Origin of the sequence: Fontimonas sp. SYSU GA230001 (assembly GCF_040066175.1) — a bacterium.
Taxonomy (GTDB): Bacteria; Pseudomonadota; Gammaproteobacteria; order Nevskiales; family Nevskiaceae; genus Solimonas.
Genome location: NZ_JBEAAM010000030.1, coordinates 1 through 45,611 on the forward strand (window position 1 = coordinate 1; position 45,611 = coordinate 45,611).

Sequence of the window (45,611 nt, forward strand, 5' to 3'; positions counted from 1 at the left end):
CAGTTGTTCCTTTCCATCAGCAAAGCCCAGCGTCCCGCCGCCTGACAGCCCCTCACTCAGATCCGCCCTTCAGGCTCATCTCTGGATTGGAAAGGACTGACTTGCGCTAGACGTTGAAGCGGAAGTGCATGACGTCGCCGTCCTTGACGATGTAGTCCTTGCCCTCGAGGCGCCATTTGCCGGCTTCCTTGGCGCCGGCTTCGCCCTTGTACTGGACGTAGTCGGCGTAGGCGATCACCTCGGCGCGGATGAAGCCTTTCTCGAAATCGGTGTGGATCACGCCGGCGGCCTGTGGGGCGGTGGCGCCGACCTTGACGGTCCAGGCGCGGACTTCCTGCACGCCCGCGGTGAAGTAGGTTTGCAGGCCGAGCAGCTTGTAGGCCGCACGGATCACGCGGTTGAGGCCCGGTTCTTCCAGACCCAGATCGGCGAGGAAGGCGGCCTTGTCGGCATCGTCGAGTTGGGCGATCTCGGCTTCGATCGCGGCGCAGACCGGCACGACGTCCGAACCTTCGGCGGCAGCGTAGTCCTGCACGCGCCGGAGATAGTCGTTGCCATGGGTGAGGCCCGCCTCATCGACGTTGGCGATGTACAGCGCCGGCTTGGCGGTGATCAGCTGCAGCTCGCGGAGCAGCGGGCGTTCTTCTTCGGTCAGATCCAGCGAACGCGCCGGCTTGCCGCCGTCGAGATGGGCCTGCACGCGCTTGAGCAGCTCGTGCCGAGCGATCGCGTCCTTGTTGCCGGTCTTGGCATTGCGGCCGGCGCGCTCGGCGGCCTTGCTGACCGTGTCGAGGTCGGCCAGCGCCAGCTCGGTGTTGATGATCTCGATGTCGCGGATCGGGTCGGTCGAGCCGGCGACGTGGACCACGTCCGGGTTGTCGAAGCAGCGCGTGACGTGCGTGATCGCGTCGGTCTCGCGGATGTGCGCGAGGAACTGGTTGCCCAGACCCTCGCCCTTGCTCGCGCCGGCGACGAGGCCGGCGATGTCGACGAACTCGACCGTCGCCGGCAGTACGCGCTGTGGCTTGACGATCGCGGCGAGCGCGTCGAGGCGCGCATCCGGCACGGGCACGACGCCGACGTTGGGATCGATCGTGCAGAACGGGTAGTTCTCGGCGGCGATCTGCGCCTTGGTCAGCGCATTGAACAGGGTGGACTTGCCGACGTTCGGCAGTCCGACGATTCCACACTTGATACCCATGGCGGTGTCTTCTTGCGGATGCCCGGCGCCGCAGCGGCGCCGAGGCGAGTGGTGGGGGAGTCTACTGGTTGGCGGTGTGCAGCTGCGTGATCGCCCGGTCCCAGCCGCGCGACAGCCAGGTCTCGACCGCGTCGGCGGAGCGGTCGAGGGCGGCGAGGATCGCCGCTTCGTCGTCGCGTCCCGGGCGGCCGAGCACGTAGTTGAGCACCAGATTCTTGTCGCCGGGATGGCCGATGCCGACGCGCAGACGCCGGTAACCTTCACCGAGCGCGCGATGGATGTCGCGCAGGCCGTTGTGACCGCCGTGACCGCCGCCGAGTTTGAGGCGCACGGTGCCGGCCGGCAGATCGAGTTCGTCGTGTGCGACGAGGATGCGGTCCGGCGACAGCTTGTAGAACTGCGCCAAGGCCTGCACGGCCTGGCCGCTGCGGTTCATGAAGGTCTGCGGCTTGAGCAACAGCACATCGACGCCGCCGAGCTTGATGCGCGCGAAGTCGCCATGGAACTTGGCCTCGCGGCGCAGGCTCGCGCGACCACGCCCGGCGAGAAGGTCGGCGAACCAGAAGCCCGCGTTGTGGCGCGTGCGCGCGTATTCGTCGCCCGGGTTGCCCAGGCCGACGATGGCATGCAGGTCGCTGTCCGTTGACATTCAAATGGCCTAACGAAAAAGCCCGCCCGGGCACGGGGCACGGACGGGCCGAACCGGCAGGCCGCGGCACGGGGCCGCGGCCCTTGCGGACTTACTTCTTCTCTTCCTTCTTGGCTTCCGCGGCCGGGGCGGCGGCCGCTGCGCCTTCCACCGGCGCCGCTGCGGGCGTTTCTTCCTCAACCGCCGCGCGCGGCAGGTGGATCGCGACGACCGACTGGTCGTTGCCGTGCTTGAGCTGCATCAGCGTGACGCCTGCCGGCAGCTTCAGCTGCGAGAGGTGGATCGACTCGTTGACATTCAGCGCCGACAGATCGACCTCGATGTACTCCGGCAGATCCTTGGGCAGGCACTCGACTTCGACCTGGTTGAGCAGATGCTCGACGATGCCGCCACCGGTCTTGACGCCCGGCGCGACGTCCGCGCCCTTGAAGTGCAGCGGCACGTGCATGCGCAGCGCCTTGTCGGCCTGCACACGCTGGAAGTCGGCGTGCATGGCCAGACCCGTCACCGGATGGCGGTGCAGATCCTTGAGCACGACCTGCTGGCTCGTGCCGTTGAGATTCAGCGTCAGCAGGTGCGAGTAGAACGCCTCGACCTTGAGCTGCTTGCCGATCTCGTTGGCGGACAGGGAAATCGACACCGGGGCTTCGGTGCCGCCATAGACGATCGCCGGGATCTTGCCTTCGCGGCGCAGGCGGCGGCTCGCACCCTTGCCCTGGTCCGCGCGTGTCTCGGCGACGACGACAAAGTTTTGTTTCATGGAAATCTCTCGAAAAAACAATGGGCTTCCGTCCGCGACCAGACGGAAGGGGCGCGCATTGTACTGGAAAGCCCCGGCGCGGGCGAATTCAGTGCTGCAGCCGCGCCAGCTTGTCCGGGTTGCGGGTGACGTAGAGCGCGTGGATGCGGCCGTCGCGGATGTCCAGCGCGTAGGTCTGGACGAGCCGGCCGGACATGTAGAGGAGCGCGCCGGGCATACCGTTGACCGGGGCGATCTTCAGACCCAGCGGCCCGTGGATCAGGCGGCGTACGATCGCGGGCTTGCGCACCAGTCCGGCGAGGAAGCGCGCGATGCGTTCGGCGCCGAGCACCGGCTTGCGCGCCGACGGCACCTTGCCGCCGCCGTCGGCGTAGAACACCGCGTCGGCCGCGAGCACCTGCTTGAGTCCCTCGATGTCGCCACTGCCCAGGGCGGCGACGAATGCCTGTGTCAGACGCGTCGATTCCTCTGCGGACGGACGGAAGCGCGGCCGGTCGCGCCGCACCTGTGCGCGGCCGCGCGCGGCGAGCTGGCGGCAGGCGTCCTCGCTGCGCTGCAGGGTGCGCGCGATCTCGGGATAGTCGAGATCGAAGACGTCGTGCATCAGGAAGGCGGCGCGCTCTAGCGGCGAGAGCCGCTCCAGCGTCATCAGCAGCGCGATCGACAGGTCGTCGGCGTAGTCGCTGTCGCCGTCGGCGACCAGCGCCGCGTGGTCCAGAAGCGGCTCCGGCAGCCACGGGCCGACGTAGGTTTCGCGCTGCGCTCGCGCCGACTTGATCTGGTCCAGGCACAGGCGCGTGACCGTGCGGCTGAGAAAGGCGCGCGGCTGCTCCACCGCGGCGCGGTCGGTCGCGTGCCAGCGCAGGTAGGCGTCCTGGACGACGTCCTCGGCCTCGGCCAGCGAGCCGAGCATGCGGTAGGCCAGGCCCAGCAGCGGGCGGCGATGCGGCTCGAAACTCGCCGCCGGGTCCGGTTGCGTGCCCGCGCTCATGACCTCATGCGGCCTGCGGCACGGCCTGCGCCTGGCCGGCGACCACGACGCGCGCGCAGGTCTTGCCGTGACCCAGCGCGTACTTGAGCGTCGGGAAGATGCGTGCCGACACCAGAGCAAAGCCCAGTGACACCGGCGCACGCCGGCCCCAGCGCCGCAGCACCTGCGCGCGCAGCGGATCCGCGTCGAGGCTGTGCGCCACCGCGGCCTCGGCGAAGCGGTAGCCGAGCTGCGCATCGGCGGGCAGATCCTGCGGGCGGCGGGCGATGATCGCGCGCAGGGTGTCGGCCGCCACGCCAGCCCGTTCGGCCATCTGCACGACCAGCTGTGTGCACGGTCCGCAATCCTCGCTCATGCTGCCCACGATCTTCGCGGCGAACCAGGCGTCGAGTGGCACGTCCCGGCGATAGCGCGCCAGCGGGATCACGCGGTTGAAGATGAGGAACGCGCGGGGGTCGGCGTCCACCAGGTCGCGGGCGTAGGACATGTCGTAATCGTACGCGCGCTCGAACTTGCCGATCCGGGCGCGGATGAAGGACTTCAGCATGGCGTTCTCTCCCGTGGGTTCACAGGCAAGACGAGCCAGCCGGCGGTTTGTGACATGCCCAAGCGAAAACAGGCGCCTGCGGCGCCTGTCTCCGGATACGGCTGCGCCGCGTCTCAGTCCACGTAGAGCGAGCTGACGGATTCTTCCGCGGAGATGCGGCGGATGGTCTCGGCGAGCAGGCCGCCGATCGACAGCTGGCGCACCTTCGGGCAGGCCTGGGCGGCCGCGGACAGCGGGATCGTGTCGGTCACGACCAGTTCGTCGAGTTCCGAATTGCTGATGTTCTTGATCGCCGGGCCGGACAGCACCGGGTGGGTGACGTAGGCGACGACCTTGATCGCGCCTTCCTCCTTGAGCGCGGCCGCCGCCTTGCACAGCGTGCCGGCCGTATCGACCAGGTCATCGACCAGCACGCAGGTGCGGCCGCTGACGTCGCCGATGATGTTCATCACACGCGACTCGTTGGGCTTGGGGCGGCGCTTGTCGATGATGGCCAGATCGGCGTCATCGAGGCGCTTGGCGATCGCGCGCGCACGGACCACGCCGCCGACATCGGGCGCGACGACGATCAGGTTCTCGTACTTCTGCCGCCAGATCTCGCCGAGCAGCACCGGCGAGGCATAGACGTTGTCGACCGGGATGTCGAAGAAGCCCTGGATCTGGTCGGCGTGCAGGTCCACCGTCAGCACACGATCGGCGCCGCACTCGCCGATCATGTCGGCGACGACCTTGGCGGAGATCGGCACGCGCGCCGAGCGCGGGCGGCGGTCCTGGCGGGCGTAGCCGAAATAGGGGATCACCGCGGTGATGCGGCTGGCCGAGGCGCGCTTGAGCGCGTCGAGCATCAGCAGCAGCTCCATGACGTTGTCGTTGGTCGGTTCGCAGGTCGGCTGGATGACGAAGACGTCCTTGCCGCGCACGTTCTCCAGGATCTCGATCTGGATCTCGCCGTCGGAGAACTTGCCGACGACGGCCTGACCGATGGAGGTTTTCAGGTAGGCCGCGATGTCCCGGGAGATCTTCGGATTGGCGTTCCCGGAAAACAGCATCAGCTTCGAGTCGGACATGGGCCTGCCTGAAGAAAATGGAAATGGCTGGGGCGGATGGATTCGAACCACCGAATGGCGGGATCAAAACCCGCTGCCTTACCACTTGGCGACGCCCCAACGAGGCCGCCCCAGGACGGCTCGGCTCGTGCGGCGCGCATTATAAGGGAAGTCGATCGCTCACCGGTCCATCGCGTCGCGCAGCGGCGAGCGGTTGCGGCCGCGCGCGACGAAGCTCGCCCAGCCCCGCGGCACACGCGCCGCGATGGCCTGCGCCTGCTCGGCGGATTCGCAGGCGAGAAAGACCGAGGCCCCGGTGCCGGACATGCGTGCCGGCCCGAAGCGGCGCAGCCAGGTCAGCGCCTCGCCCACCTGCGGGTGTCGCCGCGTGGTCACCGGCTCGAAGACGTTGCGCGTCTGCCCGGCGAGGAATTCGGCCAGGCCGATGCGCGCGCAATCGCGCTCGAGTTCGGGGTCCGCGTAGATGTCGGCCGTGCGGACGTGCGCCGGCGCCACGACGACCACGAACCAGGGTTCCACGAGATCGACCGGTGTCAGCCGCTCGCCGATGCCTTCCGCCCAGGCGGCCTGGCCGCGCACGAAGACCGGCACGTCGGCGCCCAGGCCGAGTCCGAGGTCGGCCAGCTCGTCGGCGGTGAAGCCGAGGTTCCACAGCCGATTGAGCGCGACCAGCGTCGTCGCTGCGTCGCTCGATCCGCCGCCCAGCCCGGCGCCCAGCGGGATGCGCTTGTCCACGCGGATGTCCGCGCCCAGGCCGCAGCCGCAGGCGCGCTGCAGCGCCCGGGCGGCACGCACGACCAGGTCCTGTTCCGGTGCCACCGCGGCGGTGCCGGCGAGACGGTGGATCTCGCCGTCGCCCCGCGGGACGAAGTACAGGCGGTCGCCGAAATCGAGAAACTGGTACAGCGTCTGCAGCTCGTGATAACCGTCGGCGCGGCGGCCGGTGATGTGCAGGAACAGGTTGAGCTTGGCCGGCGCCGGCCAGGCGAAATCGGCGGTGAACGCGCCGCGGGACGGGTCTTGCATCGTTGGGTCTTGTGGAATCAGGAGCGTGTCGCCAGATCGAGCGCGGTCCAGCGGTCGATCACCAGGCGCAGGCGGATGGCGTCGGACTGCGCCTGCAGCCTGCGCGGCAGATCCAGCACGCCGACACGCTGGTAGTCGTCGTAGCGCAAGGTCCACCCGGATTGCTGCAGGCTCAGCAGGTGCCCGTCGGCATCGACTGCGAGTTGCTGCACCTCGCCGGGTGCCGGGATGCCCAGCGCCCAGGCGCGCAGGCTGCGCAGCGGCAGGTGCCAGCCCAGATGGGTCTGCATCCAGCCCTCCGGGTCGTCGGTGGTCTCGGTACCGTCCTTGCTGCGCACCGTGACGCCTCCGGCATCGCCGTCGATGGCTACTGCGCCGACGCCGAGCGGGCCGTTGATCCGCAACTCGAAGCGATCGTCCGCGTACTGACGCCACAGCAGCTCGCCGCTGCGGCCCTTCGAGTCGGCGAGGCGCCCTTCGAGCGCGAAGCCGAGGATGCCGGCGAGCGCTTCGCGGTGCTCGGTCCAGCGCAGTTCGGTCAGCGCGGGATCGACCTGCCTCGGCGCCGGTGCGCAGGCCGTCACGAGTGCGGCAGCGAACAGGAGGGCGGCGCGTTTCACGGGTTCAGGCGCTCGATGGTTTCGAGGAGCACGGGGTGCTGCGGATCGTTGCGCAGTGCCGCGTCCCAGATGGCGCGTGCCTGCTCGCGGTCATTGAGCACCCACAGCACCTCGCCCAGGTGTGCGGCGACCTCAGGGTCCGGCAGCTGCGCGTAAGCGCGCTTGAGCCAGGTCAGCGCCTGCTCGGGGCGGCCGAGCTTGTACTGCAGCCAGCCCATGCTGTCGTTGATCGCGGCGTCGTCCGGCTCCAGCGCGATCGCGCGCGCGATCGCGGTCTCGGCTTCGGCATAGCGCTGCGTGTGCACCACCAGCATGTAGCCCAGCGCGTTGAGCGCGCGCGCATCGTCGGGTTGCAGGCTCAGCACCTGGCGCAGGTCGCGCTCGGCCAGATCGATCCGCTGCAGGCGTTCGTAGGCCAGCGAGCGGCCGTAGAGCAGTTCGGTGTTGTCGCGATCTTCCGCGAGCGCATCGCTGTACAGCGACAGTGCCGCGTCGTTGTCGCCGCCGTTGAGCAGGATCTCGCCTTCGGTCAGGTAGAAGCGGACCGCATACTGCGGATAGCGTTCACGCAGGTTGCGCAGCAGGACGCGTGCGTCGTCGATGCGGTTCATGCGGCCCAGCACGAGGGCGCGGCGACTCGCGGCGTCCAGCGACGCCGGGCCCTGGCTGACCCGGGCGTAATAGGCCAGCGCCTGCACATAGTCGCGGCGGGCCTCGGCGATGCGGCCGAGCTGCATGGCCGCCTCGTTGGCGCGCGGCCCGTCGAGCAGGAGCAGGAAATGGTCGGTCGCGGTGGTCTGGTCGCCGGCGTTGAAGGCGAGCACGCCCAGCGCGTAGTGCGCATCGACGTTGCGGCGGTCGAGCTTGAGAATCTGCTCGAGCTGCCGGCGCGCGGCGGCGCGCTGGCCGTTCTCCAGCAGCAGCCGGGCGTAGCCCATGCGCGCTTCGATCGCGTCCTTGCCCTTGGGCAGCAGCTTTTCGAGCTGGGCATCGGCCTCGTCGATGTGGCCCTGCCGCACCCAGACCCCGATCAGCAGGAGCGTATGCCGGCGATCCTTCGGCTCCAGCGCCTGTGCCTTTCTGGCGGCCGCCTCCGCGAGTTCGAGGCGCTTGAAATGCAGGGCCAGCACGCCGAGGCCATGATGGGCGCCGGCGTCTTCCGGCCACTGACCGACCAGTTGCTGCATCACCGCGAGCGCCGCGTCGGCACGATCGCGTCCGGCTTGCATCAGCACTTGCGCGACATGCAGGAAACCGTCGCCGATGCCGCCCGCGTGTCCCTCGATCAAGGCGCGGGATTGTTCGAGCGTCGTCGTCAGGTCGCCGCGTCGGATCGACAGGCTGGCGACGACTTCGCGCGGATCGGCGGCATCCGGCTCCAGCTCCAGCCAGCGCCGTGCTGCGGTCAAGGCCAGGTCTTCGTCCCGAGCCGTCACCGCCAGTGCGGTCGCGCGCTGCGCGAGGTCGGCATCGTCGATCAGCGCCAGCGCGGCCAGAAACTCACGGGCCGCCAGCGCCGGGTCGTCGCGTCCGGCCGCCATTTCGCCAGCCAACACATGGAATTGGGCCTGCGCCGTGGCGGACTGCAGCGGTTCGGACGGCGCGTCCTGCGCCAGCGACTGGAAGTCGGATGACGGGCCGGCCGGCCGGGCAGGCGGCGCGAGGGTGGCGCAACCACCGAGCAGCGCGGACAGCGCGAGTGCGCAACAGGAGCAGCGGTAGGGCAGGGGCACGGGAATGGTTCGGGTGGCGGCGGGGCTTCAGCAGACAGACATTATGCGGAAAGCGCGGTTCCTTGCGTCGGAACGCGCGGACGGCGGGTTCCGACGGACCCGCGGCGGAGCACGGCTGCGCCGCCGCCGCTAAAATCGCCGGCAGGACACACCGGTTTGCCATGGCACTCGTCACCCTCGGTCTCAGCCACCATCGCGCGCCCGTCGAGGCGCGCGAGCGCCTGGCGTTCACCGAGGCGGATCTGCCGAGCGCGCTGCAGCGGTTGCACGCGCTGCCGGGGATCAGCGAGGCCGCGATCCTGTCCACCTGCAACCGCACCGAGATCATGGCGGTGACCGCGATCGAGGAAGAGACCCGTGTGCTGGAGTGGTGGCGGCGCGAACGGCAGGTGCCGGAGGGTTACATCGAGAAGTATCTCTATACCCATCGCGACATCGGCAGCATCCGGCACAGTCTGCGTGTCGCCGCCGGGCTCGATTCGCTGGTCGTCGGCGAGCCGCAGATCCTCGGTCAGATGAAGCAGACGTTCTCGGTCGCCAGCGAAGTGCGCGCGCTCGGCCCGGTGCTCGGGCGGCTGTTTCAGCACGCGTTCGCGGTGGCCAAGCTGGTGCGCTCACAGACCGAGATCGGCGCGCACCCGGTCTCCGTCGCCTACGCCGCGCTGCAGATGGCGCGGCGCATCTTCGCCGACTTGCACAGCCAGACCGCCCTGCTGATCGGCGCCGGCGAGATGATGCAGCTGGTGGGCCGGCACCTGCAGCAGCACGGCGTCGGCCGCATCGTCATCGCCAACCGCAGTCTGGAGCGCGCCGAGAAGCTGGCGCGCGAGCTGCACGGTTACGCGATCAGCCTCAACGACCTGCCGAGCTACCTGGGCGACGCCGATCTGGTCGTGTCATCGACCGCGGCGCGCGGCTACATCATCGATCGGGAGGCGATGCAGCGCGCGGTGCAGGCGCGTCGCCGCAAGCCGGTGTTCATGATCGACCTGGCCGTACCCCGCGACATCGATCCGCGCATCGCCGACGTCGAGGACATCTACCTGTACAGCATCGACGATCTGCGCGACGTCATCGCGCAGAACCTGAAGCGGCGCGAGGACGCGGCGCGGCAGGCGGAGGTGCTGGTCCAGGCGCAGGCGGAGGAATTCGCCCGCTGGCTCGAAAGTCGCGATGCGTCATCGACCATCCAGGCGATCCGTGCGCATGCACGCGCCAGCCGCGACGAGGTGTTGGGCAAGGCGCGCCGCCGGCTGGCGTCCGGCGAACCGGTCGAAGACGTGCTCGCCTTCGTCGCCGACACGCTCAGCAACAAGATCCTGCATGCGCCGTCGCAGGCGCTGCGCCGCGCGGACGCGGTCGAACAGGCCCTGCTGCTCAACGCCGCCCGGCGGCTGTTCGATCTGCCGGAAGATTAGCCTCACGTCCCGACGCTGCACTGCACGGCAGGCCGGCAGGCTCCGCCGTCGCGCGGCCCGTCTTACTTCGTTCCATCCACATGAAAGCCTCTCTCATCGCCAAGCTGGAGCAGATGGTCGAGCGCCGTGAGGAAATCGCGCGCGAGCTGGGCGATCCAGTGGTGATCGGCGACACCGACAAGTTCCGCCGCCTGTCGCAGGAGTACGCGCAGCTCGGGCCGGTCGTCGAGACTTTCAGCGCGCATCGGGACGCGCTCAAGACCTTGGCGGACCTCGAACAGATGCGCCGCGACCCGGACGCCGAGTTGCGGGCGATGGCCGAGGCCGAGATCCCTCAGGTCACGGCGCAGCTTGCGGCGCTGGAAACCCGGCTGCAGGGCTACCTGGTGCCGCGCGACCCGCTCGACAACAACAATGTGTTTCTCGAAATCCGCGCCGGTACCGGTGGCGACGAGGCGGCGATCTTCGCCGGCGATCTGTTCCGCATGTACTCGCGTTATGCCGAGTCGCGCGGATGGACCGTGGAAATCCTGTCGCAGAACGAGGGCGAGCACGGCGGTTACAAGGAGATCATCTCGCGCGTGATCGGCTTCGGCGCCTACTCGCAGCTCAAGTTCGAGTCCGGCGCGCATCGCGTGCAGCGCGTCCCGGAGACCGAGGCGCAGGGGCGCATCCACACGTCCGCGGCGACCGTCGCAGTGCTGCCCGAGATCGAGGAGTCGCAGATCACGATCAATCCTGCGGACCTCAAGATCGATACCTACCGCTCCGGCGGCGCCGGCGGCCAGCACGTCAACAAGACCGAGTCGGCGATCCGCATCACCCACGTTCCGACCGGTGTCGTCGTCGAATGCCAGGAGGAACGCTCGCAGCACAAGAACCGCGCCAAGGCGATGGCGCTGCTGCAGGCGCGCCTGCTCGATGCCGAGCGCAGCAAGCAGTCGGCGCAGATGGCGGCGCAGCGCAAGCAGTTGGTCGGCAGCGGCGACCGTTCCGAGCGCATCCGCACCTACAACTTCCCGCAAGGGCGGATCACCGATCACCGCATCAACCTGACGCTCTATCAGCTCGACCGCGTGATCGAGGGTGAACTCGATCCGGTGATCCAGCCCTTGCTGGCCGAGCACCAGGCCGAGCAGCTGGCGCAGCTGGGCGAAACGTGACCCTGGGCCAATGCCTGATGTCCGCGCAGGCGCGGATCGCGGCGGTCAGCGACAGCCCGCGGCTGGACGCCGAGCTGCTGCTCGGCCAGGTGCTCGGCCTGAGCCGTGCGCGGATCTTCGCGCAGCTGCACGACGAACTGCCGCCGGCACAGGCGCAGCATTTCGAGGCACTGGTCGCGCGACGCGCGGCTGGCGAGCCGGTCGCCTACCTGGTCGGTACAAGGGGTTTCTGGACCTTCGACCTGGCGGTCACGCCGGCGGTGCTGGTGCCGCGCCCGGAAACCGAGCTGCTGGTCGAGTGGGGCCTGGAATTGCTGCGCGGTGTCGCGCAACCGCGCATCGTCGATCTGGGCACCGGCAGCGGCGCGCTGGCGCTGGCGCTGGCCAGCGAACGCGCCGATGCGCAGGTTGACGCGACCGATCTCTCGGTCGAGGCGCTGGCGGTCGCGCGCGCCAACGCCGACCGACTCGGGCGGTCCGTGTGTTTCCGTCACGGCGATTGGTTCGGGGCGCTGGGCGGCCGCCGCTATGATCTGATCGTGTCCAATCCTCCGTACATCGCCCACGACGATCCGCACCTGGCGATCTTGCGCCACGAGCCCCTGGCGGCGCTCACCGACGGTGGCGACGGCCTGGGTGCGCTGCGCGCGATCAGCGCCGGTGCGGCAAGGCACCTCGCGGACGACGGCTGGTTGTTGGTCGAGCATGGCTACGACCAGGGCGCGGCGGTGCGAGCGCTGTTCTCGCGCGCCGGATTCGTCGATGTGTCCACGCGCCGTGACTACGCGGGCCAGGAACGCGCGACCGCTGGGCGGAGCACGCAGCGATGACCGATTTCTCCCGATACGGCCGCCAGGTGATCCTGCCCGAGGTGGGCGTCAACGGGCAGGCGCTCCTGCGCGATTCGACCGTTCTGGTGGTCGGGCTCGGCGGGCTCGGCTCGGTTGCCGCGTCGTATCTGGCCGGCGCCGGTGTCGGTCGCCTGCTGCTCGCGGATCGTGACCGCGTCGAGACGAGCAACCTGCAGCGGCAGGTGCTGTACCGCCAGACCGATGTCGGCCGCGCCAAGACCGAGGCCGCGGCAGCGCAGCTCGCGGCGCTCAATCCCGACGTGGTGCCGTGCACGTACGACGCTGAAAACTGGCCCGCCGCGGTGGTGCACGCGGATGTCGTGCTCGACTGCACCGACAACTTTCCGAGCCGCTACGCCATCAACGCCGCTTGCGCGCGCGCGCGCAAGCCGCTGGTCAGCGGCGCGGCGATCCGCTTCGAGGGTCAGCTCGCGGTGTTCGACCTGCGTCGCGGCGGCCCCTGCTACCGCTGCCTGTATCCGGAGAGCGGCGAGGCGGCGGAGCGCTGCGAGGAGGCGGGCATCCTCGGGCCGGTGGTGGGCACGATCGGCTGTCAGCAGGCGCTCGCCGCGCTACAACTGCTGCTCGGTCTGGAGGTCCCGGTCGCGCGCCTGCAGCGCTGGGACGCGCGGCAGATGCAATGGACCTCGCATAAGATCGCCGCTGATCCGGAATGTCCCGTCTGCGGAGAGCGCCGTGACTGACGACGTATTGGTGATGCCGCGCCGACTGGCGATCGAGATCCTGCACGCGGCGCAACAGGCACAACCGGAGGCGATCCGCGGCGTGGTCGCCGCCCGCGACGGACAGCCGGTCAGTTTCCACCCGGACGGCACGACGCTGCCGGCAGGCGTGCAGCGCTGGGCGAGACTGTGGTCGCACCCGCAGTCGGCGGCCATTCCCGGTGTCGAGGAGCTGGCGGACGGCGGGCTCAGCCTGGTGGTGTCGCTCAACACCAAGGGCGTCTTGGAGATGCGCGCCTGGCGTCTCGATGGCGACCGGGCGGCCGAGCAGGTGCTCAAGGTCCGTGACTAGCTGGACTGCGCGGGCCGCTCGTCGCGGCATTGCGCACGCACGGCGGTCTGCCGCGCCCGCTCGGACACGGCTGGGGCACTCTGCGACTTCCTGACGGGTTATTCACCTTTCCGCTTGGATTGGCGGTATTGTGATACGCGTCACACTTCCTCGCCCCGCCACCGCTCACATGGACGACGTCACCGCCACGCAGGAGCTGGCCAGCTTGCTCGACCACGCGCAAGCGGTCGCGCTGCTGCGGCAGTTCCCGCAGCCGCTCGCGCTGATCGAACCGTCGGACATGCACGTCTGCGTGGTCAGCGGGGCGCTCGCCGAGCGCTGTCGCGTGTCCGAACCCGAGCTGTGCATGCTGAGCTGGGCCCAGCTGCGGCAACTGTTCGGTGACGCGGTCGATTGCAGCGACGCGGCGACGCGCTGCAGCCATCTGCACCCGGTCGATCTCAATGGCCGGCGCATGCTGCTGTGGCTGGCCGACCATTGTGCGCTGGAGTCGGCCGGTGAGCCGGCTGCCGCGCGTGACGATCTCACTGGCCTGCTGTCACGGCGTGCGTTCGAGACGCGGCTGCGGCAGGTGCTGGCGGTCCACTCCGAGGGCGCGCTGGTGCGCTTCGAGGTGGACCAGTTCAAGCTGATCAACGACGCGTTCGGCAACGAAGCCGGGAATCGCCTGATCGTCCAGCTCGGACAGCTGATGAACGAGGTCGTGCGCAGCGACGACGACCTGGCGCGACTCGGTGGCGACGAGTTCGCGGTGCTTCTGGCCGAGGCCGACACCGAGCGAGCGTGGCAGGTCGCCGAGCGCGTGCGCCTGCATTGCGCCGCCCAGGGTTTCGAATGGAACGGCCGTGCCTATGGCGTGACGCTGAGCGCCGGCGTCGCGGCGTTTGCGGACGCCTACGGCGATCCGGTCGAGCTGATGTCCGCCGCCGCCACCGCCTGCAGCGGCGCCAAGGCGCGCGGACGCAACCGCATCGAAATCTACCGGCGCGAGGACCGCGAACTGCATCGCCTGCGCGGCGAGCAGTCCTGGGGCGCGCGCGTGCTCGACACGCTGGAGGCGAATCGTTTCGCGTTGTACCAGCAGCGCATCGAGCCGCTGCACGCCGACGCGGGGGTCACGCATCACGAGGTGTTGCTGCGCGTGCGCGGCATCTCCGGGTGGACGCCGCCCGGCGAGTTCGTCGCCGCCGCCGAGCGCTACGGCCTGATGCCGCAGGTGGATCGGCGCGTGATCGCGCGTGTGCTGCGCGAACTGTCCCGATCGCCCGCGGCCGAACGCCCGGTGCTGGCGATCAACCTGTCCGGGCACAGCCTCAGCGACCAGGGTCTGGCGGCGTATGTCGCGCGCGTGCTGGAGCAGAACGAGGTCGCCGCCGATCGCATCTGTTTCGAGATCACCGAGACCGCCGCCATCGCCAACACCGAGCGCGCGGTCGCGCTGGTTTCGGCACTCAAGGCGTTGGGCTGCACCGTTGCGCTGGACGATTTCGGCGCCGGCATGTCGTCGTTCGGCTATCTCAAGACGCTGGCCGTGGACATTCTCAAGATCGACGGTGGATTCGTGCGCAACGCGGCCACCGATCCAGTCGATTCGGCGACGATCGACAGCATGGTCCGCATCGCCCGCCTGCGCGGCCTCAAGACCATCGCCGAATGCGTCGAGGACGAGGCCACCCTGGACTGCCTGCGTGGTCTCGGCGTGGATTACGCCCAGGGTTATCACCTGCATCGGCCGGAAGCCTGGTCGCTGCCCTGAGGCGGAGAGGCGGGAGGCGGAAGGCGTGCCCTACAATGCGCGCCACCTTTTCACCGTCCACGCTCATGCGCCTGTCCAAGCTGCCCCTGCACACCACCAAGGAAACCCCCGCCGACGCCGAGGTCGTCTCGCACCAGCTGATGCTGCGCGCCGGTTTCATCCGCAAGCTCGGCGCCGGGCTCTACACCTGGCTGCCGATCGGCCTGCGCGTGCTGCACAAGATCGAGCGCATCGTGCGCGAGGAGATGAACCGCGCCGGCAGCCACGAGCTGCTGATGCCGTCCGTGCACCCCGCCGAGCTGTGGCAGGAGTCGGGGCGCTGGCAGGTCATGGGCGACGAGATGCTGCGCTTCAAGGACCGTCACGGCAACGATTTCGCCTATGGTCCGACGCACGAGGAGGTGATCTGCCACCACTTCCGCCAGGATTTCCGCTCGTACCGGCAGCTGCCGGTGAGCTTCTACCAGATCCAGACCAAGTTCCGCGACGAGCGCCGCCCGCGCTTCGGTGTGATGCGTGCGCGCGAGTTCCTGATGAAGGATGCGTACTCCTTCCACATGACCCGCGAGGATCTCGCCGCGGAGTACCAGAACATGCGCGAGGCCTACACGCGCATCTTCACGCGCCTGGGTGTGGACTTCCGCATCGTCAAGGCGGATTCCGGGAACATCGGCGGTTCGGCGTCCGAGGAGTTCCACATCCTCGCCGGATCGGGCGAGGACCTGCTGGCGGTGTCGGACAGCGGGCCGTACGCGGCCAACGTCGAGGCGGCCGAGTGCCTGCCGTCGGCCGCGCCGCGCGCCGCCGCGCGCGCGACCCTGGAGAAGGTCGCGACGCCGGGCCAGAAGACCTGTGAGCAGGTGTCGCAGTTCCTGAACGTGCCGCTGACCGGCAAGGTCAAGCTGCTGGTCGTCAATGGTGCCGACGGCGGGCTGGTTGCCATCGCCCTGCGCGGTGACCATCAGCTCAACGAGATCAAGGCGGCCCGGCACCCGCGCATCGCCAGCCCCTTGCGGCTGGCCGATCCTGAAGCGGTGCAGAAGGTGTTCGGTTGTGAAGTGGGCTATCTGGGCCCCGTCAACTGTCCGGTCCCGCTGATCGCCGACCATGCCGCGGCGGCGGTCGCGGACTTCGTCTGCGGTGCCAACCAGAACGACCATCACCTGCGCGGCGTCAACTGGGGCCGCGACTGCGCGGAGCCGGAGACCGCCGACCTGCGCATGGTCGCCGAAGGCGATCCGAGTCCCGACGGCGTCGGCAGCATCCGCTTCTTCCGCGGTATCGAGGGCGGCCACATCTTCCAGCTCGGTCGCAAGTACTCCGAGGCGATGGGGCTGGCGGTGCTCGACGAGAAGGGGCAGTCGGTCACGCCGGAGATGGGTTGCTACGGCATCGGCGTCACGCGTCTGGCAGCGGCGGTGATCGAGCAGTCGCACGACGCCAACGGCATGATCTGGCCGGACGGCATCGCACCGTTCCGCGTGATCCTGTGCCCGATCGGCATGGACAAGTCGGAAACCGTGCGCGTCGCGGTCGAGACGCTGTATGCCGAACTGGCCGATGCCGGTGTCGAGGTGCTGCTCGACGATCGCGGCCACCGGCCCGGCGCGATGTTCGCCGACGCCGACCTGATCGGCATTCCGCATCGCATCGTCATCGGCGACAAGGGACTGACCCACCAGCAGTTCGAGTACAAGCATCGCCGCGCCGACAAGGCCGAGATGATTGCCGCGACGACCGCGGCGGTGCTGGAGAAGCTGGGAGCCTAGGTCATGCTGCCGGCGCGCATCGCCCTGCTCGCGCTGCTCGTGTCGGGCTCTGCGCCCGCCGCACCCGTCGAGCCGCCCGAACCGGAGCTGCGCGACCTGCTGGCGCGCACGGTCGGCGCCGCCGACAGTTTCGAGCATCGCTTCGACGCCGAGGTCTGGCTGCTCGACATGTCGTCGCGCCTGCAGCGCTACGTCGTCGAGGATGCGCAGCGGCTGGAACTGCTGCGGCTGGTGCACAGCGAGGCGCGCCGCGCCAAGCTGTCACCGGAGCTGGTGCTGGCGGTCATCGAGGTCGAGAGCCGCTTCGACCGCTATGCGATCTCCGTCGCCGGCGCCCAGGGGCTGATGCAGATCATGCCGTTCTGGCTCCAGGAGATCGGCCGTCCCGAGGACAATCTGTTCAACGTGCGCACCAACCTGCGCATGGGTTGCACGATCCTGAAGTTCTATCTGGACAAGGAGAAGGGCAACCTCGTCAATGCGCTGGCGCGCTACAACGGCAGCTACGGCCGCATCGAGTATCCGGCGAAAGTCATCGACGCCCTGAACCGGCGCTGGTATCGGGGCTGACGCTGGTCGCTGGAGACGTCCAAGCGCCGGGGCCGGTCATGAGCACCCACGAAGCGAAACTTCAACGCGGCGGTCCAGTGCGTCGCGGGCGTCATCGGTTCCGGAGCCGATGATGTTCTGGCTGAAGCCGACACCGATCGCGGTGGACTTGTCGATCAGCACGGGGGCGTTTGCCCCCAGGCGCGCACGGAGCTGCTCGGCTCGCATCAGCGACAGCTGGTCGTTGTATTGCTCCGAGCCGGTGCGGCTGCTGTGCCCGACGATTCGAAGGCAGTCGCTGCGGGACGAGAAGTAGCGGGCCATCTGTCGAATCCACATGTCGTATTGACTGCGCAATCCCCGGTCGGAGACGAATTCCGTCGAGTTCACCGTAAACAGGAATTTCGTGCTCAGGCTGCCCTCTTCGGCAGCGATCGGCAGCAGCTTGGCAAACGTCTCCTCGGCTGCTTTCAGATCCATTTGCTTGATCTGGGAACGATAGAGGCCGATATAGGTTTTGATGACCTGTCCATCGGGCCGATCGGCGGCTTTCCGGAACAACTCGAGCGCCTGGCGATAGTCGCCACGCGCGAATGTCGTTTCAGCCTCGGCGATGAGCGCGTTCGTCTCCAGCGAGTCGTAGTATTCGTTGTCCGCGATTGCTCCGAGCGGACTTTTCGCGATCGCGACCAGACTCTGCAGTCGCCTGTCGCGGGGGAAGACCGGACTGTCCTGGAACATCTCGGCAGGGGAGTAGTTCAGGTCACGGTTGGAAATCCATGCGTCTGCTCGTGCGACGATCCGCTTGCTCGCTTTCTCCACGATCGTGCAGTAGACGTGATAGCGCTTCTGGTCGTTTCGGCGCTTCTGCTGATACGTGTCGAATATGATCGTCCCGAACAGGATGTGGTCGGCCGCCTGCAGATTGTTCGGGGTCATTCGCTCCACGGAGAAGGTGGTCGAGGCGCGACGAATCTCGTCGAAGACGATGCGCTCGATTTCGGCGGTGACCGCAACCGATTCCCCGCTTTCGGCGTCGACGATCGGTACGGCAACGATGCGGATCGTGGGAGGGGGTTCCTCTGCCTTTGAGGTCTTGAGCTTGCCGGTGACGTCGGGGATCGCCAATCCTGCAACGACGAATCGATCCTGTCCGATCTGTCGAGCCAGGCTGGCGCCCAGCATTCGGATTGCCCGTTCGAAATCGACCGGTGTTCGCGTCACTGATCTGGACGTACAGCTGATCAGCAGAGATGACGCCACGACTGCTGAGATCAGACGGACCAGTGGCTGATGGCTCTGCACGACACTCTCCCTTATATACGCGTGCTGCGCGATCAACGACAGTTTTGCTCAATCTCCCTGGTTTGAGAATCGGTCAGGGGCTGGCCCAGGCCGAACAACAGCAACAATTCATCGCACCTCGGATCGATTGCTTTGGATGCAGACTCGGGCTTTGGGGTCGATGTGCGCTGTCCGGCAGGATCATTCTGGCGGACGAGTCGGATGGGTTCGACCCTTTCGGACGGGGTATTGGCGGAACGGGTGATGTTGTCGGAAGCGGTGTCTCCCGGTGGCGATGCACGCTGTGCCTCGTCCGAGCGTACCGCAACCGGTGCCACCAACGGCGCCAGTCGCGTCTCGGCGGTCGCTGTGCGTTCGGGCGGCCCCGCGCTGTCACCGTCGGTGGCCGGTAGCGCGGCAGCACGCCGGGGTGGTCCGGTCTCGTGAGGGCCGATGACGGTGGCAGCCACCCAAAGGCAAACCGTGCCCAGGCTGCCGAGCAGCAGGAGCCGTTGGCCGGAGGACAATCGCCTCCGCGACCGGTCTTCGAATCTGGTCGGGGCCGCTGTGTCCGCCGCGCCCGGTCGGTCCGGCCCGGCGGTTGCTGCCGGCTGTGCGGCTCCCTCTAGGGCGTATCGATCCAGCAGATCAATCAGCACTTTCGCCGAACTCGGACGATCCGCAGGCGTCTTGGCCATCAGCGTATCGATCAGTGTCTGGTAGCGGGCGTTGCCGGCGGACAGTCTGGGTACCGGTTCGCTGATCTGTCTGAAGATCACGCTGATGGCTTCAGGGGCGTCGTAGGGGACATGTCCCTCCAGCATTTCGAACAGCACGACGCCGAGACTGTAGAGGTCGGTTCGTGCGTCGACCGCCTGTCCGCGGGCCTGCTCGGGACTCATGTAGTGTGGTGTGCCGATGGCCGCACCGGCAGCGGTCAGGCGAGTCTCTCCGGCTGTTCCTTTGACGATGCCAAAGTCTGTCAGAACCGCGTGCCCGCGTTCATCGAACATCACATTTGCGGGCTTCACATCACGATGGACGAAGCCACGCGAATGTGCGTGGTCGAACGCCTCGGCGATCTCCCTTGCAATGGCCAGTGCTTCTGCCGGTCGGACGCCGCGCTTGATGCGGCTGCACAGGTCGCCGCCGCCGAGGAGCTGCATGGCATAGAAAGGGAGTCCTTCGGACTCTCCGACCTCGAATACGGTCACGATTCCGGGATGGTTCAGGGACGCGGCTGCCCTCACTTCTTTTTGGAACCGCCGGACGAATTCCGGTTGACGTCCCAATTCGGGTGGCAAGATCTTGAGCGCTACGCGCCGTCCCAGTTTGGCGTCTTCTGCTTCATAAACGTCGGCCATTCCCCCAGAACCGAGGGGCCTGATGATCCTGTAGTGCGAAAAGCTCGTACCGGCAGTCAGCATCTGGACAGGATAGCCCAAGACCTCGACGGTGCTGCTTTCCGTCGGCTCCCGGCGTATCACCGGCGCCCCGAGTACTCCTCTTGCACCTTGGCGCGCCGATGTCTGAGCGCGCCCGGTTCAGGGCAGCAGGAGATAGTTCGGCAGCCAGCCCATGCCGTGGGCGCCGTCGATCAGGGCCATGACGCCGGCGGCCCAGGCGAACCACAGGGCGTCGAGCAAATGCTTGCGGAACAGGCGCGGGTGCACCTCGTACTGCTCCGGCTCGACCAGTTGGCTCAGTCGCGGAAAGAAACGCGGCACGCGAGCCATGTAATCGAGCCAGGCCTGGCCGTGAATCTTCTCCAGGCGTTTTTCCTCGGTGAGGATCACACCCGGATAGGTCAGGGCGAACAGCACGGCGATCAGCACGCCGACCGTCAGTGTTCCGGACGTGAGCCCGACGCCGACGCCCCCCAGCGAGCTGAAGAAGTACAGCGGATTGCGGCTGGCCGAGTACGGGCCGGTGGTCAGCAGGGTCTGGTTCTTGTAGCCGACGATGTACAGGTTGCACCACAGTCGGCCGACCATCGCCAGGCCGATCAGCACCAGGCCCAGCGCCACGAGGACGCTGGCGAAGAACGCCTGCCGTCCGCTCCACGCGCTGCTCGATATCGCGAGCACAACGAGCACGCCCGCGACCATCAGGCGCGAGAGAACGATGCGGTGACGCTCGATGAACTGCAGCACGGAGATCCCCCTGAATTCCTGAGCGGCGGATTGTAGCGGCTCGGCCGTGGACGCGTGGTCGGGGCTGTCGGCGCGCGGCCGGCTATGGGGCGGCCTCGCGCACCTCGCCGATACGCACCTTCGCGCTGCGGAAGCCGCGCGCGCGCTCGACGGCCTGCACGACTTCGTCGATGGTCGGGTTGGTGCGGATGCGCAGACGCTGGCCGGTGCGAAGCAGGTTCGGATCCTTGAGCGTGTCGAGGTTGGCGTCCCAGATCAGCGGCCACAGGTAGGGATTGCCGTAGATCTCAGGCCGCCCGGAGATGATCCACAGGCTGTCGCCGGCGGCGACCACGTAGCGCTGCGTCGCCTGCGCGAGTTCTGCGTTGAGGGCATGCAGCAGCACCAGCGCCTGGCCGGGATCGCCGGCGGCGAGTGCCACTTCGGCGGCACGCAGACGATCCAGCTGCGTGTCGCTGAGGCCGGTGTAGGTCTGCGCCTTCTGCAGTTCGAGTTCGGCGCGCAGTGCTGCGTCGGTGTCGGCGCGCGCTCGTGTCGCCGCGCTGGACGTGGCCGGCAGTCCGGGCGGCGCGGCCGTGGCGGCGGGCGCGGGGACGGTATCGCGGACCGCCGCGGGGGCGGACGTCGGTGCCGGGGTGCGGGGCTTGGGGGGAATGCGGTGCAGGCCGCAGGCGGAACACAACGCGATGCTGGCGGCGCACAGCGCGAACAGGCGGACAGGGGTGTTCATCGCGCAGACCCTACAATACGGGCCGCCGATTTTGAAATCTTCGACGGGGCACGGTGACCGAGATCCTGGTTTTGTACTACTCGCGGCACGGTTCGGTCGCGCAGATGGCGCGACGGGTGGCGCGTGGTGTCGAGTCGCAGCGCGGCGCGAGTGCGCGCCTGCGCACCGTGCCCCCGGTCGGGCCGCGGCACGCCGATGCCGACAGCGCACCGCTCGGGTCCGAGATCCCCGCGGACGGCCCGCCGTACGCGACGACCGAGGACCTGCGCGAATGCGCGGGCCTGGTGCTCGGCAGCCCGACGCGCTTCGGCAACATGGCCGCGCCGCTCAAGTATTTCCTCGACGGCACTTCTGATCTCTGGCTGTCGGGTGCGCTGGCCGGGAAGCCGGCGGCCGTGTTCACTTCGACCGGGACGCTGCATGGCGGACAGGAGACGACCCTGCTGTCGATGATGCTGCCGCTGTTGCATCACGGCATGCTGCTGGTCGGGCTCCCTTACACGCTGCCGGAGTTGAGCGCGACGCGCGCCGGCGGCACGCCGTATGGCGCGAGCCATTACGCCGGGGTGTCGCGCGCGCCGCTGCCGCTCGACCGCGACGAAGCCGCGCTGTGCGAGGCGTTGGGACGGCGTGTCGCCGAGTTCGCGCTCAAGCTGGGCTCCCGATGAGCAGACCGCTGAGCCAGTATGCGAAGGGTCTGGGCTTGGCGGCGCACCTGCTGTTGATGCTGGTGCTGGTCGCACAGAACAGCGCGCTCGCCTGGCTCGCGGCCTTGCTGCTGGTGCCGCCGCTGCCCGGGCTGGTGCGTGGGCGCCTCTACACCTACCAGTGGGCCAGCATGCTGGTGGTGTTCTACTGCGCGATCTGGCTCGCCGAGGGCTGGGCCGATCCAGGTGGCCGGTGGCTCGCATTCTCGGTCGCGGGGCTGGCCGCCGTGGACTTCGTCAGCCTGGTTCTCTACGTCCGTCTGCGGAAACGAGAAGCGCCTGCGCCAGCGGCAGGGTGATCCTGCGCCGGGCGCTGAGCGATCCGCGGTCGAGGAGTTCCAGCGCTTCGAGCAGGCTGTTCACATCGCGCGATCGGGTGTTCAACAGCCAGCGGATCACCTCGTCCGGCAGATCGAGGCCGCGCATCCGCGCGCGCAGCCGCAGCAGCTGTGCGCGTTGCGCATCGTCGAGGGGCCGGAGTCCCAGCACGAGACACTGGCTGAGCCGCGTGCGCAGGTCGCCGAGCACGACGTCGAGCCGCTCCGGTCCCGCGGCGGCGGACAGCGCGAAGCGCCGGTCGTCGGTGCGCAGGGTGTCGAGCAGGCGTAGCAGTGCGATGCACCAGGCGCGGCTGTCCACGACCGCGTCGAGGTCGTCGAGGAAGACGCCCGGCGCCCGGACGTAGCCGTCGAGGATGCCGGGGCCGAGTTCCGCTGCGTCGGCCAGCGACAGGTAGCTGCCGCCGTGCTGCCGGCAGGCCGCCTGCAGCAGGTGCGTGCGGCCGCAGCCGGGCGGACCGTACAGCAGCACCGGCTGGCGCAGCTCGCGCAAGGCCTGGACCGCTTCGGCGTTGGGTCCGGCCAGATAACTGTCGAAGTTCGCCGTGTCGCGCAGCTGCACGGCGAGCGGAAGCTGGGCGCCCTTCATGCTTCGTCGGTCGGCCGGTCCGCTGACGCTTCGGTCGGCATGCCCTGCCGGTACAGCGCACTCTGCAGCCATTCGATCTTGGCGTGACGCAACATCACCGCGATCGCGGCGGCGCCCGGGAGTGCCAGCAGCACGCCGACGAAGCCGAACAGCTGGCCGCCGGCCATCAGTGCGAAGATCACCGCGACCGGATGCAGGCCGATGCGGTCGCCGACCAGCGTCGGCGTCAGCCACCAGCTCTCGACGACCTGGCCGATGCCAAAGACGATGGCCACCCAGACCAGCGGCAGCAGCGCCTGTTCCTGCGCCAGCATCGCCACCATCGCCGCGACGAATCCGACCGCGAAGCCCAGGTAGGGTACGAAGCTGAGCAGTCCGGCCGCGAGTCCGATCACCAGCGCCAGCTTGAGTCCGGCGATGCCCAGGCCGACGCTGTACAGGGCGGCGAGCGCCAGCATCACCGACAGCTGGCCGCGGATGAACGAGCCCATGACTTCGTCCGTCTCGCGTGCCAGCTGCGTGACGCGGGGCAGATGACGCGGCGGAATCATGCGCGCGATCCAGGCGATCAGCTCGTCCCAGTCCCGCAGCAGGTAGAAGGTCACGATCGGCACCAGCAGCAGGTTGGCGAGCAGCGCTGCCAGCAGCGCGCCCGACTGGGAAGCCTGCGCCCAGGCCATGCGCGCGAACCTCCCGGCATCCATCCAGTGCTCGGCGACGATGGCTTTCAGACCGGCAGCGTCGAGTCGCACGCCTTCGGGCAGGCGGACGCCCAGCCAGGGCAACGCGGTGTTCTGGATCCAGGCCAGCCACTCCGGGATGTTCTGCAGCAGTGCAACCGTCTGCTGGTACAGCAGCGGTGCGAGCAGGATCAGCGTCACCAGGCCTGCGAGCGCCAGCACGACGAACACCAGCACGACGCCCAGGGTGCGCGACAATCCGAGGCGCTGCAGGCGATCGACGACCGGGTCGCCCAGATAAGCCAGACCCGCGCCGATCACGAACGGTGTCAACACCGGCGTCAGCGCCCAGAAGAACACGAGCAGGCCGACGCCCGCCGCGTACCAGGGCCAGTGGGTGCGGACGCCGCTCACGGCAGTGCCGGCCGCACGTAGCGATACGACAGCCCGGTGCCGTGCCCGTTGTCGCGGGCCAGCAGGCCGGTCGCCGGCAGCGCGCCGGCGAGACGGCCGGCGCCGCCCTCGACGCGCACGCGCAGTTCGAGGTGGTCGTTTTCGGCGATGTACGGTGACACCGCACGCACGCCGGGAAGTCCGCGCACGGCGCCGACGACCTGCGTGTAGCTGCGTGCGCTGTCGAGGCCGCTGATGTGCAGCTGGACGTCCTCGACCTGTTCCGCGTGCACGCCCCAGACGGGCAGGCCGAGCGCCCGGAGCCGGCTTTCCAGCGCGCGGCCGTCGAATCCGGCGACCAGCACCAGGCTGCCATCGGTTTCGCGTTCGTAGCCGACGCGCTGCACCAGCTGCTGCGCACGGCTGAGCAGGTCGGCCGCGGTGTACTCGGCGCCGTCGCCGCTGATGCGCCGGATCACCGTGCGCAGCGCCTCGCGCAGCGCGCCGTCGCGCGCCGCCGGCGACTGGTCGGACACCGGCACACGCGCCTCGTAGGGCTGAACGGCGGTGGAGGTCTGCGCAGCGCACAGGCCGCTGCACAGCAGGGCGACGACGGTCAGGAGAACACGCATAGACGCTAGAATACCAGCCCATACGGCCCGTTCGACTCCGGGCCGTGCGCATTCTGGACATCGATCAGCACCGGATCAGGAACTCATGAGCAAGAAAACCGGCTTGACCTACCGCGACGCCGGCGTGGACATCGACGAAGGCGATGCGCTGGTCGAGGATATCCAGAAGATCGTCAAGTCCACGCAGCGCGCGGAGGTGCTCGCCGGTGTCGGCGGATTCGGTGCGCTCGTCGGGCTGCCGAAGAAGTACCGCAATCCGGTGCTGGTCAGTGGCACCGATGGTGTCGGCACCAAGCTGATGCTGGGCATCGAGACCGGGCGGATCGAGGGCCTCGGCCAGGATCTGGTCGGCATGTGCGTCAACGATGTCCTCGTCTCCGGCGCCGAGCCGCTGTTCTTCCTCGATTACTACGCCACCGGCAAGCTCGACAAGCGTGTCGCCGCGCAGGTGATCAAGGGCATCGCGCGTGGCTGCAAGCTCGCCGGCTGCGCGCTGGTCGGCGGCGAGACCGCGGAGATGCCGGGCATGTATCCGCCGGGTGACTTCGATTTGGCCGGTTTCTGCGTCGCCGTGGCCGAGAAGAGCAAGCTGGTGGACGGCCGCAGGATCCGCCGTGGCGACGTGCTGATCGGTCTGCCGTCGAGCGGCCCGCATTCCAACGGCTATTCGCTGATCCGCCGCATCCTCGCGCTGCGCAAGACCCGCCTCGACCAAAACTTCGGCAAGGGCACGCTGGCCGACGCGCTGATGGCGCCGACCACGATCTATGTCAAGCCGGTGCTCAAGCTGCTCGAAGCGGGCATTGCGGTGCGCGGCATGGCGCACATCACCGGCGGTGGCATTCCCGGCAATCTGCCGCGCTGCTTCCCCGACGGTGTCGGTGCCGTGGTCGATCTGGCGAGCTGGAAGCGTCCCGAGATCTTCGACTGGCTGCAGGCGCAGGGCGACATCGATGAGGACGAGATGCGCCGCGTGTTCAACTGCGGTCTGGGTTTCGTGCTGGTCGTGCCGCGCACGCAGGCGGATCGGGCGCTGGCGCTGCTGAAGACTGCGCGCGCCAGGCCCTGGCTGCTCGGCGAGATCGTTTCCGGCCGGCAGGACGTGCGTTTCGCCTGAGCATCGGTCAGTCGTGAGCGCGGCCATCGCCGTCCTGATTTCCGGCCGCGGGCGCAACCTGCAGGCGATCGCGCGCGCCTGCGCCGACGGTCGCGTCGACGGCCGCATCGTCGTCGTCGTGAGCAATCGCGTGGAGGCCGACGGCTTGCGATATGCCCGGCAGCAGGGGATCGAGACGACGGTGCTCTCCCACCGCGATTATCCCGACCGCGAGAGCTATGACCGCGCGCTGATGGCCGTGCTCGATCGTCATGCGCCGGACGTGGTCGCACTCGCCGGCTTCATGCGCATCCTCACGCCGCCGTTCGTCGCCCACTACCGTGGTCGCCTGCTCAACATCCACCCGTCGCTGCTGCCGCGTCATCCCGGGCTGGACACGCACCGTCGCGCGCTGGTGGCCGGCGATGTCGAGCATGGCGCGACCGTGCACTTCGTCACCGAGCAGCTGGATGGCGGGCCGGCGATCATTCAGGGCAAGTTAAACGTGCATGCGCAGGATACCGAAGCCACACTCGCCGAGCGCGTCATGAACGAGATCGAGCTGAAAATCTACCCGCAGGCGCTCGCCTGGCTGGCGCGCGGCGACGTCGCGCTCGACGACGGGGCGGTCCGCTTCCGTGGCCGCCATCTGGACGCCCCGCTGGGACTCGACGCCCTCGAGGCGGCGTTCCGGTGACGCGGGTGCTCTGGGCGCTGTTGGCGCTGGTCGTCGCCGGCCCGGCGGCGGCTTTTGACGCCGCCGCGCACCTGCAGCCGCGCAGCGACCGCTACGCCGTGGAGTGGAGCGGTATCTCACTGGGCGAGGGCACGATCGCGCTGGCCGGTGACGGTACGGGCTGCTATCGCTACAGCTCGACGACCGCGCCGATCGCGCTGGTGCGCTGGACTTACGGCGCGCCGCGCGAGGAGAGCCACTTCTGCCTGCGTGATGGCGAAGTCATGCCGGAACGCTTCGAGTACGTCAACGACAAGCGCGGCGGCGACAGCTTCCGTCTCGATTTCGACTGGCGCAATGCGCAGGTCAAGACGCTCAAGGCCGGCGTGCTGACGGTGCGCCGACTGCCGGGCCCGGCCTACGACCGCTTCTCGATCCGCGAAGCGGTGCGCCTGTGGGTGCTGCGCAACCGCGCCGGCGAGGCGCCGGACGAGGCGGAATTCGTCATGGTCGATGATGATCGCTTCAAGGCATTCCGCTTCGCGATCGTCGGCCTCGAACGCATCGTCACCGCGGCCGGTCCGCTCGACGCGTTGCGCGTCGAGCGCATCGACGACAAGCGTCCGCACCACTACTGGCTGGCGCCGGAACGCGACTACCTCCCGGTGCGCATCGAGCAGTTCAAGGGCGGCAAGCGCGAACTGCGCATGGAACTGCTGCCCTGATGCGGGTCAGCCGGCGATCACGCCATCTTCGCGCAGCTTGTCGAGATGGCTCTCGACGTTCATGCGCGCGAGCGGCAGCAGGCGCGGATCGACGTCGGCGTAGATCAGCGGCAGCATCTCGCTGACGCTGCGCCCTTCCCGGTACAGGGCCAGCACCTGTTTCTCGCGCTGCTCGCGGTGGTGCAGGGTCTCGCGCAGACGGTAGGTAGTGCCCAGTGCGATGCCATGCGACGGAAAGATCACGCGCGGATCGAGCGCGACGATCTTGCGCAGCGATTCGAAATAGCGGCCCATGTGGCCTTCCGGCTTGGCGATGACGACCGTTCCGAAGCCCTGGATCAGGTCGCTGACCAGGCACCACGCTCGGTCGTCCGGCATCAGCGCCAGCTGGCCCTCGTCGTGGCCAGGGACGGCATAGACGCGCACGGCGCGGCCCAGCCAGCGGCACAGCACGTCACCCTCGCGGTACTCGTGGACTGCGACGCCCTCGAAGTAGCCGGCGGCCTTTGCGGCGATGCGCGCGCGGGTGTCTGCGGACATGCCCATCGGCACGTTGAAGTGGCGCGCGATCTGGTTGGCGCGCTCGCGATGGTCCGGATGGTGGTGCGTCAGGAAGATTTCATGGATGCCGAAGCGCTGCACCAGCTGGCACAGGCGGTTCATCTCGGCATCGTCCGCCGGCGCCGGGTCCACGAGCACGCGATGCGACTGCAGGTCGCCGATCAGGAAGCAGTTGGTGTGCGCCGCCGGCGGGATCGTGTTGGAGCGCACCAGGATCTGGCGGACGCCGGCCACCGATTCGATCAGCGGCAGCTCGAAGGTCTCGCGCGTCTCGAAGTGCAGGCCGGGGACCTCCCGTGCGTCGATGTCGGCGGCGAGCGCGCGCATCACCGCGACCGTCGGTGGTGCGGCCAGCAGCGCGCCGTCGCTGTAGCGGCGCAGCCATTCCCCTGGCGACGCCCAGTGCAGTTCGGCGATCTCGTGGGCATCCGGTGTCAGCGACGGGCGTTCGCGCAGTTGCAGCGCAAAGAAATGCGTGTTGAAGCGGATCGGCGCGGGGGGCGGTGTCAGCGCGATGCCCAGATGACGCACGCTCGTCACCACGGCCGGCGTCTGTTCGAGATTGAGCGCCAGCTCCTCGCGCAGCTCGCGCAGCAGCGCGCGCACCAGGCGCGCCTCGAACGCCGCCCAGGTCGTGGCCGGGCTGGCGCCGTCGGCATCGGCGGCGTCCACCTTGCCGCCCGGAAAGGCGTGGTAGCCCGGGAACGCCTTCATGAACGGCTGACGGCGGGTGACCAGCAGCTCGCCGTCGCAGATCAGGACGGCGGTGACGGCATCGACGATCCGGCTCACGTGAGGCTACCGGCTATCGCGCGGCTCGATGGACTTGACCGTCAGCTTCTCGCCGGCGAAGGTGACCGTCACCACGTGGTGCGGACCGTTCCAGGTCTCGGTGGTGATCGTCAGCGCGCCCAGACCGCCGCCGGAGACCTGGTCCGGCCGACCGAGGATCGCGTGCACCTCATCCGGCGACATACCGGCGCGGAGCTTGCCGTAGTTGTCCGGCGTGACTTTCGAGCAGGCACTCAGCACCAGCAACGACAGGGCGACGACACCGGCGAGCGGGCGTTTCATGGGGCGCATACGGTCAGGATGAGAGAGGTGGCGAGCGGATTCTGACCGAAAACGGCCCGGGGGACATTCTCTTTTCGCGCGTCCGGTGGACAATAGGCGCCTCGTTTCATCGCGACACTGCCACTCACCGACCATGAACGCGCTCCAGGCGTGCACGCTGCTCGGCCAGTCGATCTGGCTCGACTACATCCATTGCAAGTTGCTCGACAGCGGCGAACTGCGCCGCCTGATCGAAGCGGACGGCATCGGCGGTGTGACCTCGAATCCGGCGATCTTCGAAAAGGCCATCGCTGCCAGCGCCGACTACGACGCGGCGCTGGCGCGCCTGGTCGGCGCCGGCCAGCGCGATCCGGCCGAGCTGTTCGAGCATCTGGCGCTGGCGGACATCCGCGGTGCCGCCGACGTGCTGCGGCCGGTGTACGAGCGCACGCGGGGTGTCGATGGCTACGTCAGCCTCGAGGTGTCACCGCACCTGGCGATGGACACGGAAGGGACCGTCACTGACGCGCTGCGCCTGTGGCGCGCAGTGGACCGGCCGAACCTGATGATCAAGGTGCCGGGCACCGCGCCGGGTGTCGCCGCCGTGCGCCGGCTGATCGCGCAGGGCGTCAACGTCAACGTCACGCTGCTGTTCGCGCGCAGCGCCTACCGTGCGGTGGCCGCGGCCTATCTCGACGGACTGGAACAGGCCGCTCGTGCCGGACATGACATCGCGCGTATCGCCAGCGTCGCCAGCTTCTTCGTCAGCCGCATCGACACGGCCGTCGATGCGCGGATCGAGCAGCTTCTGGCCACTACGCCGGCGCTCGGCGCGCTGCGCGGTCGCCTCGCGGTGGCCAACGCCAAGCTGGCCTATGCCGACTTTCAGCGCCTGATCGCCGATGCCCGCTGGCAGGCGCTGGCCGCGCGCGGCGCACGTCCGCAGCGCCTGCTGTGGGCCAGCACCGGCACCAAGAATCCGGCTTACAGCGACGTGCTCTACGTCGAGACGCTGATCGGTCCGCAGACCGTCAACACCGTGCCGCCGGCGACGCTCGACGCCTTCCGCGACCATGGCCGTGCGGCGCTCACGCTGACCCAGGATGTCGAGGATGCCCGCGCACTGCTGGAGACCCTCGCAGGCGCTGGCCTGTCGCTGGACGAGGTCACCGACCAGCTGGTCGTCGAAGGCGTGAAGCTGTTTGCCGATGCGCACGACAAGCTGCTCGCCGCGGTCGCGGCCAAGCGCGACGCCGTGCTGCGTCGCGCATGAGCACGATCGTGCCCATGGACGCAAGGCTGCGCGCGGAGGTCATCCCGGTCACCCCGTTCCAGCAGAACTGCTCGCTGATCTGGGACGAGGCGACGATGCTTGGCGCGCTGGTCGATGCGGGCGGCGAGACGCGGCGCCTGCTCGATGCCGTGCAGCGGCGCTGCGTGACGCTGGAGAAACTGCTAGTGACGCACGGGCATCTCGACCACGTCGGCGTCGTCGCCGAACTCGCCGGGCAGTTGCATCTGCCGATCGAGGGTCCGCACGAGGACGACCGGTTCTGGATCGAGCTGCTGCCCGACGCGGCGCGCCAGTACGGATTCCCGCCGGCCCGTTCCTTCACGCCGACGCGCTGGCTGCGCCACGGCGACGTCGTCACCGTCGGCAACCTGAGCCTGGACGTGATCCACTGTCCGGGGCATACGCCCGGGCATGTCGTCTTCCATCATGCGCCGTCACGGCTGGCGATCGTCGGCGACGTGCTGTTCCAGGGCTCGATCGGTCGCACCGATTTCCCGCGCGGCAACCACGCCGACCTGATCCGTTCGATCCGCGAGCGGCTGTTCCCGCTCGGCGACGACATCACCTTCATCCCTGGGCATGGGCCGCTTTCGACCTTCGGCGCAGAGCGGCGTGGCAATCCCTTCGTCGGTGACGACGTCGCCGGCCGTTGAGCACGCAGAGTTTCAGCACTGCTCCAGAAGATTCTCGAACGGTGCGCGCGATTTCCAGCGGTACGCACGAAAGTCGCGCGTGTCGGTCGTCAGGATGCGGCCGTGGCCTTGTGCCTCCGCCAGCAGCACGAGCGAGGCGTCGGCCAGGTCCATCGGAAGGTCGGCGTAGCGTCTCATCAGCGTCGGCAGACGTCGCCGTGCATCGGTCGAGATGTCCCAGATGGCAAGGTCGCCGCGGGCCACTTCCTGCATCAAGGCAATGGCTGCTTCGGCGCCGAGCCATCGTGTCGCCAGATGCACGGCTTCGGTCAGAACCGGCCAGGTCGTGATCCAGGCTTCGTCGAGCGCGTCCGCAGCCGCGAGTGCGCGCGCGTGCCAGGCGTCGTCGCGGTCCAGCAGGGCGTAGAGGAATCCAGCATCCGCCAGGATCATTCGCGCCGGCCACGATGCTTGGCCGTAAGACTCTCGGCGAACGAGTCCTTGGTGCGACTGGAGACGTCCGAGCGGCCGCTGCCGTACCTGCCGGCCGCTGCGCGCAGGTGCCGGAAACGCGGCTTCTCGCCGCCGCGCACGCTCTCGTAGTAGTGGGCGATGCTGGTCTTGATGACGTCCGTCACGCCCATGCCGGTGGCATGAGTCAGGAACTCCATCTGTTTTTCGTACTCGCCTTCGAGGCGTGCATTGACACGCATGACGAACTCCGGCGCTCCATTCATGCGCCAGACTACTCTGTATGACAGCGTATGTCAAAGCGGCGCGGAACCAACCCGAGATGCCTTACAGGTGCAGCCCGCACTCCGTCTTCGGCTTGCCGACCCAGCGGCCGCTGCGGCCGTCGCCCGCGACGGTGCAGTGCGTGCAGCCGATCGACGAGTAGCCCTTGGCCACCAGCGGGTGGAACGGCAGCTGGTGTGCACGGATGTAGGCGTCGCGCTCCTCGCGTGTGACGTCGATCATCGGGTTGAACTTGATGATGCCGCGCCGCACCTCGAAGATTTCGAGCCCGGCGCGGTGTTCGGTCTGCCAGCGCATCAGGCTCGACACCCAGACGTGGTAGTTCGGCTTGACCGCTTCCAGCGGCTCGACCTTGTTGATCGAGCAGCAGAAGTCCGGATCGCGCTTCCAGGTCTGCTCCTCGGTCGTGAAGCGGTGCTTCCAGTCCTCGGCGCGCAGGTCTTGGACCCTGAGCTTGAACAGCTCGATCAGGTAGTCGCGGTACGCGACGGTTTCCGGGAAGTGATAGCCGGTGTCGATGAAGTGGATGATCTGGTCGGGGCGGATGCGCGAGATGATGTGCAGGAAGTAGGCCGAGGTTGCGGCGAACGACGAGGTCACGAGCACCTTGGCCGGATCGAAATCCTGGTACAGGCGCTGGATGCGCTCCTCGAAGTGCAGGGGTGCATAGACCGCGTTCAGCTCGGCGATCCGGACCTGGTCGAAGACGGCGGGGTCGTTCACGGCGATGGGCGCGGTCAGGTGCGCGGTGGCAAGAGGTGTGCTGTCCATGGCTGCCGCAGTCTAGGAGCGGGGGTGACCGCAGACAACGGAAAACAGACGGCGCCGACGAAATCGAATATGAATATAGCGCGCCGTCGCGGCTGCTTCAGGCGCCGCGCTTGAGGCGCTGCAGGGCGCGCCGCTGCTGCTTGGTCGGGCGCTGCGGGCTGACCAGGCCCTGCGCGGCCTCGCGCTGCAGACGCTGCGATGCGCGCCGCTCCTGGCTTTCCGCGGTTTCCTCGTAGAGCCGGCGCGCTTCGGGTGCACCGCGGCGCTGATCGCTCAGGCCCCGGACGACGACTTCGACTTCGTCCCAGCCCTGACGGATGCGCAGCCGCGCGCCGATCTCGACGTCCTTGCTGACCTTGCTGCGCTCGCCGCCATAGCGCACGTGCCCGCTCTCGATCGCCTGTTTGGCGAGGCTGCGGGTCTTGAAGAAGCGCGCGGCCCACAGCCACTTGTCGAGGCGCACCGGCTGCTGGTCCGCTGCGTGTTCGGCAGTCATGGCCGTTTCTGCCCGAACGGCAGTTCGAGTCCGGCGCCGACTTCGTAGGAGCCACGCCGCGGTTCGTCGCGTTCGCTGCGCGGCCAGCTGTAACCGAGCAGACCCTCGGCGTAGAGCTTGCCGGGCAGCAGTGGATGACGATAGGTCGTGCGTCCGCCGTATTCATAGACCGGCACCGGTTCACCGGTGTCGCCGCGCGCGAACAGCTGGTAGGCGATCGCGCGTTCGTCCCGCAGATTGCGGTACAGGATCAGCGCCGACAGCCAGTCCATGCCCGCGGTCGATTCACTGATGGTGCCGACCTGGCTGGCGCGCAGCAGCAGCTTTGGCGACAGCAGGCGGTTGTAGTCCAGGCCGAGCGTCGCGCCGACGCCGTCGCGTGTCCGCCAGAACGGCGTCAGGCGCAGATACACCAGGTTCAGTTGGTCGGCATAGACGTTGAGATGCAGGCGGGCGCGAATGAAGGCGGTGGGCATGCGCAGGTTGGACGCGCCGACGCGCAGGTCTGCTTGCAGGCGGGCCGAGTCGGGCAACGCGTAGCCCAGCCCGGCGAGCCATTCCTCGCGGTCGTCGATGCGCGGGAATTGCGAGCGCAGCGCGAAGGCTTCGGCGCGATCGCGGATGAAGCTGTCCTCACCTTCCAGGCCAAAGAACGCGGAGGTCCGTTCCTTGACGTTGGGCAGGTCGAAGCGGACGCGCAGGCGCGTGCGATAGCCCGTGCCCTCGAACTGCGAATAGCGCACCGAGGTTTCGACCGAGCCATGCGTGCGCCGCGCCGCATCCACGTTGGAGTCGTCGCCGAACAGGCCGTCGAGCCACAGCGCGGCGCGGCAACCGGTCTCCTGGAGCGCAGCCTGGGTGTCATCGACGAAGGGCTCGTCGTCGGCGCGTTGAATGTGGCAGGGATGGACGAAAGCATCGCCCGCGGACGACGGCCGGCTGGCCGGACCGGCGCAGCCCGCCGCCCACAGCAGCGCCAGCGGCACGGCGGTACGACCGATGGCGATCATCGTGCAGGTTTTCCTCGATCGGTGGGCGAGCCGCGTGTGTCCGATCCAAGTATATGAAAGGGCGTGCAAAGCGACGAATGCGCTTGATTTGGCGCCGATCGACCGCATGTAGCCCTACCCCATCCGGCATAATGCGGTCCAGCGTCCGCACGAGGAGCACCCGTGACCACTACCCCCGCCACCGATCGCACCGCGCCCGTCCTGCCGCTGCGCGACGTCGTCGTGTTCCCGCACATGGCGATTCCGCTGTTCGTCGGCCGCGAGAAGTCGATCAAGGCGCTGGCGGCGGCGATGCAGGACGACAAGCGCATCCTGCTGCTGGCGCAGCGCACTGCCGACACCGACGATCCGCAGGAAAAGGATCTGTACACCGTCGGCACGCTGGCGAGCATCCTGCAGATGCTCAAGCTGCCGGACGGCACCGTCAAAGTGCTGGTCGAAGGGCAGAACCGGGCGCGGGTCAGCCGCTTCGACCTCAGCGGCAGTTTCGTCATGGCCGAATGCCAGGCGCTGGCCGACGACAAGCTGTCGGTCACCGACGACAAGGAACTCGACGCACTGTCGCGTTCGATCCTCGCCCAGTTCGAGGCCTACGCCAAACTCAACAAGAAGATCCCGGCCGAGCTGCTGCCGTCGCTGGCGAGTATGGATTCGCCGGGGCGGCTGGCCGACACCATCGCGGCACATCTGAATCTCAAGCTGGAGGACAAGCAGGAGGTGCTGGAGATCGCTTCGCCCAAGGCGCGGCTCGAGCACGTCTTGGCCCAGCTGGAAGGCGAGATCGACGTTCTGCAGATCGAGAAGAAGATCCGCTCGCGCGTGAAGTCGCAGATGGAGAAGAACCAGCGCGAGTACTACCTCAACGAGCAGATGAAGGCGATCCAGAAGGAGCTCGGCGAAGGCGAGGAGGGGCCGACCGAGCAGGAGGAGCTGCAGCAGAAGATCGAGAAGGCGGGCATGCACAAGGAGGCCAAGGCCAAGGCCACCGCCGAGTTCAACAAGCTCAAGATGATGCCGCCGATGTCGGCGGAAGCCACCGTCGTGCGCAACTACCTCGACTGGCTGACGCAGGTGCCGTGGAAGAAGCGCACCAAGACGCACATCGACCTGGAGGCCTGCCAGGCCAAGCTCGACGCCGATCACTACGGCCTGGACAAGGTCAAGGAACGCATCGTCGAGTATCTCGCGGTGCAGGCGCGCATGAAGAAGATGAAGGGGCCGATCCTGTGCCTGGTCGGACCGCCGGGCGTCGGCAAGACCTCGCTCGGCCGCTCGATCGCCGAGGCGGTCAACCGCAAGTTCGTGCGCATGTCTCTGGGCGGCGTGCGCGACGAGGCCGAGATCCGCGGCCATCGCCGCACCTACATCGGCTCGATGCCCGGCAAGATCATCCAGAACATGGCCAAGGTCGGCGTCAAGAATCCGCTGTTCCTGCTCGACGAGATCGACAAGATGGCGATGGATTTCCGTGGCGACCCGTCGGCAGCGCTGCTCGAAGTGCTCGATCCGGAGCAGAACTCGACCTTCCAGGACCACTACCTGGAAGTGGAGTTCGACCTGTCCGACGTGATGTTCATCGCCACCGCCAACACGCTGAACATCCCGGCGCCGCTGCTCGACCGCATGGAAGTGATCCGGCTTGCCGGCTACACCGAGGACGAGAAGGTCAGCATTGCGCGCCAGTACCTGCTGCCCAAGCAGATGAAGAACAACGGCGTGAAGGAGGGCGAACTGGTCATCGGCGACGATGCGCTGCGCGCGATCGTGCGCCTGTACACCCGCGAAGCCGGCGTGCGCAGCCTCGAACGTCTGATCAGCAAGATCTGCCGCAAGACGGTCAAGCAGCTGTTGACCGAGAAGGACGTGCGCAGCATCGAGGTCAGCGAGGGCAATCTCGACAAGTTCCTCGGCGTGCCGCAGTACCGCTACGGCCGCGCCGAGGAGCGCAACCAGGTCGGTCAGGTCACCGGTCTGGCCTGGACCGAGGTTGGTGGCGAGCTGCTGACCATCGAAGCGGCGCTCGCGCCCGGCAAGGGCAAGCTCACGCAGACGGGTTCGCTGGGCAACGTCATGCAGGAGTCGATCCAGGCGGCGCTGACGGTGGTGCGTTCACGCTCGCAGGCGCTCGGCATCGATCCGAAGTTCTACGAGTCGAACGACATTCACGTGCACGTGCCCGAAGGCGCGACGCCCAAGGACGGCCCGTCGGCGGGCATCGCGATGTGCACGGCGCTGGTGTCGGCGCTGACCGGCATCCCGGTCCGCGCCGACGTCGCGATGACCGGCGAGATCACCCTGCGCGGCGAGGTGCTGCCGATCGGCGGCCTCAAGGAGAAGCTGCTGGCGGCGCAGCGTGGCGGCATCCAGACCGTCGTGATCCCGCACGAGAACGTCAAGGATCTCGCCGACATCCCGGATACGGTCAAGTCCAAGCTCAACGTGGAACCGGTGCGCTGGATCGAGGACGTGCTGCGCATCGCGCTCGAGCGTCAGCCGGAACCCAAGGCGCCGGCGGAGTCGGTGTCGGCGAAGGACGAAGCGGCCGCGGCCGCGCGCGCGCACTGAGGGTGCGGAGCGGCGCTCAGGTCCCGACCGGGACCTGCAGGCGCCGGCCCGGACGGATCACCGCGTCGGCGCTGAGTCCGTTGCTCAGTGCCAGGGTCGCGATGCTGGTGTTGTAGCGCCGGGCGATGTGCCACAGCGATTCGCCCGGCGCGACGACGTGGGTCTTGAACGTCGTCAGCGGCTGCGGCGGGAACTCGTGCTGGGCGAGCACGCTGCGCAGGCGTGCGGCGGCTGCGCTCGGCAACACCAGCTGATCCTTGCCATGGGTATTGCCCAACTCGCGCAGGCCGGGGTTGAGCTCGAAGATCAGTGCTTCGTCGATATTAGCGTGCCGTGCGGCACTGGCCAGGTCGATGGCCTGTCGCAGCCGGACCAGTTCGGTCGCGGGCCGGTCGGCGATCGGCGGCAGCGACAATCCGTAGCGGTCCGGGTTCTCGATCAGCAGGCAGAGCCCGGCCAGCTTGCGCACATAGTCGGAGGTTTCGCGCGGCAGCCGGAGATCCCAGACGGTGCGGGCCTGCGGCTGCTCGCGGAGCGTCTTGGCCAGCGCGCCGGGGCCGAGGTTGAAGGCGGCGATGGCCAGCCACCAGTCGCCGAACTGCTCGTGCAGGTCACTGAGGTGCCCGAGCGCGGCGCGCGTGCTGGCGATCGGGTCACGGCGCGCGTCGTAGGCGCTGGTCTGCGCGAGGCTGAAGCGGTGCGCGGTGACCGGCACGAGCTGCCAGATGCCGCGGGCGCGGCGCGGCGAGTCGGCGGCCGCATCGAAGCCGGACTCCACCGCTGGCAGCAGGGCCAGCTCCAGCGGCATGCGCCGCCGTTCGGCGGCTTCGACGATGTGCCACAGCCAGGGTTCGGAGCGCGCCAGCATGCGCTCGACGGCGACTGGGTGTCGGGCGTAGCGCTGCGCCCACTGCGCGGCGCCGGGTTGGCCGCCGCAGCCGAGCTGCATGCCGGCGGCCAGCCTCGACCAGATCATGCCGTCTCCGGCGCGGGCGGCGGCTGGCAGCGCCAGCGCCGCACACGCGGCGGCCACGCCGATCAGTGCGCCAAGCCAAGCGCGTCCGGATTGCACGTCCGTCTCCCCCCATGTGCTGCGGCCGTGTGCCCCCGCACCGGCCTCGGGGTCGGGACTCTAGGCGATCGGCGCGGCGACGGCCAGCCCCCAGGCGCGGGGGTCAGCGCGGCGCGCGGTAGCCGTCCTTCCAGCGCCGGACCGCCGCAAACACCGCGACGGGGTCGCCGAGCGCCGTGCCGGTCCAGGCTTCGGCCGCGGCGCGCACCGCGGCGACGGCGCCGCGCAGGAACGGATTGATGCGCCGCTCCAGTCCCAGTGTCGATGGCAGGCTCGGCTGGTCGCGCGCGCGCAGTTCACGCACACGCGCCAGGTGGGCGGCGACCTCCGCATTGTCGGGTTCGACCGCTTGTGCGAAAGCCAGGTTGGCGAGCGTGTACTCATGCGTGCAACAGATCCGGGTGTCGTCCGGCAGGGCCGCGAGACGCTCGAGCGATGCGTACATCTGCTCCGCGGAGCCCTCGAACAGCCGCCCGCAGCCGGCCGAGAACAGCGTGTCGCCGCACAGCAGCAGGCCGGCCTCGCCGTCCGGGGTCGGTGCAGCGTAGTAGGCGATATGTCCCAGGGTGTGGCCGGGGACGGCGATCACCTCGAAACGCCGGCCGAGGACCTCGACGTGGTCGCCGTCGCCGAGCGGTGCCGACAGGTTGCGGATCCGCTCGGACTCCGCGGCCGGACCATACACCGGGAGCGCATGACGGGACAGCAGCGACGGTATCCCGCCGATGTGATCGGGATGGTGATGTGTGATCAGAATCGCGTCGAGCTGCAGTCCCTGCGCGTCGAGATACCGTTCGACCGGTGCCGCGTCGCCGGGATCGACCGCCACCGCGTGTCTGCCGGCGACCAGCATCCACACGTAGTTGTCGGTGAAGGCGGGGAGCGCGTGAATCTGCATCGGCGTTACCATTGGCGCTGTGGTTTGAGTGCAGGGTAACGCCATGCCGCACAGGCGTCACGACAACGGAGGCCGACCGTTCGACCGCCACGCGCTGGAGCTGTGGCGCCGGTCGCCGCGCGGGCGTCGGCTGATCGAGCTGGAGACCGCCGAGCTGGGCCAGCTGCTCCCCGACGTGTTCGGGCGCTACGCCTTGCAGATCGGCAGCTGGGGCGGCGACGGCGCGCTGCTGGCGAGCGCCGGCACCCTGCACCAGGCGGTGCTCGGTACCGTAGGCGATCGCGCAGCCGCGGTCGTGGCCGATGCGCAGCATCTGCCGATCCTGAGCAAGAGTGTCGATGCCGTGGTACTGCCGCACACGCTCGAGTTCACGCGCTCGCCGCACAACGTGCTGCGCGAAGTCGATCGCGTCCTCAATGATCGCGGTCGCCTGTTCGTGCTCGGCTTCAATCCGTGGGGGGCGTGGTCCTGGCGTGCGCGTCTGGGCCTGCGTCACCGCGCGTTTCCGCAGGGTGCGCGCTTCTTCAGCGCCGGGCGTGTCAACGACTGGCTGGAGCTGCTCGACTTCGATATCACCGAGGTGCGGCGCTTCAGCCTCGGCTTTCCGTGGCTGGCGCCGCGCAGCGTCGGCGATGCCTGGTCGCCCGCGAGCCTGCTGGCGCCGCTGGCCGAGGCCTATCTGATCTCGGCGCGCAAGCGGGTGCTGCCGATGAATTTCATCGGTCGTGCGCAGCGCGCGCAGGTGCGGCCGATGGTCGGTGTCGGCCTGCCGGCGACGCAACGCAGCGCGCTCGACGGCGAGCCCAGGCCCACCGCTTGAGCGCGGTACGTAGAATGGGCGCCCGCCTGGTCCGGCCCTCACATTGAAACACGTCATCATCCACACCGACGGCGCCTGCAAGGGCAATCCCGGACCGGGCGGCTGGGGTGCGCTGCTGGAGTTCAACGGGCGTCGGCGGGAGCTCAAGGGCGGCGAGGCACAGACCACCAACAACCGCATGGAGCTGACCGCCGCGATCCGTGCGCTGGAGGCGCTCAAGGAACCCTGCCAGGTGACGCTGTACACCGACTCGTCGTACCTGATGCAGGGATTGACGGAATGGCTGCCGGGCTGGAAGAAGCGCGGCTGGCGCACCGCGGACAAGAAGCCGGTGAAGAACCAGGATCTGTGGCAGCAGCTCGATGCCGCGGCGGCGCGGCACGTCGTCGAGTGGCGCTGGGTCAAGGGGCACTCGGGCCACGACGGCAACGAGGCCGCCGACCGCCTCGCCAACGAGGGCGTCGCGCTCGGTCTCGCGGCGGCGGATTGATCGGCGACGGTGCCGTACTAAACTGGCGCGATTCCCGATTCCCGATTCCCGATTCCCGATTCCCGATTCCCGATTCCCGATTCCGGTCCCCATGCGCCAGATCGTCCTCGACACCGAAACCACCGGCCTGGAAGTCGAACAGGGCCATCGCGTGATCGAGATCGGCTGCGTCGAGCTGCGCAACCGCCGGCCGACCGGCAACGACTACCACCAGTACCTGCACCCCGAAGAGAAGGAAGTCGATCCGGGTGCGGTGGAAGTGCACGGCATCACCATGGAATTCCTCGCCGACAAGCCGCGTTTCCGCGAGCTGGCGCCGGAGCTGTGGAGCTACCTGGCCGGCGCGGAACTGATCATCCACAACGCCAGTTTCGACGTCGGTTTCCTCAACATGGAGTTCGCGCGCTGCGGTGTCGGCGGCAGGCTCGAGGACGCCTGCACGATCACCGACACGGTGGCGATGGCGCGCAAGCTACATCCGGGCCAGCGCGTCAGTCTCGATGCGCTGTGCAAGCGCTATGAGATCGACAACTCCAACCGGCAGCTACACGGCGCGCTGCTCGACGCACGCCTGCTGGCCGACGTCTATCTGGCGATGACCGGTGGCCAGAGCCGTCTGAGCCTGGACGACCTGGGGGGCGGCACGGCGCGCCGCTCGCGTTTCGTCGAGCTGCTCGGCGCGGGTGACGGCCCCTTGCCGGTGATCGCGGCGAGCGCGGCGGAGCTGGACGCGCATCACGCACGGCTCAAGAAGATCGCGGCCAAGGGCAAGTGCCTGTGGGCCGCCGAGCTGCCGGAGACCTGAGCGTTGAGCCGGCGCACCGCGCTGGTCACCGGCGGCAATCGCGGCATCGGCCTGGAGACGGCGCGCCAGCTCGCACGGGCCGGCTTCCAGGTGTTCCTGTCGGCGCGGGACGGCGCCGCGGCCGCCGCCACTGCCGCGGGACTCGCCGCTACCGGCCTGCCGGTTCATCCGCTGGCGCTGGACGTCAGCCGCGAAGGCGCGGTGCAGGCCTGCGCCGCGCAGCTGTCCGCGCAGGGGGTGCAGGTCGATGTGCTGATCAACAACGCCGGGATCTTCCCGGAAGGTGACGCGCTGGACGCGGCGGCGCACCGATTCGTCGAGGCCATCGAGGTCAATGCGCTCGGTCCGCTGTGGTGCGCGCGCGCCTGGCTGCCCGGCATGCTCGCGCGCGGGCACGGCCGCATCGTCAACCTGAGCAGCGGCTACGGCTGCTTCAGTGCCGGACTCGGTGGGCCGGCGGCGTACAGCATCGCCAAGGCTGCGCTCAATGCGGTCACGCTCAAGCTCGCCCAGCTGGCGCGCGGCGATGTCAAGATCAACGCGGTCGATCCGGGCTGGGTGCGCACGCGCATGGGCGGACCCGGCGCGCCGCGGCCGGTCGAGGACGCGGCCGCCGACGTGGTGTGGGCGGCGATGCTGCCGGCCGATGGCCCCAACGGCGTACTGCTGCGGCAACGCCGGATCGTGGACTGGTGACGGGATTCGCGTGGGCGGCCGGCCTGCGCGCCGCTGCGGGTCTGTGGGAGAATGCGGTTCTCCCGACGCAAGCTGTGCCGCGGTTCACGGAATCGTGCGCGAAGCGCCGTGCGCAGGCTCGTCTTTTGAGCCTCGCGCAGGGCACAGTTCGCTTCGCCATTCCAAGAACTCAGGGACCCATGGACGACAATCGCAAGAAGGCGCTGGAAGCGGCGCTGGCACAGATCGAGCGGCAATTCGGCAAGGGCGCGATCATGAAGATGGCGCCGGGCGAGCAGTTGCGCGACGTCGAGGTGATTTCCACCGGCTCGCTGGCGCTGGATGCCGCGTTGGGCATCGGCGGCCTGCCGCGCGGCCGCGTGGTCGAGATCTACGGACCGGAATCGTCCGGCAAGACCACGCTGACGCTGCACGCCGTTGCCGAATGCCAGAAGGCCGGCGGCGTCTGCGCCTTCATCGATGCCGAGCACGCGCTCGACGTCCAGTACGCCGCCAAGCTCGGCGTCAAGGTCGAGGATCTGGTGATCTCGCAGCCGGACACCGGCGAGCAGGCGCTGGAGATCTGCGACATGCTGGTGCGTTCCAACAGCGTCGATCTGATCGTCATCGACTCGGTGGCCGCGCTGGTGCCCAAGGCGGAGATCGAGGGTGAGATGGGCGACTCGGTCGTCGGCGTGCAGGCGCGCCTGATGTCGCAGGCACTGCGCAAGCTCACCGGCAATATCTCGCGCTCCAAGTGCCTGGTGATCTTCATCAACCAGATCCGCATGAAGATCGGCGTGATGTACGGTTCTCCGGAAACGACCACCGGCGGCAATGCGCTCAAGTTCTACGCCTCGGTGCGCCTGGACATCCGCCGCACCGGCGCGATCAAGAAGGGCGACGAGGTCATCGGCAACGAGACCCGCGTCAAGATCGTCAAGAACAAGCTCGCGCCGCCGTTCCGCGAGGCCAATTTCGAGATCCTCTACAACGAGGGCATTTCCAAGCTCGGCGAGCTGATCGACCTGGGCGTCGAGCACAAGCTGGTCGAGAAGTCCGGCGCCTGGTACGCCTACAAGGGCGACAAGATCGGCCAGGGCAAGGACAACGCGCGTGCATTCCTCAAGGAGCACTCCGAGGTCGCCGACGAACTGGAGCGGGCGATCCGCGCGAAGATGATGCCGGACCGCAAGGCAGCCGGTGCGGCGGAAGAGAAGTAAGCCGGAACCGGATGCGCAGGGCGGACGCGAGACCGCCCTGCGCCTGCTCTCGCGCCGCGAGCACAGCGCGGCCGAACTGAAGTACAAACTCGGCCGGCGCGGACACGAGGAGGGGCAGGCGCAGGAGATCGTCGAGCGTCTCGGGACTGCCGGCTGGCAGTCCGACGCGCGCTATGCCGAGATGCTGCTGCGCAACCGTGCCGATCGGGGCTACGGGCCGCTGCGTGTCCGCGCCGAGCTGGAGGCCGCACGGGTGGCGGATGCGATCATCCGCGCCGCATTCGAGGCGGCGGATGTGGACTGGGACGCGCGCGCCTGCGCCGTGCACGCACGCAGATTCGGGCAACCGCCGCAGAGCGCGGCGGAATGGCAGAAGCAGTACCGCTATCTGGCGGCGCGCGGCTTCGAGTCGGGACAGATCAGGACGGCGCTCAAGCGCGACGAACCCGGGGCTGAGTAACCGCGCTCGCCGCGCCGCTCTGCGTGTAGCCGGCCGCGGCGGGCTTGATTACCATATCGCCCCTTTTGTCCCCGCCATTTGTCCCGCGCATGAACAGCAACGAGGTCCGCGCCCGCTTCCTGGAGTTCTTCAGGGGCAAGGGGCATACGCTGGTGCCCTCCAGTCCGCTGGTGCCGGGCAACGATCCAACCCTGCTGTTCACGAATGCCGGCATGGTGCAGTTCAAGGACGTGTTCACCGGCCAGGACAAGCGTCCGTACACGCGCGCGGCGTCGAGCCAGAAATGCGTGCGGGCCGGCGGCAAGCACAACGACCTCGAGAACGTCGGCTACACCGCCCGTCATCACACGTTTTTCGAGATGCTGGGCAATTTCAGCTTCGGCGACTACTTCAAGAAGGACGCGATCGCCTTCGCCTGGGAGTTCATCACCTCGAAGGACTGGCTCGGCATCGACCGCGGCCGTCTGCTCGTCACGGTCTATCACACCGACGACGAGGCCTACGAGCTCTGGCACAAGACCATCGGCATCCCCGCCGAGCGCATCATCCGCATCGGCGACAACAAGGGCGCGAAGTACGCGTCCGACAACTTCTGGTCGATGGGGGACACCGGCCCCTGCGGCCCCTGCACCGAGATTTTCTACGACCACGATCCGGATGGGTCCAGGGGCATCGCCGGTGGCCCGCCCGGATCGCCGGACGAGGACGGCGATCGCTGGATCGAGATCTGGAACGTCGTGTTCATGCAGTTCGACCGTGCCGCCGACGGCACGCTGACGCCGCTGCCGGCGCCCAGCGTCGATACCGGCATGGGCCTGGAACGCATCAGCGCGCTGATGCAGGGCACGCACGACAACTACCAGACCGACACGTTCCGGCACCTGATCGATGCAGTGGCCGGGATCGCGGGCCAGAAGCCGTACGCGAACGCGTCGCAGAAGGTCATTGCCGATCATATCCGCGCGACCAGCTTTCTGATCGCCGACGGCGTGCTGCCTTCGAACGAGGGTCGTGGTTACGTGCTGCGCCGGATCATGCGCCGTGCGATCCGCCACGGCTACAAGCTCGGCATCAACGAGCCTTTCTTCTTCAAGCTGGTGGCGCCGCTCGCCGAGATCATGGGCGATGCCTACCCGCAGCTGCGCGAACAGCAGACCCGCATCGAGAAGGCGATCCGTGCCGAGGAAGACAGCTTCGCGATCACGCTCGACAAGGGCATGAAGCTGCTCGACGAGGCGATCGGCAAGCTGGGGGATGCCGTGATTCCGGGCGAGGTGGTGTTCAAGCTCTACGACACCTACGGCTTCCCGGTCGATCTGACCGCCGACATCGCCCGCGAGCGCAAGCTGACGCTGGACATGGACGGCTACGAGCGCGAGATGGACGCGCAGCGCAGTCGCGCCCGCGCCGCAAGCAGCTTCAAGGCCGGCGGTGCGCTGGCCTACGAGGGTGCCGACACCTGCTTCATCGGCTACGACGGCCTGCGTGGCCAGGCGAAGGTGGTCGCGCTGTACCGCGACGGTCAGCCGGTCGATCGGCTCGATGCCGGCGACAGCGGTACCGTCGTGCTCGACACGACACCGTTCTACGCCGAGTCCGGCGGCCAGGTCGGCGATCGCGGCCACATCGGCGGTTTCGAGGTTGCCGACACGCAGAAGATCAAGGGCGCAGTGTTCGGCCATCACGGCACGCTCAAGGCCGGCTCGCTCGCGGTGGGTGACACCGTCACGGCGGAGGTCACCGAGAGCACGCGCCGTGCGACGATGCGCAACCACTCGGCGACACATCTGCTGCACCGCGCGCTGCGCGATGTGCTCGGCGCGCATGTCGCGCAGAAGGGTTCGCTGGTGGACGAGCAGCGCACGCGTTTCGATTTCTCGCACAACCAGGCCGTGAGCGCCGACGAGATCGCCGAGATCGAGCGCCGTGTCAATGCGGCGATCCTGGCCAACGTTCCGGTGACCGCGGAGGTCATGGCCTACGATCGCGCGATCGAGTCCGGTGCGATGGCGCTGTTCGGCGAGAAGTACGGCGACGAGGTGCGCGTGCTGACGATGGGGCCCTACAGCACGGAGCTGTGCGGCGGTACCCACGTCGCTCGTACTGGGGACATCGGCCTGTTCAAGATCGTCGCCGAGAGCGGTGTCGCCGCCGGCGTGCGCCGCATCGAGGCGATCACCGGCGAGAACGCGCTGCACTACCTGCGCGAGACCGAGCACAGGCTCAAGCGCGCGGCCGACCTGCTGCGGGCCAATCCGGACGAACTGGGCGCGAAGATCGAGCAGCTGCAGGACCGTGCCCGACAGCTGGAAAAGGAACTCGCGGGACTGAAGTCCAAGCTCGCGGCGAGCGCCGGTGGCGATCTCGCCAGCCAGGCGCGCGAGGTCAAGGGCGTCAAGGTGCTCGCGGCGCGCGTCGAAGGCGTTGATGGGGGCGAGCTGCGCGGCCTGATGGACCAGCTCAAGTCCCGGCTCGGCTCGGCGGTGATCCTGCTCGGCGCCGCCAGCGGCGACAAGGTCAGCCTGATCGCCGGGGTCACCGCGGATCTGACCGGCAGGGTCAAGGCCGGCGAGCTGGTGAACTTCGTCGCCGCGCAGGTTGGCGGCAAGGGCGGCGGTCGCCCGGACATGGCACAGGCCGGCGGCACGCAGCCGCAACACCTGCCGGGCGCGATCGACAGCGTTAACGCTTGGGTGGAGGCAAAACTTTGAAGTTCCGTCATGCCCGCGTAGGCGGGCATCCAGTCCAGCGTCCTGGATTCCCGCGCCCGCGGGAATGACCAGCTAGAAAGAAGCCTCTCTTGAAATTTGAGTGGGTAGATTGGACGGTATGGGAGCCGTCCGGCTGGCGGCCATGATGAGTGGGAACGATTTGTATGCATGACAGGTTGTT

At 68.3% G+C, this 45,611-nt stretch carries 48 protein-coding genes and 1 tRNA gene; 23 read left to right on the forward strand and 26 right to left on the reverse strand.

Features of this window, described 5'->3' with window-relative positions; all coding sequences use genetic code 11:
• Positions 1 to 106: 106 nt before the first annotated feature.
• The 10 genes from ychF to AAG565_RS13935 form a co-directional block, all read right to left on the reverse strand.
• The gene (ychF, locus tag AAG565_RS13890) at positions 107 to 1,201 is read right to left on the reverse strand and encodes a redox-regulated ATPase YchF (protein ID WP_348820228.1); all 1,095 of its coding nucleotides are present in this window, start codon (positions 1,199 to 1,201) and stop codon (positions 107 to 109) included.
• A gap of 61 nt (positions 1,202 to 1,262) precedes the next feature.
• On the reverse strand, positions 1,263 to 1,850 hold the full coding sequence (gene pth, locus AAG565_RS13895; RefSeq protein ID WP_348820229.1) for an aminoacyl-tRNA hydrolase: 588 nt from the start codon (positions 1,848 to 1,850) through the stop codon (positions 1,263 to 1,265).
• 91 nt (positions 1,851 to 1,941) lie between these two features.
• Complete coding sequence (locus AAG565_RS13900; protein WP_348820230.1) at positions 1,942 to 2,610, reverse strand: 50S ribosomal protein L25/general stress protein Ctc; 669 nt, start codon at positions 2,608 to 2,610, stop codon at positions 1,942 to 1,944.
• 88 nt (positions 2,611 to 2,698) lie between these two features.
• A complete protein-coding gene (locus AAG565_RS13905; protein ID WP_348820231.1) occupies positions 2,699 to 3,601 on the reverse strand; it encodes a sigma-70 family RNA polymerase sigma factor in 903 nt (300 codons plus the stop codon).
• A gap of 4 nt (positions 3,602 to 3,605) precedes the next feature.
• Positions 3,606 to 4,148 (reverse strand): hypothetical protein, encoded by a 543-nt coding sequence (locus AAG565_RS13910; RefSeq protein ID WP_348820232.1) that lies wholly within the window; start codon positions 4,146 to 4,148, stop codon positions 3,606 to 3,608.
• A gap of 113 nt (positions 4,149 to 4,261) precedes the next feature.
• Complete coding sequence (locus AAG565_RS13915; RefSeq protein ID WP_348820233.1) at positions 4,262 to 5,215, reverse strand: ribose-phosphate diphosphokinase; 954 nt, start codon at positions 5,213 to 5,215, stop codon at positions 4,262 to 4,264.
• A 24-nt stretch (positions 5,216 to 5,239) separates the two neighbouring features.
• Positions 5,240 to 5,314, reverse strand: a tRNA-Gln gene (locus tag AAG565_RS13920).
• 60 nt (positions 5,315 to 5,374) lie between these two features.
• Positions 5,375 to 6,241, reverse strand: coding sequence for a 4-(cytidine 5'-diphospho)-2-C-methyl-D-erythritol kinase (gene ispE / locus AAG565_RS13925; RefSeq protein ID WP_348820234.1), 867 nt, complete (start codon positions 6,239 to 6,241; stop codon positions 5,375 to 5,377).
• 17 nt (positions 6,242 to 6,258) lie between these two features.
• Positions 6,259 to 6,861: a lipoprotein insertase outer membrane protein LolB gene (gene lolB, locus AAG565_RS13930; protein ID WP_348820235.1), complete on the reverse strand. Its 603-nt coding sequence runs from the start codon at positions 6,859 to 6,861 to the stop codon at positions 6,259 to 6,261.
• Entirely contained in the window at positions 6,858 to 8,594 is a 1,737-nt protein-coding gene (locus AAG565_RS13935) for a tetratricopeptide repeat protein (RefSeq protein WP_348820236.1), read from the reverse strand. Before AAG565_RS13935 ends, lolB begins: the two co-directional genes overlap by 4 nt.
• A 161-nt stretch (positions 8,595 to 8,755) precedes the next feature.
• Between AAG565_RS13935 and hemA the strand changes: the two genes are divergently transcribed.
• The 8 genes from hemA to AAG565_RS13975 all read left to right on the forward strand — a co-directional run bounded on the left by hemA (position 8,756) and on the right by AAG565_RS13975 (position 17,156).
• A complete protein-coding gene (gene hemA / locus AAG565_RS13940; RefSeq protein WP_348820237.1) occupies positions 8,756 to 10,012 on the forward strand; it encodes a glutamyl-tRNA reductase in 1,257 nt (418 codons plus the stop codon).
• 80 nt (positions 10,013 to 10,092) lie between these two features.
• Positions 10,093 to 11,175 (forward strand): peptide chain release factor 1, encoded by a 1,083-nt coding sequence (prfA, locus tag AAG565_RS13945; protein ID WP_348820238.1) that lies wholly within the window; start codon positions 10,093 to 10,095, stop codon positions 11,173 to 11,175.
• Positions 11,172 to 12,005, forward strand: a complete 834-nt coding sequence (prmC, locus tag AAG565_RS13950; RefSeq protein WP_348820239.1) for a peptide chain release factor N(5)-glutamine methyltransferase — start codon at positions 11,172 to 11,174, stop codon at positions 12,003 to 12,005. Before prfA ends, prmC begins: the two co-directional genes overlap by 4 nt.
• Entirely contained in the window at positions 12,002 to 12,730 is a 729-nt protein-coding gene (gene moeB, locus AAG565_RS13955; protein WP_348820240.1) for a molybdopterin-synthase adenylyltransferase MoeB, read from the forward strand. Before prmC ends, moeB begins: the two co-directional genes overlap by 4 nt.
• Positions 12,723 to 13,061 (forward strand): hypothetical protein, encoded by a 339-nt coding sequence (locus tag AAG565_RS13960; protein ID WP_348820241.1) that lies wholly within the window; start codon positions 12,723 to 12,725, stop codon positions 13,059 to 13,061. Before moeB ends, AAG565_RS13960 begins: the two co-directional genes overlap by 8 nt.
• Before the next feature lie 169 nt (positions 13,062 to 13,230).
• Positions 13,231 to 14,817, forward strand: a complete 1,587-nt coding sequence (locus AAG565_RS13965) for an EAL domain-containing protein (RefSeq protein WP_348820242.1) — start codon at positions 13,231 to 13,233, stop codon at positions 14,815 to 14,817.
• Positions 14,818 to 14,882: 65 nt separating this feature from the next.
• Positions 14,883 to 16,586, forward strand: coding sequence for a proline--tRNA ligase (locus tag AAG565_RS13970; protein WP_348820243.1), 1,704 nt, complete (start codon positions 14,883 to 14,885; stop codon positions 16,584 to 16,586).
• A 3-nt stretch (positions 16,587 to 16,589) separates the two neighbouring features.
• Positions 16,590 to 17,156 carry a transglycosylase SLT domain-containing protein gene (locus tag AAG565_RS13975; protein ID WP_348820244.1) on the forward strand — a complete coding sequence of 189 codons (567 nt, stop codon included), beginning with the start codon at positions 16,590 to 16,592 and terminating at the stop codon, positions 17,154 to 17,156.
• A gap of 36 nt (positions 17,157 to 17,192) precedes the next feature.
• Here the strand turns inward: AAG565_RS13975 and AAG565_RS13980 are convergent, their stop codons facing one another.
• From AAG565_RS13980 to AAG565_RS13995, 4 genes are all read right to left on the reverse strand, one after another.
• On the reverse strand, positions 17,193 to 18,320 hold the full coding sequence (locus tag AAG565_RS13980; RefSeq protein WP_348820245.1) for an OmpA family protein: 1,128 nt from the start codon (positions 18,318 to 18,320) through the stop codon (positions 17,193 to 17,195).
• A gap of 152 nt (positions 18,321 to 18,472) precedes the next feature.
• Positions 18,473 to 19,846 (reverse strand): serine/threonine-protein kinase, encoded by a 1,374-nt coding sequence (locus AAG565_RS13985; RefSeq protein WP_348820247.1) that lies wholly within the window; start codon positions 19,844 to 19,846, stop codon positions 18,473 to 18,475.
• Positions 19,847 to 19,963: 117 nt separating this feature from the next.
• Complete coding sequence (locus AAG565_RS13990) at positions 19,964 to 20,572, reverse strand: isoprenylcysteine carboxylmethyltransferase family protein (protein WP_348820248.1); 609 nt, start codon at positions 20,570 to 20,572, stop codon at positions 19,964 to 19,966.
• Between the two features lie 82 nt (positions 20,573 to 20,654).
• Entirely contained in the window at positions 20,655 to 21,302 is a 648-nt protein-coding gene (locus AAG565_RS13995) for a LysM peptidoglycan-binding domain-containing protein (protein WP_348820249.1), read from the reverse strand.
• A gap of 53 nt (positions 21,303 to 21,355) precedes the next feature.
• Here AAG565_RS13995 and wrbA point away from each other — a divergent pair, with 53 nt between their 5' ends.
• Positions 21,356 to 21,970 carry an NAD(P)H:quinone oxidoreductase gene (gene wrbA / locus AAG565_RS14000; RefSeq protein ID WP_348820250.1) on the forward strand — a complete coding sequence of 205 codons (615 nt, stop codon included), beginning with the start codon at positions 21,356 to 21,358 and terminating at the stop codon, positions 21,968 to 21,970.
• Positions 21,967 to 22,308 (forward strand): DUF2069 domain-containing protein, encoded by a 342-nt coding sequence (locus AAG565_RS14005; RefSeq protein ID WP_348820251.1) that lies wholly within the window; start codon positions 21,967 to 21,969, stop codon positions 22,306 to 22,308. The genes wrbA and AAG565_RS14005 overlap by 4 nt, the downstream gene beginning before the upstream one ends.
• Here AAG565_RS14005 and hda read toward each other — a convergent pair.
• From hda to AAG565_RS14020, 3 genes are read right to left on the reverse strand one after another with little or no spacing between them, the layout of a single operon-like run.
• Positions 22,247 to 22,936, reverse strand: a complete 690-nt coding sequence (gene hda / locus AAG565_RS14010) for a DnaA regulatory inactivator Hda (protein ID WP_348820252.1) — start codon at positions 22,934 to 22,936, stop codon at positions 22,247 to 22,249. The genes AAG565_RS14005 and hda overlap by 62 nt on opposite strands.
• Positions 22,933 to 24,030, reverse strand: coding sequence for an AI-2E family transporter (locus AAG565_RS14015; RefSeq protein ID WP_348820253.1), 1,098 nt, complete (start codon positions 24,028 to 24,030; stop codon positions 22,933 to 22,935). Before AAG565_RS14015 ends, hda begins: the two co-directional genes overlap by 4 nt.
• Positions 24,027 to 24,641, reverse strand: coding sequence for a DUF2066 domain-containing protein (locus AAG565_RS14020; RefSeq protein WP_348820254.1), 615 nt, complete (start codon positions 24,639 to 24,641; stop codon positions 24,027 to 24,029). Before AAG565_RS14020 ends, AAG565_RS14015 begins: the two co-directional genes overlap by 4 nt.
• Positions 24,642 to 24,726: 85 nt before the next feature.
• On the opposite strand from AAG565_RS14020, the gene purM reads away from it, so the two are divergent.
• Genes purM through AAG565_RS14035 form a run of 3 tightly spaced genes read left to right on the forward strand, consistent with a single transcriptional unit; the run spans position 24,727 to position 27,138 of the window.
• Positions 24,727 to 25,758 (forward strand): phosphoribosylformylglycinamidine cyclo-ligase, encoded by a 1,032-nt coding sequence (gene purM, locus AAG565_RS14025; protein WP_348820255.1) that lies wholly within the window; start codon positions 24,727 to 24,729, stop codon positions 25,756 to 25,758.
• A gap of 13 nt (positions 25,759 to 25,771) precedes the next feature.
• Positions 25,772 to 26,434, forward strand: coding sequence for a phosphoribosylglycinamide formyltransferase (gene purN, locus AAG565_RS14030; protein ID WP_348820256.1), 663 nt, complete (start codon positions 25,772 to 25,774; stop codon positions 26,432 to 26,434).
• Entirely contained in the window at positions 26,431 to 27,138 is a 708-nt protein-coding gene (locus tag AAG565_RS14035) for a DUF3108 domain-containing protein (RefSeq protein WP_348820257.1), read from the forward strand. The genes purN and AAG565_RS14035 overlap by 4 nt, the downstream gene beginning before the upstream one ends.
• Before the next feature lie 6 nt (positions 27,139 to 27,144).
• Here AAG565_RS14035 and AAG565_RS14040 read toward each other — a convergent pair whose 3' ends face one another.
• Both AAG565_RS14040 and AAG565_RS14045 read right to left on the reverse strand, forming a co-directional pair.
• Positions 27,145 to 28,491: an MBL fold metallo-hydrolase gene (locus AAG565_RS14040; RefSeq protein WP_348820258.1), complete on the reverse strand. Its 1,347-nt coding sequence runs from the start codon at positions 28,489 to 28,491 to the stop codon at positions 27,145 to 27,147.
• A gap of 6 nt (positions 28,492 to 28,497) precedes the next feature.
• On the reverse strand, positions 28,498 to 28,773 hold the full coding sequence (locus AAG565_RS14045; protein WP_348820259.1) for a hypothetical protein: 276 nt from the start codon (positions 28,771 to 28,773) through the stop codon (positions 28,498 to 28,500).
• Positions 28,774 to 28,906: 133 nt separating this feature from the next.
• Here AAG565_RS14045 and tal point away from each other — a divergent pair, with 133 nt between their 5' ends.
• Both tal and AAG565_RS14055 read left to right on the forward strand, forming a co-directional pair.
• Positions 28,907 to 30,025: a transaldolase gene (gene tal, locus AAG565_RS14050; protein WP_348820260.1), complete on the forward strand. Its 1,119-nt coding sequence runs from the start codon at positions 28,907 to 28,909 to the stop codon at positions 30,023 to 30,025.
• 14 nt (positions 30,026 to 30,039) lie between these two features.
• The gene (locus AAG565_RS14055) at positions 30,040 to 30,699 is read left to right on the forward strand and encodes an MBL fold metallo-hydrolase (RefSeq protein ID WP_348820261.1); all 660 of its coding nucleotides are present in this window, start codon (positions 30,040 to 30,042) and stop codon (positions 30,697 to 30,699) included.
• A gap of 12 nt (positions 30,700 to 30,711) precedes the next feature.
• On the opposite strand, the gene AAG565_RS14060 is transcribed toward AAG565_RS14055, so the two are convergent.
• The 5 genes from AAG565_RS14060 to AAG565_RS14080 form a co-directional block, all read right to left on the reverse strand.
• Entirely contained in the window at positions 30,712 to 31,131 is a 420-nt protein-coding gene (locus tag AAG565_RS14060) for a VapC toxin family PIN domain ribonuclease (protein WP_348820262.1), read from the reverse strand.
• On the reverse strand, positions 31,128 to 31,391 hold the full coding sequence (locus AAG565_RS14065) for a hypothetical protein (RefSeq protein ID WP_348820263.1): 264 nt from the start codon (positions 31,389 to 31,391) through the stop codon (positions 31,128 to 31,130). The genes AAG565_RS14060 and AAG565_RS14065 overlap by 4 nt, the downstream gene beginning before the upstream one ends.
• An 85-nt stretch (positions 31,392 to 31,476) precedes the next feature.
• Entirely contained in the window at positions 31,477 to 32,157 is a 681-nt protein-coding gene (locus tag AAG565_RS14070; RefSeq protein ID WP_348820264.1) for a phosphoadenylyl-sulfate reductase, read from the reverse strand.
• A gap of 145 nt (positions 32,158 to 32,302) precedes the next feature.
• On the reverse strand, positions 32,303 to 32,701 hold the full coding sequence (locus AAG565_RS14075) for a S4 domain-containing protein (RefSeq protein ID WP_348820265.1): 399 nt from the start codon (positions 32,699 to 32,701) through the stop codon (positions 32,303 to 32,305).
• Positions 32,698 to 33,711, reverse strand: coding sequence for a hypothetical protein (locus AAG565_RS14080; RefSeq protein WP_348820267.1), 1,014 nt, complete (start codon positions 33,709 to 33,711; stop codon positions 32,698 to 32,700). Before AAG565_RS14080 ends, AAG565_RS14075 begins: the two co-directional genes overlap by 4 nt.
• A gap of 234 nt (positions 33,712 to 33,945) precedes the next feature.
• Here AAG565_RS14080 and lon point away from each other — a divergent pair, with 234 nt between their 5' ends.
• Positions 33,946 to 36,276 carry an endopeptidase La gene (gene lon / locus AAG565_RS14085; protein ID WP_348820278.1) on the forward strand — a complete coding sequence of 777 codons (2,331 nt, stop codon included), beginning with the start codon at positions 33,946 to 33,948 and terminating at the stop codon, positions 36,274 to 36,276.
• Positions 36,277 to 36,292: 16 nt separating this feature from the next.
• On the opposite strand, the gene AAG565_RS14090 is transcribed toward lon, so the two are convergent.
• Together AAG565_RS14090 and gloB are read right to left on the reverse strand one after the other, a co-directional pair.
• A complete protein-coding gene (locus AAG565_RS14090; RefSeq protein ID WP_348820268.1) occupies positions 36,293 to 37,252 on the reverse strand; it encodes a transglycosylase SLT domain-containing protein in 960 nt (319 codons plus the stop codon).
• 199 nt (positions 37,253 to 37,451) lie between these two features.
• Positions 37,452 to 38,246 carry a hydroxyacylglutathione hydrolase gene (gene gloB / locus AAG565_RS14095; RefSeq protein ID WP_348820269.1) on the reverse strand — a complete coding sequence of 265 codons (795 nt, stop codon included), beginning with the start codon at positions 38,244 to 38,246 and terminating at the stop codon, positions 37,452 to 37,454.
• Positions 38,247 to 38,289: 43 nt separating this feature from the next.
• Between gloB and AAG565_RS14100 the strand changes: the two genes are divergently transcribed.
• The 7 genes from AAG565_RS14100 to alaS all read left to right on the forward strand — a co-directional run bounded on the left by AAG565_RS14100 (position 38,290) and on the right by alaS (position 45,430).
• Positions 38,290 to 39,066 (forward strand): methyltransferase domain-containing protein, encoded by a 777-nt coding sequence (locus AAG565_RS14100; protein WP_348820270.1) that lies wholly within the window; start codon positions 38,290 to 38,292, stop codon positions 39,064 to 39,066.
• Between the two features lie 43 nt (positions 39,067 to 39,109).
• Positions 39,110 to 39,556, forward strand: a complete 447-nt coding sequence (gene rnhA / locus AAG565_RS14105; protein WP_348820271.1) for a ribonuclease HI — start codon at positions 39,110 to 39,112, stop codon at positions 39,554 to 39,556.
• Between the two features lie 91 nt (positions 39,557 to 39,647).
• Positions 39,648 to 40,361: a DNA polymerase III subunit epsilon gene (gene dnaQ / locus AAG565_RS14110; protein WP_348820272.1), complete on the forward strand. Its 714-nt coding sequence runs from the start codon at positions 39,648 to 39,650 to the stop codon at positions 40,359 to 40,361.
• Between the two features lie 3 nt (positions 40,362 to 40,364).
• Positions 40,365 to 41,057, forward strand: coding sequence for an SDR family NAD(P)-dependent oxidoreductase (locus AAG565_RS14115; protein WP_348820274.1), 693 nt, complete (start codon positions 40,365 to 40,367; stop codon positions 41,055 to 41,057).
• 179 nt (positions 41,058 to 41,236) lie between these two features.
• Positions 41,237 to 42,259 carry a recombinase RecA gene (gene recA / locus AAG565_RS14120; RefSeq protein WP_348820275.1) on the forward strand — a complete coding sequence of 341 codons (1,023 nt, stop codon included), beginning with the start codon at positions 41,237 to 41,239 and terminating at the stop codon, positions 42,257 to 42,259.
• Positions 42,240 to 42,719 (forward strand): regulatory protein RecX, encoded by a 480-nt coding sequence (locus AAG565_RS14125; RefSeq protein ID WP_348820276.1) that lies wholly within the window; start codon positions 42,240 to 42,242, stop codon positions 42,717 to 42,719. Before recA ends, AAG565_RS14125 begins: the two co-directional genes overlap by 20 nt.
• An 89-nt stretch (positions 42,720 to 42,808) precedes the next feature.
• Positions 42,809 to 45,430 carry an alanine--tRNA ligase gene (gene alaS, locus AAG565_RS14130; RefSeq protein WP_348820277.1) on the forward strand — a complete coding sequence of 874 codons (2,622 nt, stop codon included), beginning with the start codon at positions 42,809 to 42,811 and terminating at the stop codon, positions 45,428 to 45,430.
• Positions 45,431 to 45,611 lie beyond the last annotated feature (181 nt).

Coding starts and splice junctions, on each gene's coding strand:
- tal (WP_348820260.1), top strand. CDS start 28,907: ATGAACGCGCTCCAGGCGTGCACGCTGCTCGGCCAGTCGATCTGGCTC.
- AAG565_RS14055 (WP_348820261.1), top strand. CDS start 30,040: ATGGACGCAAGGCTGCGCGCGGAGGTCATCCCGGTCACCCCGTTCCAG.
- recA (WP_348820275.1), top strand. CDS start 41,237: ATGGACGACAATCGCAAGAAGGCGCTGGAAGCGGCGCTGGCACAGATC.
- AAG565_RS13900 (WP_348820230.1), bottom strand. CDS start 2,610: ATGAAACAAAACTTTGTCGTCGTCGCCGAGACACGCGCGGACCAGGGC.
- AAG565_RS13980 (WP_348820245.1), bottom strand. CDS start 18,320: ATGCTGGGCGCCAGCCTGGCTCGACAGATCGGACAGGATCGATTCGTC.
- purM (WP_348820255.1), top strand. CDS start 24,727: ATGAGCAAGAAAACCGGCTTGACCTACCGCGACGCCGGCGTGGACATC.
- AAG565_RS13915 (WP_348820233.1), bottom strand. CDS start 5,215: ATGTCCGACTCGAAGCTGATGCTGTTTTCCGGGAACGCCAATCCGAAG.
- AAG565_RS13905 (WP_348820231.1), bottom strand. CDS start 3,601: ATGAGCGCGGGCACGCAACCGGACCCGGCGGCGAGTTTCGAGCCGCAT.
- AAG565_RS13970 (WP_348820243.1), top strand. CDS start 14,883: ATGCGCCTGTCCAAGCTGCCCCTGCACACCACCAAGGAAACCCCCGCC.
- ychF (WP_348820228.1), bottom strand. CDS start 1,201: ATGGGTATCAAGTGTGGAATCGTCGGACTGCCGAACGTCGGCAAGTCC.
- AAG565_RS13975 (WP_348820244.1), top strand. CDS start 16,590: ATGCTGCCGGCGCGCATCGCCCTGCTCGCGCTGCTCGTGTCGGGCTCT.
- alaS (WP_348820277.1), top strand. CDS start 42,809: ATGAACAGCAACGAGGTCCGCGCCCGCTTCCTGGAGTTCTTCAGGGGC.
- AAG565_RS13995 (WP_348820249.1), bottom strand. CDS start 21,302: ATGAACACCCCTGTCCGCCTGTTCGCGCTGTGCGCCGCCAGCATCGCG.
- moeB (WP_348820240.1), top strand. CDS start 12,002: ATGACCGATTTCTCCCGATACGGCCGCCAGGTGATCCTGCCCGAGGTG.
- prfA (WP_348820238.1), top strand. CDS start 10,093: ATGAAAGCCTCTCTCATCGCCAAGCTGGAGCAGATGGTCGAGCGCCGT.
- AAG565_RS13985 (WP_348820247.1), bottom strand. CDS start 19,846: ATGCTGACTGCCGGTACGAGCTTTTCGCACTACAGGATCATCAGGCCC.
- hemA (WP_348820237.1), top strand. CDS start 8,756: ATGGCACTCGTCACCCTCGGTCTCAGCCACCATCGCGCGCCCGTCGAG.
- hda (WP_348820252.1), bottom strand. CDS start 22,936: ATGAAGGGCGCCCAGCTTCCGCTCGCCGTGCAGCTGCGCGACACGGCG.
- lon (WP_348820278.1), top strand. CDS start 33,946: ATGGCGATTCCGCTGTTCGTCGGCCGCGAGAAGTCGATCAAGGCGCTG.
- AAG565_RS14045 (WP_348820259.1), bottom strand. CDS start 28,773: ATGAAACGCCCGCTCGCCGGTGTCGTCGCCCTGTCGTTGCTGGTGCTG.
- AAG565_RS14090 (WP_348820268.1), bottom strand. CDS start 37,252: ATGATCTGGTCGAGGCTGGCCGCCGGCATGCAGCTCGGCTGCGGCGGC.
- AAG565_RS14005 (WP_348820251.1), top strand. CDS start 21,967: ATGAGCAGACCGCTGAGCCAGTATGCGAAGGGTCTGGGCTTGGCGGCG.
- AAG565_RS14100 (WP_348820270.1), top strand. CDS start 38,290: ATGCCGCACAGGCGTCACGACAACGGAGGCCGACCGTTCGACCGCCAC.
- AAG565_RS13965 (WP_348820242.1), top strand. CDS start 13,231: ATGGACGACGTCACCGCCACGCAGGAGCTGGCCAGCTTGCTCGACCAC.
- AAG565_RS14080 (WP_348820267.1), bottom strand. CDS start 33,711: ATGATCGCCATCGGTCGTACCGCCGTGCCGCTGGCGCTGCTGTGGGCG.
- AAG565_RS14065 (WP_348820263.1), bottom strand. CDS start 31,391: ATGCGTGTCAATGCACGCCTCGAAGGCGAGTACGAAAAACAGATGGAG.
- AAG565_RS13910 (WP_348820232.1), bottom strand. CDS start 4,148: ATGCTGAAGTCCTTCATCCGCGCCCGGATCGGCAAGTTCGAGCGCGCG.
- ispE (WP_348820234.1), bottom strand. CDS start 6,241: ATGCAAGACCCGTCCCGCGGCGCGTTCACCGCCGATTTCGCCTGGCCG.
- dnaQ (WP_348820272.1), top strand. CDS start 39,648: ATGCGCCAGATCGTCCTCGACACCGAAACCACCGGCCTGGAAGTCGAA.
- AAG565_RS14060 (WP_348820262.1), bottom strand. CDS start 31,131: ATGATCCTGGCGGATGCTGGATTCCTCTACGCCCTGCTGGACCGCGAC.
- AAG565_RS14020 (WP_348820254.1), bottom strand. CDS start 24,641: ATGCGTGTTCTCCTGACCGTCGTCGCCCTGCTGTGCAGCGGCCTGTGC.
- AAG565_RS14075 (WP_348820265.1), bottom strand. CDS start 32,701: ATGACTGCCGAACACGCAGCGGACCAGCAGCCGGTGCGCCTCGACAAG.
- pth (WP_348820229.1), bottom strand. CDS start 1,850: ATGTCAACGGACAGCGACCTGCATGCCATCGTCGGCCTGGGCAACCCG.
- gloB (WP_348820269.1), bottom strand. CDS start 38,246: ATGCAGATTCACGCGCTCCCCGCCTTCACCGACAACTACGTGTGGATG.